Annotated in this window: 51 protein-coding genes, 1 tRNA gene and 2 pseudogenes (1 of these 54 running past the window's edge); 29 read left to right on the forward strand and 25 right to left on the reverse strand. The window is 41.4% G+C overall.

Annotated elements, in window-relative coordinates; translation table 11 throughout:
* Window positions 1–3045 (forward strand): hybrid sensor histidine kinase/response regulator (locus RMY00_RS14690; RefSeq protein ID WP_322648233.1); only part of this gene is annotated, 3045 nt, incomplete at its 5' end.
* A gap of 1082 nt (window positions 3046–4127) precedes the next feature.
* The gene (locus RMY00_RS14695) at window positions 4128–4472 is read left to right on the forward strand and encodes a DUF1815 family protein (protein WP_100898754.1); all 345 of its coding nucleotides are present in this window, start codon (window positions 4128–4130) and stop codon (window positions 4470–4472) included.
* Window positions 4473–5172: 700 nt separating this feature from the next.
* Here RMY00_RS14695 and RMY00_RS14700 read toward each other — a convergent pair.
* Window positions 5173–5529, reverse strand: a pseudogene (locus RMY00_RS14700) (CHAT domain-containing protein); the annotation flags it as partial.
* A gap of 134 nt (window positions 5530–5663) precedes the next feature.
* On the opposite strand from RMY00_RS14700, the gene RMY00_RS14705 reads away from it, so the two are divergent.
* Window positions 5664–6164, forward strand: coding sequence for a thioesterase family protein (locus RMY00_RS14705; protein ID WP_322648234.1), 501 nt, complete (start codon window positions 5664–5666; stop codon window positions 6162–6164).
* A gap of 66 nt (window positions 6165–6230) precedes the next feature.
* On the opposite strand, the gene RMY00_RS14710 is transcribed toward RMY00_RS14705, so the two are convergent.
* Together RMY00_RS14710 and RMY00_RS14715 are read right to left on the reverse strand one after the other, a co-directional pair.
* Entirely contained in the window at window positions 6231–6428 is a 198-nt protein-coding gene (locus RMY00_RS14710) for a hypothetical protein (RefSeq protein WP_322648235.1), read from the reverse strand.
* 420 nt (window positions 6429–6848) lie between these two features.
* Window positions 6849–7100, reverse strand: a complete 252-nt coding sequence (locus RMY00_RS14715; RefSeq protein ID WP_322648236.1) for a hypothetical protein — start codon at window positions 7098–7100, stop codon at window positions 6849–6851.
* Window positions 7101–7225: 125 nt separating this feature from the next.
* Between RMY00_RS14715 and RMY00_RS14720 the strand changes: the two genes are divergently transcribed.
* From RMY00_RS14720 to RMY00_RS14735, 4 genes are all read left to right on the forward strand, one after another.
* A complete protein-coding gene (locus RMY00_RS14720; RefSeq protein WP_322648237.1) occupies window positions 7226–7441 on the forward strand; it encodes a hypothetical protein in 216 nt (71 codons plus the stop codon).
* Window positions 7442–7560: 119 nt separating this feature from the next.
* Entirely contained in the window at window positions 7561–7698 is a 138-nt protein-coding gene (locus RMY00_RS14725; RefSeq protein WP_322648238.1) for a hypothetical protein, read from the forward strand.
* Window positions 7699–7893: 195 nt separating this feature from the next.
* Entirely contained in the window at window positions 7894–8142 is a 249-nt protein-coding gene (locus tag RMY00_RS14730) for a type II toxin-antitoxin system HicA family toxin (protein ID WP_322648239.1), read from the forward strand.
* Window positions 8139–8369 (forward strand): type II toxin-antitoxin system HicB family antitoxin, encoded by a 231-nt coding sequence (locus tag RMY00_RS14735; protein ID WP_096575287.1) that lies wholly within the window; start codon window positions 8139–8141, stop codon window positions 8367–8369. The genes RMY00_RS14730 and RMY00_RS14735 overlap by 4 nt, the downstream gene beginning before the upstream one ends.
* Before the next feature lie 12 nt (window positions 8370–8381).
* Here RMY00_RS14735 and RMY00_RS14740 read toward each other — a convergent pair whose 3' ends face one another.
* On the reverse strand, window positions 8382–8588 hold the full coding sequence (locus RMY00_RS14740; protein WP_322648240.1) for a hypothetical protein: 207 nt from the start codon (window positions 8586–8588) through the stop codon (window positions 8382–8384).
* A 147-nt stretch (window positions 8589–8735) separates the two neighbouring features.
* Window positions 8736–9932 (reverse strand): 1-deoxy-D-xylulose-5-phosphate reductoisomerase, encoded by a 1197-nt coding sequence (dxr, locus tag RMY00_RS14745; protein WP_322648241.1) that lies wholly within the window; start codon window positions 9930–9932, stop codon window positions 8736–8738.
* A 704-nt stretch (window positions 9933–10636) separates the two neighbouring features.
* Here dxr and leuC point away from each other — a divergent pair.
* Together leuC and leuD are read left to right on the forward strand one after the other, a co-directional pair.
* A complete protein-coding gene (leuC, locus tag RMY00_RS14750; RefSeq protein WP_322648242.1) occupies window positions 10637–12040 on the forward strand; it encodes a 3-isopropylmalate dehydratase large subunit in 1404 nt (467 codons plus the stop codon).
* Between the two features lie 116 nt (window positions 12041–12156).
* On the forward strand, window positions 12157–12765 hold the full coding sequence (gene leuD, locus RMY00_RS14755; RefSeq protein WP_322648243.1) for a 3-isopropylmalate dehydratase small subunit: 609 nt from the start codon (window positions 12157–12159) through the stop codon (window positions 12763–12765).
* 330 nt (window positions 12766–13095) lie between these two features.
* On the opposite strand, the gene RMY00_RS14760 is transcribed toward leuD, so the two are convergent.
* The 3 genes from RMY00_RS14760 to RMY00_RS14770 all read right to left on the reverse strand — a co-directional run bounded on the left by RMY00_RS14760 (window position 13096) and on the right by RMY00_RS14770 (window position 18656).
* Window positions 13096–14367, reverse strand: coding sequence for a hypothetical protein (locus tag RMY00_RS14760; RefSeq protein WP_322648244.1), 1272 nt, complete (start codon window positions 14365–14367; stop codon window positions 13096–13098).
* A 783-nt stretch (window positions 14368–15150) separates the two neighbouring features.
* A complete protein-coding gene (locus RMY00_RS14765) occupies window positions 15151–17757 on the reverse strand; it encodes a CHAT domain-containing tetratricopeptide repeat protein (protein WP_322648245.1) in 2607 nt (868 codons plus the stop codon).
* Window positions 17758–18062: 305 nt separating this feature from the next.
* Window positions 18063–18656 carry a hypothetical protein gene (locus RMY00_RS14770; protein WP_322648246.1) on the reverse strand — a complete coding sequence of 198 codons (594 nt, stop codon included), beginning with the start codon at window positions 18654–18656 and terminating at the stop codon, window positions 18063–18065.
* A gap of 141 nt (window positions 18657–18797) precedes the next feature.
* On the opposite strand from RMY00_RS14770, the gene RMY00_RS14775 reads away from it, so the two are divergent.
* Window positions 18798–19673, forward strand: coding sequence for a hypothetical protein (locus RMY00_RS14775; protein WP_322648247.1), 876 nt, complete (start codon window positions 18798–18800; stop codon window positions 19671–19673).
* A gap of 123 nt (window positions 19674–19796) precedes the next feature.
* On the forward strand, window positions 19797–20969 hold the full coding sequence (locus RMY00_RS14780; RefSeq protein ID WP_416212067.1) for a sulfate ABC transporter substrate-binding protein: 1173 nt from the start codon (window positions 19797–19799) through the stop codon (window positions 20967–20969).
* Between the two features lie 180 nt (window positions 20970–21149).
* Here the strand turns inward: RMY00_RS14780 and RMY00_RS14785 are convergent, their stop codons facing one another.
* The 4 genes from RMY00_RS14785 to RMY00_RS14800 form a co-directional block, all read right to left on the reverse strand.
* Window positions 21150–22556, reverse strand: a complete 1407-nt coding sequence (locus RMY00_RS14785) for a 1-acyl-sn-glycerol-3-phosphate acyltransferase (RefSeq protein WP_322648249.1) — start codon at window positions 22554–22556, stop codon at window positions 21150–21152.
* 313 nt (window positions 22557–22869) lie between these two features.
* A complete protein-coding gene (locus RMY00_RS14790; protein WP_322648250.1) occupies window positions 22870–23130 on the reverse strand; it encodes a hypothetical protein in 261 nt (86 codons plus the stop codon).
* A 385-nt stretch (window positions 23131–23515) separates the two neighbouring features.
* A complete protein-coding gene (locus tag RMY00_RS14795; RefSeq protein WP_322648251.1) occupies window positions 23516–23959 on the reverse strand; it encodes a DUF2127 domain-containing protein in 444 nt (147 codons plus the stop codon).
* 216 nt (window positions 23960–24175) lie between these two features.
* Window positions 24176–24248 (reverse strand) — tRNA-Ala (locus RMY00_RS14800).
* Between the two features lie 71 nt (window positions 24249–24319).
* Here RMY00_RS14800 and RMY00_RS14805 point away from each other — a divergent pair.
* Window positions 24320–25237, forward strand: a complete 918-nt coding sequence (locus RMY00_RS14805) for a rhodanese-related sulfurtransferase (RefSeq protein WP_322648252.1) — start codon at window positions 24320–24322, stop codon at window positions 25235–25237.
* A 22-nt stretch (window positions 25238–25259) separates the two neighbouring features.
* Here the strand turns inward: RMY00_RS14805 and RMY00_RS14810 are convergent, their stop codons facing one another.
* From RMY00_RS14810 to RMY00_RS14820, 3 genes are all read right to left on the reverse strand, one after another.
* A complete protein-coding gene (locus RMY00_RS14810) occupies window positions 25260–26783 on the reverse strand; it encodes an ATP-binding protein (RefSeq protein WP_322648253.1) in 1524 nt (507 codons plus the stop codon).
* A gap of 10 nt (window positions 26784–26793) precedes the next feature.
* Window positions 26794–29589, reverse strand: coding sequence for a PAS domain S-box protein (locus tag RMY00_RS14815; protein ID WP_322648254.1), 2796 nt, complete (start codon window positions 29587–29589; stop codon window positions 26794–26796).
* Between the two features lie 372 nt (window positions 29590–29961).
* Window positions 29962–31494, reverse strand: a complete 1533-nt coding sequence (locus tag RMY00_RS14820; RefSeq protein ID WP_322648284.1) for a SagB/ThcOx family dehydrogenase — start codon at window positions 31492–31494, stop codon at window positions 29962–29964.
* 291 nt (window positions 31495–31785) lie between these two features.
* Here RMY00_RS14820 and RMY00_RS14825 point away from each other — a divergent pair, with 291 nt between their 5' ends.
* Window positions 31786–32016, forward strand: a complete 231-nt coding sequence (locus tag RMY00_RS14825; RefSeq protein ID WP_322648255.1) for an addiction module protein — start codon at window positions 31786–31788, stop codon at window positions 32014–32016.
* On the forward strand, window positions 32013–32315 hold the full coding sequence (locus RMY00_RS14830) for a type II toxin-antitoxin system RelE/ParE family toxin (protein WP_322648256.1): 303 nt from the start codon (window positions 32013–32015) through the stop codon (window positions 32313–32315). Before RMY00_RS14825 ends, RMY00_RS14830 begins: the two co-directional genes overlap by 4 nt.
* 45 nt (window positions 32316–32360) lie before the next feature.
* Here the strand turns inward: RMY00_RS14830 and RMY00_RS14835 are convergent, their stop codons facing one another.
* Complete coding sequence (locus RMY00_RS14835; RefSeq protein WP_322648257.1) at window positions 32361–33209, reverse strand: M28 family peptidase; 849 nt, start codon at window positions 33207–33209, stop codon at window positions 32361–32363.
* A 317-nt stretch (window positions 33210–33526) separates the two neighbouring features.
* On the opposite strand from RMY00_RS14835, the gene dnaK reads away from it, so the two are divergent.
* Window positions 33527–35608: a molecular chaperone DnaK gene (dnaK, locus tag RMY00_RS14840; protein ID WP_322648258.1), complete on the forward strand. Its 2082-nt coding sequence runs from the start codon at window positions 33527–33529 to the stop codon at window positions 35606–35608.
* A 142-nt stretch (window positions 35609–35750) separates the two neighbouring features.
* Entirely contained in the window at window positions 35751–36746 is a 996-nt protein-coding gene (locus RMY00_RS14845) for a J domain-containing protein (protein ID WP_322648259.1), read from the forward strand.
* 153 nt (window positions 36747–36899) lie between these two features.
* Here RMY00_RS14845 and RMY00_RS14850 read toward each other — a convergent pair whose 3' ends face one another.
* Together RMY00_RS14850 and RMY00_RS14855 are read right to left on the reverse strand one after the other, a co-directional pair.
* Complete coding sequence (locus tag RMY00_RS14850; protein ID WP_322648285.1) at window positions 36900–37160, reverse strand: type II toxin-antitoxin system RelE/ParE family toxin; 261 nt, start codon at window positions 37158–37160, stop codon at window positions 36900–36902.
* Between the two features lie 35 nt (window positions 37161–37195).
* A complete protein-coding gene (locus tag RMY00_RS14855; RefSeq protein WP_322648260.1) occupies window positions 37196–37555 on the reverse strand; it encodes a type II toxin-antitoxin system Phd/YefM family antitoxin in 360 nt (119 codons plus the stop codon).
* 147 nt (window positions 37556–37702) lie between these two features.
* Here RMY00_RS14855 and RMY00_RS14860 point away from each other — a divergent pair, with 147 nt between their 5' ends.
* The 4 genes from RMY00_RS14860 to RMY00_RS14875 all read left to right on the forward strand — a co-directional run bounded on the left by RMY00_RS14860 (window position 37703) and on the right by RMY00_RS14875 (window position 39224).
* Window positions 37703–38224 carry a J domain-containing protein gene (locus RMY00_RS14860; protein ID WP_322648286.1) on the forward strand — a complete coding sequence of 174 codons (522 nt, stop codon included), beginning with the start codon at window positions 37703–37705 and terminating at the stop codon, window positions 38222–38224.
* A gap of 38 nt (window positions 38225–38262) precedes the next feature.
* Complete coding sequence (locus RMY00_RS14865; RefSeq protein ID WP_322648261.1) at window positions 38263–38535, forward strand: DUF3143 domain-containing protein; 273 nt, start codon at window positions 38263–38265, stop codon at window positions 38533–38535.
* 111 nt (window positions 38536–38646) lie between these two features.
* Window positions 38647–38919, forward strand: a complete 273-nt coding sequence (locus RMY00_RS14870; protein WP_322648262.1) for a ribbon-helix-helix domain-containing protein — start codon at window positions 38647–38649, stop codon at window positions 38917–38919.
* Window positions 38916–39224, forward strand: coding sequence for a type II toxin-antitoxin system RelE/ParE family toxin (locus RMY00_RS14875; RefSeq protein ID WP_322648263.1), 309 nt, complete (start codon window positions 38916–38918; stop codon window positions 39222–39224). Before RMY00_RS14870 ends, RMY00_RS14875 begins: the two co-directional genes overlap by 4 nt.
* Window position 39225: 1 nt before the next feature.
* Here RMY00_RS14875 and RMY00_RS14880 read toward each other — a convergent pair whose 3' ends face one another.
* The 3 genes from RMY00_RS14880 to lysA form a co-directional block, all read right to left on the reverse strand.
* Window positions 39226–39975 carry an isoprenyl transferase gene (locus RMY00_RS14880; RefSeq protein WP_322648264.1) on the reverse strand — a complete coding sequence of 250 codons (750 nt, stop codon included), beginning with the start codon at window positions 39973–39975 and terminating at the stop codon, window positions 39226–39228.
* A complete protein-coding gene (gene cdaA, locus RMY00_RS14885; RefSeq protein WP_322648265.1) occupies window positions 39972–40895 on the reverse strand; it encodes a diadenylate cyclase CdaA in 924 nt (307 codons plus the stop codon). The genes RMY00_RS14880 and cdaA overlap by 4 nt, the downstream gene beginning before the upstream one ends.
* Before the next feature lie 385 nt (window positions 40896–41280).
* Window positions 41281–42684 carry a diaminopimelate decarboxylase gene (gene lysA, locus RMY00_RS14890; RefSeq protein WP_322648266.1) on the reverse strand — a complete coding sequence of 468 codons (1404 nt, stop codon included), beginning with the start codon at window positions 42682–42684 and terminating at the stop codon, window positions 41281–41283.
* A gap of 93 nt (window positions 42685–42777) precedes the next feature.
* On the opposite strand from lysA, the gene rimI reads away from it, so the two are divergent.
* The 3 genes from rimI to RMY00_RS14905 all read left to right on the forward strand — a co-directional run bounded on the left by rimI (window position 42778) and on the right by RMY00_RS14905 (window position 48060).
* The gene (gene rimI, locus RMY00_RS14895; protein ID WP_322648267.1) at window positions 42778–43329 is read left to right on the forward strand and encodes a ribosomal protein S18-alanine N-acetyltransferase; all 552 of its coding nucleotides are present in this window, start codon (window positions 42778–42780) and stop codon (window positions 43327–43329) included.
* 568 nt (window positions 43330–43897) lie between these two features.
* Window positions 43898–46366: an ATP-dependent Clp protease ATP-binding subunit gene (locus RMY00_RS14900; RefSeq protein WP_322648268.1), complete on the forward strand. Its 2469-nt coding sequence runs from the start codon at window positions 43898–43900 to the stop codon at window positions 46364–46366.
* Window positions 46367–46698: 332 nt separating this feature from the next.
* Window positions 46699–48060 (forward strand): GUN4 domain-containing protein, encoded by a 1362-nt coding sequence (locus tag RMY00_RS14905; protein ID WP_322648269.1) that lies wholly within the window; start codon window positions 46699–46701, stop codon window positions 48058–48060.
* Between the two features lie 73 nt (window positions 48061–48133).
* On the opposite strand, the gene RMY00_RS14910 is transcribed toward RMY00_RS14905, so the two are convergent.
* Window positions 48134–48628, reverse strand: coding sequence for a hypothetical protein (locus RMY00_RS14910; RefSeq protein WP_322648270.1), 495 nt, complete (start codon window positions 48626–48628; stop codon window positions 48134–48136).
* A 42-nt stretch (window positions 48629–48670) separates the two neighbouring features.
* Entirely contained in the window at window positions 48671–49207 is a 537-nt protein-coding gene (locus RMY00_RS14915; protein WP_322648271.1) for an NUDIX hydrolase, read from the reverse strand.
* Between RMY00_RS14915 and RMY00_RS36170 the strand changes: the two genes are divergently transcribed.
* From RMY00_RS36170 to RMY00_RS14925, 3 genes are all read left to right on the forward strand, one after another.
* A complete protein-coding gene (locus tag RMY00_RS36170) occupies window positions 49188–49322 on the forward strand; it encodes a DUF6972 family protein (protein ID WP_416212068.1) in 135 nt (44 codons plus the stop codon). The two genes, RMY00_RS14915 and RMY00_RS36170, sit on opposite strands and share 20 nt — an antisense overlap.
* Window positions 49270–49539 (forward strand): hypothetical protein, encoded by a 270-nt coding sequence (locus RMY00_RS14920; RefSeq protein WP_322648272.1) that lies wholly within the window; start codon window positions 49270–49272, stop codon window positions 49537–49539. The genes RMY00_RS36170 and RMY00_RS14920 overlap by 53 nt, the downstream gene beginning before the upstream one ends.
* Window positions 49540–49692: 153 nt before the next feature.
* Window positions 49693–51231 (forward strand): glycosyltransferase family 39 protein, encoded by a 1539-nt coding sequence (locus RMY00_RS14925; RefSeq protein WP_322648287.1) that lies wholly within the window; start codon window positions 49693–49695, stop codon window positions 51229–51231.
* Between the two features lie 165 nt (window positions 51232–51396).
* Here the strand turns inward: RMY00_RS14925 and RMY00_RS14930 are convergent, their stop codons facing one another.
* Window positions 51397–53328, reverse strand: coding sequence for a DMT family transporter (locus RMY00_RS14930; RefSeq protein ID WP_322648273.1), 1932 nt, complete (start codon window positions 53326–53328; stop codon window positions 51397–51399).
* A gap of 30 nt (window positions 53329–53358) precedes the next feature.
* Entirely contained in the window at window positions 53359–54666 is a 1308-nt protein-coding gene (locus tag RMY00_RS14935) for a mannosyltransferase family protein (protein WP_322648274.1), read from the reverse strand.
* A gap of 291 nt (window positions 54667–54957) precedes the next feature.
* On the opposite strand from RMY00_RS14935, the gene RMY00_RS14940 reads away from it, so the two are divergent.
* From RMY00_RS14940 to RMY00_RS14950, 3 genes and pseudogenes are all read left to right on the forward strand, one after another.
* Window positions 54958–56307, forward strand: a complete 1350-nt coding sequence (locus tag RMY00_RS14940; RefSeq protein WP_322648275.1) for a P-loop NTPase fold protein — start codon at window positions 54958–54960, stop codon at window positions 56305–56307.
* A 150-nt stretch (window positions 56308–56457) separates the two neighbouring features.
* Window positions 56458–56646, forward strand: a complete 189-nt coding sequence (locus tag RMY00_RS14945) for a hypothetical protein (protein WP_322648276.1) — start codon at window positions 56458–56460, stop codon at window positions 56644–56646.
* 61 nt (window positions 56647–56707) lie between these two features.
* A pseudogene (locus RMY00_RS14950) lies at window positions 56708–57671 on the forward strand (ribosome assembly protein 4); its annotated part runs 2556 nt beyond the window's last position; the annotation flags it as partial.

Consider the following 57671-nt stretch of genomic DNA (forward strand, 5'->3'; position numbering starts at 1 on the left):
GGTTTCGATGAAAATCCGCAACCGCTGTTTGAGGATGTCGCTACATCCACCTATAAGATGGAAACCACAGATGATCTGGATATATCGACTATAGAAAATTCTCTAGATAACAGTTTTGGAGAAAGTTCAGATTTAGCATCACTTCCATCACAGCCAGATGATTTGTTCGGTTTCGATGAAAATCCGCAACCGCTGTTTGAGGATGTCGCTACATCCACCTATATTCAGATGGAAACCACAGATAATCTGGATATATCGACTATAGAAAATTCTCTAGATAACAGTTTTGGGGAAACTTCAGATTTAGCATCACTTCAAACACAGCCAGATGATTTGCTCGACTCTTTCGATGAAGATCCGCAACTGCTGTTTGAGGATGTCGCTACATCTACTTATATTCAGATGGAAACCACAGATAATCTGGATATATCGACTATAGAAAATTCTCTAGATAACAGTTTTGGGGAAACTTCAGATTCTGAGCCGAACAATAACTTAGAAACTGCTTTTGAGTTCCCAGAAAACACAGATGAAGATACAAATCTGAGTTTGGCAAATGATCTATTGTTTACAGAAACTGCTCTATTCGAGGCAGAAAACCAGGAAGAATTAGGAGAAAGTGCAACAACAATTGATACGCAAACGGTTATTCAGAAAGGTGTAGAAACCGATTTGTGGAATCTAGCAGAGACATCTGAACCTGTACTACTGTCAGAGGGCGAAAACGCTCTTGTTACCTCAATTGAAGAATTGGTAACGACAGAAAACGTTGAAGCAGTTACTCCAGAAGATGATTTTGCTGACTTGGAAGCATTACTAGAAGAGGAAGTACAACTTAACCCCAAAGCTAGGGAGATACCAGAAGTAGATTTTGCAGCCCTAGAAGAATTGCTAGGTACAGATAACGCCAGCGATGCCAACGACGAGCTACGCCAACGCCAGCCCTTCAACACTCAACCAGTTGCGAAAAATGTCATTCCATTACCATCTATAGATGAATTTGGTGACTTGGAGAAGTTGCTGGCAGAAGCGGATCAAACAATATCTCATTCACCATCAGTAAAATCTAACACTAACAAAACTACCCGTCCCTCTACTCGTCGAGCTGCAAGATTTGAAGAAACTATGAAGGTTCCAGTTAAGCAACTGGACGATATGAGTAATTTAGTTGGGGAGTTGGTGGTAAATCGCAATACCTTAGAGCAGGATCATGAACGGCTGCGACAGTCATTAGATAACTTGCTGATTCAGGTACAACAACTCTCGGATGTCGGCGCGAGAATGCAGGAGTTGTACGAGCGATCGCTACTAGAAGCTTCTCTATTAGCTGGACGCAAAAACAACGACTCCGGTTTACAAGCGGCTGATTCCAATGCCGATAGGGGTTTTAGCGAGTTGGAAATGGATCGTTTTACTCCCTTCCATACCCTGTCCCAGCAGATGATTGAACGCATTGTGCGAGTGCGTGAGTCGGCAAGTGACATTGATTTCGTTACCGAAGAAACCGAGCGCGTAGCAAGGCAGTTCCGCCAAGTAACCACCCAGCTACAAGAGGGATTAACAAGAGCGCGAATGGTGCCTTTTGCTCAAACTATTGATCGCTGGCGGCGAGGAGTGCGCGACAATGCCATCAAGTGTGGCAAACAAGTGGAATTGGTAATTGAAGGTGGCGATACTTTAATTGACAAGATGATTTTGGATCATCTCACCGATCCGTTAACTCACATGCTGAATAATGCGATCGCTCACGGTATTGAAACGCCAGATCAAAGGCAAGCTGTTGGAAAACCACCTGTAGGAATCATTACTATCCGCGCCTTCCATCAAGGCAACCAAACGATCATTTCTGTAGGCGATGATGGCGCAGGCATCGATTCCGCAAAAGTTAAAGCTAAGGCGGTGAAGATTGGCATGATTACAGAAGCGCAGGCAAAAGCCATGTCTCGCCTGGAAGTCTACGATCTGCTGTTCCAGTCTGGTTTTACAATCAAAGACCAAGCAGATGAAATTTCTGGTCGTGGTGTGGGTATGGACGTAGTACGCTCCGAAATTAGCGAAATTCGGGGGACAGTGAACACCGATTCTACGATCGGTAAGGGAACCACCTTCACCATTCGTTTGCCACTGACTCTGAGTATTTGTAAAGCTCTCTGCTGCGTCTCTGATCGAGCCAGAATCGCTTTCCCGATGGACGGTGTAGAAGATACGCTAGATATACCAGTCAAGAATATCCAGCATGATGCCAATGGGGAATCATTTATTTCGTGGCGTGATACGGTGCTACCATTCCGACCTCTGAAAGAACTTTTAACCTTCAATCGCCAAATCAGTCGCGGCAACGTCTATGGCGGCACTAGAGATGATGATATGGTTTCTGTGGTCGTGGTGCGATCGGCAAATACCCTAATTGCTCTACAGATTGACCTAGTGTTGAGCGAACAAGAAATTGTAATTAAGCAGTTTGAAGGGCCAGCGCCTAAACCCATTGGTGTCGCTGGTGCTACAGTCCTGGGTGATGGTCGGATTATGCCTATTGCTGACGTACTAGAAATAATTGACATCTTCCAAGGACGGATTTCTACACAAATTGGTGGCAATTCTTGGCAACAGAAAGGAATTCCTGTAGACACCTCTCCTGCGAAGATTGACCCGACAGTGCTAATCGTCGATGACTCGATTACAGTCCGAGAGTTACTCTCCTTAACCTTTAATAAGGCAGGTTATCGTGTAGAACAGGCGCGTGATGGACAGGAGGCTTGGGATAAACTCCGTTCTGGTCTGCCTTGCGATATCGTATTTTGCGACATCGAAATGCCCCGTTGCGACGGTCTGGAGTTACTCTCTCGCATTCAGAAAGACTCTAACCTCAACCACTTACCGATCGCCATGCTCACCTCAAGAGGTGCAGACAAGCACAGACAAATTGCAGCTCAACTCGGTGCTAGTGGCTACTTTACCAAGCCTTATCTCGAAGAAGCTCTACTTGAAGCTGCGACGCGGATGTTGAAAGGGGAGAAACTTGTTAGCACTACAGGTAATGTTTAGTAAGTAACCTGAGTTCGGGTTAAGCCAGAAGCTGAAAAGCTTATTCTGTCAGGATTGAATAAAGCTGGAAGTGATGAAAGCAAGGATAAAAGTGGAATCATTTTGTCAATAAGGTTCATAAATGAAACTAATCTCAACAATATGTATTATTGACAATAGATAAAAACAGAGCTTTAAACCGAACAACGATAAGTCAAGGCTTTTGAGGATTTCTTATCCCGAACTCAGGTTAAGTAATAAAAGACCTTGACAGGTTTACTGCAAGGTCTTTTACTTAAACGAGATAAAATTAAAATATAGCAACCGCCACAGCACTTAGGACAATAGTACACTGTGGCGAAAGTTTGCCTTTTCCAAATTGCTGTGCTTTGGTTCGTAGAACTTTTTGAAGATAATCCGAAAATATCTGAAAATATTGCCTAAATGGCAACATTGCTCTGCTGAGTTTAGGTATTGTCAGTGTTAAGTTTATCCATTGTGGATTCTCTACTCAGACTTATTTATTAATTACGTAAATCTTGTATAAAAAACTATAACTAACCTAGTTTTAGTACTGAATAACAAATTTGCACTTTTATCTACTCAACTTTATATATACAGGAGGAGCGAATTTGGTATACTAAATTCCTTGTATATACCAAAATCTACGTTAGAAGGAGAACAGAGTAAACATCTAAGCAAAAGAGAGTATAACGATGTAAAACTACATTATAACCTCTAATAACACTCATTTAGGCTGCAACTCGCCTTTGAAAGCGAAATATGTAGCTTTTCTGTAGTTGACTAGTGCTAGATTTAAGTTACTCTTAAAGCTGATCGTTTCTTGTAAGAATCTACCCTGACAGAAGTGTATAAAGATATAGTTAAATTTAGAAATTCTGTCCGAGATTTTTAATTTACAAACTGAATAGTTTGATACGGCACTCAAAAACCTGATCCACTACCCTAAACAAGGTAGTCAATTAACGACTCAATATCATCTGTCTGGTAATTGTATTGAATAGTTTACAATACCAATGGATGAGAAAATCTAAAGAAAATATAAAAGAAACTCAAATTACTGTGGTGTCTGGAGGACAAAAGTGTTTCTGAGACTAGCACATCAACATCGACAATTCGTCCAAGACTTGGTAATGAACCTGCAAGCCTTGGCCGTTGTATTAGAGCGGCGCGGGTATCCTGCATCCTGCTACACCTGTGGCGATCAAATGAATAGTGCATCGTTTATGGTTAGCCTGGGTGATAACCACCTGATTCGGTTTTTAGTGTCCGATTACGGCATTACTTGGACAGAAATGCGGGATGACCGCGAATTAATGAAGCTAGAAGGTGCAGAGGCGATTAGCCAATTAGACGACCTGGCTGATCTTGTAAAGCAATCCATGCAAACCGATACAGGCTCTAAAACTCTTGCCAAGAAGTATTAAGGTTCCAAAGGTCGATGGCAAATTAGAAATTGATCATCGTAATTGGTAATGGTGGCTTAGTTAGCGATCGCTCTTAACCTGTTCTCCATTACCATTAAGTGATTGGCCCGTGGCTAGCCATCGCATGTTTTTTTGTATCTGCCAAAACCTCACAAGCCGGATTCTAAGCCTTTAAATAGAAAATTGGTAAAACGCACAAGATAATTAGTAATTACTAATTCATAATTCATAATTAAAAGCCAGGTTCAAAAAACCTGCAACTATCAAGCAAGCAACTCCGTTTTCCTTGAATCTAAATTTATTTATATAAGGCATTTATGAATTATCAATTATGGATTATGAATTTTTAATGAATTTTCTCGCTGACACATCAACCAAACAGTTAAAGTCCATTGCCAATCAAAATAAAGGCTGCTCAGTAGTACGGGTGACTAAAATCACTAACTGAGGTAAAGTGGACATCGTAGCTTCTTACCCTCAAGTCCCCAATAATTAATGAGACTTGAGCTTGGCGTAAACGACATTTCTAAAGTTAACGCGATCGCCATTCCTGAATAAAACAAATGAATCTTCTGGTTTAAGCTTTTGTGCTTACAAGTTGCACAACTAAAAATTTAGGTAAAAACTTCAAGTCCTCTCCCTTGCTCCTCTGCACCCCTGCCCCCTTGCGGTCTCAACATGCAGATTAAATGATTATTAGCTTACCTACCACAAAGGCTGCATGAGTCGCTAAATGGACAATTGTATAATCACCCATTTGGGGTACAGTAACTTTGGGGCTAAAGGCATCGTCTAAAAGCTTCGTAGTTTCAGGAACCGCAGCTGCTAGACTTTCTACTTCTCGCATGCAAAAGGCAATCCAGCGAAAGCAACCTGTAGATTCCCAACTTTGATTTGATAATTACCTTTAGTAAAAGCATCGGCTAAAACCTGCAAAGCAGATTGTTTTGGGGTATTTTAAGTTAGTCAGGTTGGCAGATGTAATGTGATTGACAGCCAAGTGCTGCACTAGCCATTGTTTGCCATTATATAAAGCAGTTAAAGGAATATAGCGTAATATCAATTCTCCAAAAGGAGGCAACAGATATAAATCACGAAAGTCTTATGCGTAAATCAGAGTTTGTGTGCAATTAATTTTTATGCTATTCAATAATTTGGAAAATTTATTTATAGGTGCTGAGGAATTTGAAGATGTCAGAAGAAAAACCTAGCCAACCAAAACTACCACCAACCAGCGCCCTTGATAATCCATCAAGTCCTGAATTTGAGAATTGGTTTGAATATCCTGTCAGAGTGCAACCTCACCAAACTGATTATGCCGGTCTTGTCTGGCACGGTTCCTATATAGCTTGGATGGAAGAAGCACGGATTGAATGCTTGCGATCTATAGGGATTGAATTTGCTGATTTAGTCGCTATAGGTTGTGATTTACCAGTAGTAGAACTGTCGGTGCGCTATCACCGTTCAATAAAATTGGGTATGGCAGTGTTAGTAAAAACGCGCATGGCTGAAGTGACTGGTGTGCGAATCAATTGGGATTATGCCATTGTCTCGACTGATGGGCAACAATTGTACGTTACTGCTAAGGTGACTTTAGTAGCTTTAGATAGCGAAAGAGGTAAAATTATGCGTCAGTTACCGGCGAGTGTTAAGGATGCACTGGCTAAAATTTCAGCATTAAATAAAAATTGACCAATAAAAGTTGTAATTTCATATTTTATACTTCACCTTTCATTAGCAAAAGTAAAGTATATATTTTTACTTTCCAATTTGGATCTGCGACAGTTTTTGAGCAAACTGCGTTACATAATGCCAAATATCTTGTGGAGTAATGCCAAAACTAATATTTAATAAAACAAGGATTGCCGCAATAGTTAATGCAGTACTCACGGTTGCTTTCAGCAATTTCCATAATATTATGAAGATTATCCAAGCTATAATCAACGTAATAATCATATATATTAATTCCTTAATAATTGTCCTTGTCTAAGAAGGTCTTTATTTAGAAAGGGTAAATTTTTATCTGAAATAAAAATTACTAGTGCTAAAGCTATTAGACCTAATTTGGAATAGATACTAAAGCTAAGATTTTTGTCTAACTGTGCCAATGCCATATTAGCTGAAAATGATCCAATTATTCGGGTAAAAGGCAACTTATTTGGCAATTTGGCAGAATTACTGGAAAGATTTTTTTGAAATTTATTGTATCAATAATCACAAGATACAAGAGTTAGATTAGGACTCCGATTTGATTTTTGAAAACATACTGAGACTGAAAAGGCTTTTGTCTCAGGGTTGCATTTGAAATTTTGTTCAAAAATAAGACAGGAGTCCTAATAGTTGCTAAAAAAATCTATTCGGCAACTAGTAAGATAATTACTGTATCAACTCGAAGGAGTCAAAAAACTTTCTGACATCACTGACTTGAGGATTTTTATCGCTTCCAACAAAGAGTATATACAACCGTTGATTAACAATAAAAACTCTACCCGTCATAAAAATTCCTTCTTTTTCATCCCACAGCTTCATTTCTATGCCAGGATATACACCTATAGTAATATTTTCCTGACTTAGTAATTTTTTCCCATCTTCTAATATTACCTTGTACAGCGAAATCCAATAATTCACTTGAAGGAATCTGAGTCACATCATTGTTAAAGTCAGCATAGCTAACCATAAACACATTTGTTTCATTAGTACTCAGATACATTTTTGTAGACTCAACAACGTCAGGCTTTTTATTTTGCTCTGGTGTGATATCTGAAATTTCCTCACCCGGCATGAGAATAGAGAATTGGCCGTCATCTGGAGAAAATTTTTTCCATTCTGATGCTGGTGCGATCGCACTTGATGTCGTGTTTGTAGTTGATAACCTAGAAGAAATGTTAGAGCGAGGTTGTAATTGGTTGGATGATTACTTTGTTACCCGTCCTGATATGCGAAAAGAAATTTGCCCTGAGAATAAATAGCCACGCTACACTTTATTAGGGTTGAAGAGAAAGTGCGATCGGTTTATTGTTGATGGGATAGAGTGTGATCGCATTTATTAGGTTTTGGGAATTGTGCGATCTCATTTATTGTTGAGAGGATGAAGTGCGATCGCATTTGGGTTGATGGGATAGAGTGCGATCGCATTTGTGATGTTAGGAAAGTGCGATCACATTTGTTGGGTTTGTGGATGGCGATCGCCTTTTGGTTTTTTGGAAAGTGCGTTAGCGCAGCTTAACGAAGTTATCGCTTTTGTTGGGTTTACGGGAGAGAGTGCGTTAGCGCAGCTTAATGAAGTTATCGCCTAAAACAGAGTTTTGCTTACCGCCACAACCACTCATGCAAGGATATAACATTTAGAATACTAACAATTAATCTGGGACTTTTGGCTTTTAAGCAGAGAAAATAAATGAGAAGTTGGCGGTGAGGAGTAATGCCGAAAAAAGTAAGAGAGTTGAAAGCAATGGTGTCAAAAGTTGGCTATATTCTTCAACCAGGAAGAGGTAAAGGAAGTCATACATATTGGAAGCATCCGTTATTACCCGAAGAACCCTTGACCATACCAGGTAAAGACGGCGATGATGCTCCGTTATATTTAGAAAAAAACATCCTACGGGTGCTGAAAAAACTGCAAGAAATGGAAAACACGGAAAACGAAGCAAAACAGGAGCCAGAAGAATGAACTATCACTACAGCATGGTAATTCAATGGTCGGAGGAAGATAGACTTTTTTTAGTACACTTACCTGAGTTCCCCTGGCAACAATTTCATACGCATGGTAGGACTTATGAAGAAGCAGCAAAAAATGGTCAGGAAGTAATTGAGACTTTTGTGGAAATGTTGAAAGAAGAAAACAAACCACTACCAGAACCGAGAATGCTTCCTAAAAAACCGTTGCAAGTTGCGTAAGTTAAGTGGGGGCTACGCATTTATTGTAGTTACGGAAGTGCGATCGCATTTGGGTTGATGGGAAAGAGTGCGATCGTATTTGTTAGGTTTGTGAGAAAGTGCGATCGCATTTATTAGGTTAATCCCAAACTGATGTGCGATCGCATCTCTGAATTTTTGGTTTTCTTCTGGTGTAACTCGTCTTGCCCTTTCAAAAGGAAACTCAGATTCCTGACTCATATTGTTGACACTCCCTTTTTGTCGCTTTTCTTGCACTAATTATCACAACTGGATTTAACCTTTAGCCTTCAGCCTAATGCTGAAGGCTAAACAGGAATTGGACAAGAAGCAGAAAATCTGCCTTTTGGGTATCTGAACTAAAGGTTTTTATCGCAGAGAAATTATCCGCGAGTGAGTTTCTAACTTTTCAGTCGCTGCTAAAACTTCTTGTCTTGCCCATTTATCTGCTGTCAAAATGTCATCTAAAGAGGGATTAGAACGGTTATCATTTTGATGGCGATCGCATACCCATTCGATACACCGGGGAATATCTAAAAACCGAATTTTTTCTGATAAAAATAAAGCTACAGCTTGCTCATTTGCGGCATTTAACACAGCTGGCATCGAACCACCAGCCTTACCCACAGCATAAGCTAACTGCATACAGGGATACTTTTGGTGATCTGGTTCACGGAAGGTTAAGTTTCCAGCTTTGACTAAATCTAGTCGTTCCCAGTTGGTGTAAATGCGATCGGGCCAAGATAGTGCATACAGCAAAGGTAAGCGCATATCCGGCCAACCGAGTTGGGCTAAAACTGAAGTATCTTGCAGTTCAATCAGCGAGTGAATAATGCTCTGGGGATGAATGACAATTTCGATATTGTCATAATCCAACCCAAACAGGAAGTGAGCCTCAATTACCTCCAGTCCTTTATTCATCAAAGTAGCAGAGTCTACAGTGATTTTACGCCCCATCGACCAATTAGGATGCTTGAGAGCATCAGCAACGGTTACATCTGCTAACTTTTCTACATCCCAGTCTCGGAAAGCCCCACCAGATGCAGTCAGCAAAATTTTCCGCAAGCCTCCCTTTGGCACACCTTGGAGGCATTGAAAGATTGCGGAATGTTCGGAATCGGCAGGGAGTAATTTTACACCATGTTTTTCGACTAGGGGTAGAACCACAGGGGCCCCAGCAATCAGAGTTTCTTTGTTTGCTAAGGCAATATCTTTACCAGCTTCAATAGCTGCGATCGTGGGTAGCAAACCAGCACAACCAACGATCCCAGTGACAACGGTTTGAGCATCGCCGTAGCGAGCTACTTCTATCACTCCCACCTCACCAGCCAATAAAATCGGTTGGGGATCGAGGTCAATGATAGCTTCTTTGAGCGCTGGTAATTTATCTTCTGAGCAAATGGCTGCTATTTCCGGTCGAAACTGTCGAATTTGAGCAGCCAACATCTCTACATTGTTCCCAGCTGCCAATCCCACAATCCGAAACTGATCTGGGTACTGAGTGACAATATCTAAAGTCTGAGTACCAATAGAACCAGTGGAACCAACAAGAGTAATCGCTTTCACAATTGCTTAAGGATTTACAGACAACTCCCACTATAAATTGCCGGGGACTCTTTAATAACAGGAATCACTACAATCGATACACTGATGACGACGAGGAGAGACGCAGGGAGGGGAAGAAGGAAAATTTCTCTCTGTCTCCTTGTCTTTGTGCTTGCGCCAGCCCTAATCACTTAGTTTCAAGGTTTTATAACAGATAAATCTAAAAAAATGGATGAATATTTGCGATAATAAATAAAATTGTTCTAAGCTCAAATACTGTATAAAAATAAACTTGCACATTTGGGATGCTCCCAAAAATATGACCTTGCAGAAATATTAGCTTACCAAGCTAAATTTCCTTCTCAAAAAGATGTCAAATGGGTTCTATAGGAAAATTAATTTCGCTCTCTGTAATCTATGCGTCTCTGCAATTGGTTAAGAAAGAATAAAACCACAGAGGCGTAAAGAAGCCAATGCGTTGCGGAGCAAGTGTGGTCTTCTCCCAAGGGGAGACGCCAAGGGCGATAGCGCAGCGTTAGCGAGTTATCGAGCGTCTGGGAGTTTCCCCCATGAACAACTTGCGTCGGGGTTCCCCCCGTTGTAGCAACTGGCGCAGTACAGAAAAATAAGAGTGCAAAGGTGTAAGTAATATTTAAGTGATCTGCAAAAACCTAGACTTTTTTTGATACTATTTAAGACCAGACTCTTGAAATATTGATTGACGTATGAGCAAAGGTACCCTGTTTGATAAAGTTTGGGACTTACACACCGTTGGTACACTTCCCTCAGGACTGACGCAACTATTTATCGGGCTTCACCTAATTCATGAAGTCACCAGTCCCCAAGCCTTTGCTATGTTACGCGAGAGGGGTCTAAAAGTGCTGTTTCCAGAGCGGACTGTGGCCACAGTCGATCATATTGTGCCTACAGAAAACCAGGCGCGTCCCTTTGCCGATAACTTGGCAGAGGAAATGATCGAGGCGCTAGAAAATAACTGTCAAGAAAATAACATAACTTTTTACAATATCGGTTCTGGTAGCCAGGGTATAGTTCACGTAATTGCTCCAGAACTTGGGCTGACTCAGCCAGGAATGACGATCGCTTGTGGAGATAGTCACACTTCCAGTCATGGAGCATTTGGTGCGATCGCATTTGGTATTGGTACTAGCCAAGTCCGAGATGTTCTCGCTTCCCAAACCCTTGCTCTTTCCAAACTGAAAGTCCGCAAAATCGCAGTTAACGGCACTCTCAACCCTGGAGTTTACGCCAAAGATGTAATTTTACATATCATCCGCTCACTTGGTGTTAAAGGTGGCGTAGGCTATGCTTACGAATTTGCCGGTACGACATTTGAGCAAATGAATATGGAAGAGAGGATGACTGTCTGCAATATGGCGATCGAAGGTGGTGCTAGATGCGGTTACGTTAATCCCGATCAAGTCACCTACGATTACCTCAAAGGCAGGGATTTTGCACCCATTGATGCAGATTGGGACAAAGCAGTAGCTTGGTGGGAATCCATCAAAAGTGATGCTGATGCTGAGTACGATGATATAGTGCTATTCAACGCTGCCGAAATTTCTCCTACCGTCACCTGGGGGATTACTCCCGGTCAAGGTATCGGTGTCAACCAGTCAGTGCCTCAACCGGAAGAACTGCTAGAAGAAGACCGATTTATTGCCGAAGAAGCTTACCGCTACATGGATTTATATCCTGGTCAGCCGATCAAAGGCACTAAAATAGATGTCTGCTTTATTGGTAGTTGCACCAACGGCAGAATTACTGATTTGCGAGAAGCGGCAAAAATCGCCAAAGGTCGCCACGTTGCAGAAGGAATCAAAGCTTTTGTTGTCCCAGGTTCTGAAAGGGTAAAGGAAGAAGCGGAAGCTGAAGGACTAGATAAAATCTTTCAGGAAGCCGGATTTGAATGGCGGGAACCGGGATGTTCCATGTGCCTAGCGATGAACCCCGATAAACTGCAAGGAAGACAAATCAGTGCCTCCTCCTCCAACCGCAACTTTAAAGGAAGACAGGGTTCCTCTTCCGGTCGTACATTATTAATGAGTCCGGCGATGGTCGCCACAGCTGCCATTAAAGGCGAAGTCTCTGATGTGCGCGAGTTACTGTAACCCATCTTGTAACAAAGAAAACTCTTTTAAACTTTCTTTTCTTTCCTTTGCGTCCTACCCTTCGGGAAGCCACTTCGTGTCTATGCGTTCTTTGCGGTTCGTTTCTTATAAAAATTATGGTGAGTGAAGTTAAAACAGTTTCAGGGCGCGGTATCCCCTTAGTGGGTAATGATATAGATACCGATCGCATCATTCCCGCGCGATATTTGAAAGCCGTTACCTTTGATGGGTTAGGTGAAGGCGCGTTTATTGATGACCGGACAGCACTTAAAGGTGAACATCCCTTTGACCAACCCCAGTACCAAGGGGCGAATATTTTAATAGTCAACCGTAACTTTGGCTGTGGTTCATCACGGGAACATGCACCTCAAGCGATCGCAAAATGGGGAATCCAAGCTTTAATCGGTGAAAGTTTTGCCGAAATCTTTTTCGGTAACTGTGTGGCAATGGGTATACCTTGTGTAACAGCCGATGCTGTTACTGTCAAACAATTACAAGATTTAGTGGCTGCTAATCCCCAAGCTGACGTAACAGTGAATCTGGAAACTTTGCAAGTACAAATTAGTGATTACACTGCCCCAGTTGCGATCGGTGAAGGGACAAGAAGCACATTTCTTTCTGGAACTTGGGACGCTTGCGGTCAGTTGGTAGCCAATGCTGACCAAGTTCGGGTAACGGCAGCAAAATTACCTTACGTAGGTTGGGGCAATTTTGCTGCAAGTTAGGATTTCCTTATTCTCTGGTTATCAGCCAGGGAATAAGGCACTTCTAAATAAAAAATATACTATCACTGTAGAGGCAGAGGGGCAGGGAGCAGGGAGCAGGGGGAGCAGAAATCGTGGTGAAGTCGAGAAATTGGATGATTTATTTTTTGGAGTTCCCTAAGAAAATGCCAAAAATTTTATAACCTCCATAAAAACATCAAAAATTGAAGCTTTTCGTGCTTGCAAAGAGCAATTCACCGCAAGCACAATGGAATATTCGGCAAGATGCCCACTCTACAAAATTGGATAATTTATTTTGTTGGAAATCCCTAATTCACAATCCCAAGCACACTAGCTCTGTTGAGCAACGCCAAGAAAAGCAATTTCCTCAACATTCAATACATTCAACGTGAACTGATCCCGCGTAATGGTGTAATTGTTGGAGCTGCCTAGAATGGTATAATCACTTTTGAAATCAGGCAAAATTAGCTTATCTGATCCCGATTCACCATTGATGGTGGCATTACCGTAACCAACATCAAACGTGTCGGAGCCACCTCCACCCTTAATCAAGACATCGGCAATAACACCTCCTTGGCCTAAAACGGGATTACCATTAGCATCAATTCGACGAGCTTTGAAGTAATCGTTACCGTTTCCACCATCAATGGTGCCACCTTGGATACCAATGCTGGTGCCATATCCAGTAAGGGTATCTAAGCCATCGCCTAATTTGATGATGCCACCGTTAACAATGCCTATACCTTCACCGGGCCCAAGCTCCCCAAAAGGGGTATCGTAGCTCCCTTTACCGCCCTTGCCGATACCAGTAATAGAATCGTTTCCTTGCCCTGCATCGATCACGCTACCCTTGTTGTTGGAGATGCCTACACCCCTACCTGCATTGAATGATCTAAAAGGTTCTAAACTTGCATTACTGCCGTTGCCGATACCAGTAATAGAATCGTTTCCTTTCCCTCCACTAATCACGCTAGCACCACTGTTGAAGATGCCTGTACCATCTTCTCCAGTTCCACCATTTCCAGTTCCCTTGATAGAATCGTTCCCTTCTCCTCCATTAATATTGCTGCTGTCAGTGTTAGAGATTCCTACAGCAGGCCCCTCAAATACTGCAATTCCAGTTCCCTCGATAGAGTCGTCCCCTAATCCTCCATCAATGCGGCTATTCTGAGTATTATTGATGCCTGTAGCAGGTTTAAGGTCATCATTGGATACCTCGGCTCCCTTTCCGGTTCCGAAGATTAAATCTTTTCCATCTCCTCCATTAATGTAGCCGCCCTGAGTGTTAGAGATACCTATACCGCGTGCAGTCTCACCTCGATAGCCCTCACCGGCAGTGCCAGTGCCCTTGATACTATCGTCTCCTATCCCTGCATTGATAGTGCCAGTGTTAGCAATGCCTGTGCCTGCGCTAAAATTGAAAGTCTCGTTACTGCCGGTGCTAGTACCCTGGATAGTGTCATTACCTGCTTGAGTATCAATGATTCCCTTTTTTTGAACCTCAATTCCAATTGCTGGGAATGCATTATCCTCTTGTCCTATTACAAGATCGGAACCAGAAGTCCCTATGAATGGGGGTAAAGAAACGATTAGTCTGGGCATAATATAATTTTCCGCAATTGTGTGTGATGAAGTTTTAACCCCTGAAAGTCTTGCTCTTTGAAGAATAATTCTCTAAGTCAAAATTTCAGTAGATCGAAAAGTTTTGATATCCCCTTAAAGATGCGGGGTAAGCAACTATTCTGCTAACCATGACCTGACCATTGGGATTAAGAGAAGATTTGTGGCAAATAATACTTTATAAGCAGTAGTTTATAAACAACGGTTAGGCAATACCAGATCAAGTAAACGATATGTTAATGTTCCTCAACCTAGTTAGTAACTGTTTAGTTTACGTTGGGCGCACAAACTTTATGCAGAACCTAGCAATTTTTTATAAAAGTTCATAAAAACGCTGCATAAGTCTTTTTTATATTTCTGACAATAAATATACCTTTTTTACCGATGTGCAGAGATTATAGGCTTATTCGTCAATATCCTTTCTTCAATTCAACCTTGTATCTTAGAAATAGTAGTAGACCGTCCCAACCCCCTTAAGAGGATGTTTGAAAAGTGGTATCTTGTGCTTTTAATCACATTTTTACCCCCCTTAATCCCCCCGATATATTGGGGGGAAACAAGAAAAATCTGGTTCCCTCACGCCACATGCTTCAAGTCGGGCATTGCCCGCCCAACGCAGTGGCTCCCCTTTATAAGGGGAGGGTTAGGGTGGGGTAAAAAATATGTGATACATGAATCATGACTTTTCAAATATCCTCTAAGGATAAAATCCCCGTTACAAAACGAAATTGCGTTAGCAAGGTACGAGCATCATTGCCAATTACTTTAACGTGCATCGCCAATCAAGACAAACGGCGACCAATAAAAAGGATGACGATGGTCTGCAATTAGCTTTAACTTAGCTTTTTGCAAAGCTTCACCTTTGGTCATACCCTGCTTGAGATTTTGATAAAAATCAACCATTAATTCCTGAGTTGCTTCATCATCAACCGCCCACAAACTCGCCATCACAGCTTTCGCACCAGCCCGCTCAAATATATAAGCAACTCCTGCAATTCCTACATCATTAAAATTAGTATCTACAGCAGTTTGACAGGCACTAAGAGTAATTAATTGTGTGCCTTGTAATCCTAAAAGAGCAGCATTAGCAATATCTAAGGGTTTGTCAGCAAATAATAATGTATTATTTTTTAAATCTACTTTTTTACAATTTTCAGTTTGAAAGCAGCCGTGAGTTGCTAAATGTAAAAACGAAAAGCGCAATGCTTGGGAGCTAAAGTTTTCCAAGGTAGCTTTTTTATGGATATAAACTTCACTGTCTGGCAGTATTTCTTTAATCTTTGTGACTTCTGCTTCAGCACCTGGGAGATTTTGCGGCTCACTGGTTACTGGATTACCAAATGCTAAAACAGCTTGTATGCGAGGTATAGCATTTTGCATACCTAGAGATTGCAAGGAATTATTGGAAATGCGAGTGAGATAGTTTACAGGATATTTTTGGATCAGAAATTGTTTAGTTTTATTGTCGTAAAGAGTCTCAAAAGGTAAATGGCGCAGTTGACCAGTAGCAATAATACTCAGTTGTTTAGGTGATAAAGTCTTAATTTCGCCTTCTATAGGACGAATGAGAATATCATAAAGTTCGCCGCCGGTTTCAAAGTAATCAGAATCACTATCGTCTTGTACCTGTTTTAAGTAATCGGCAATAAGTTTATTAAGCTTATTGGGTTCAAGAGATTTTTTAGTAACACTAAAATGACCTTTGGTGAAGATAAAAAAGGCTACATTATTAGGCATATCTCTCACATTAGTCAACAAGATAGGTTGAACTACAACTGTTCCTGCGGGGATGGAGGATGTAAGGTTTTTAATATCTGCGGGTGTAGTTTCAAATAGTTCTGCTACTTCAGGAAAACGGCGAGAGATACTTTCGGCTTCTGAGTAAACTTGTGTTTCTACTTGCCGAATTTTTTGGGTTAGGCTTTCGGATTGATCGCTTTGTAGTTGTTGTCGCAGTGCTTCTAATTGCTGATTTTTTTTACTCCAGTAGTCAAGAGCTTTCTGTGCTTCTGGGTTGGCAACTTTGGCATTAATGAGGCGAGTATAATCAGCAAGATCGGCTGTGGTGAATAGGTTAACCCATTCAAAAGCTTGATCGTATTTTTTTTGATTAATCAGGACATCGACTAAAGCAGTAGCACTCCAACCGTTTTGCTGTAAAAACTTTTGGCGATTTTCTCGTTGCAAACCCCGACGCATTTGTAAGCTGATTTTGAGAGATTGCTCTAAATTAGTAATGGCTTGGGTTGGTCGATTTGTACTCTGGAAGAGTACACCAATATTACCCAAGGTGACAGCTTCACCAGAGCGATCGCCCACAGCCCGAATAAGGGGCAAAGCTTGGTTGTAAAATGAGAGTGCTTTTTGCTTTTCTCCTAAAGCGTCGTAGACTCCACCGATATTATTGAGTGTAGTGGCAACACCTGTGCGATCGCCCACAGCCCGCCAAAGGGGCAGAGCTTGGTTGTAAAATGAGAGGGCTTTTTGCTTTTCTCCTAAATCGTAGTAGACTCCACCAATGTTATTAAGTGTACGAGCCTCACCAGTGCGATCGCCCACAGCCCGAATAAGTGGCAGAGCTTGGTTGTAAAATGAGAGTGCTTTTTGCTTTTCTCCTAAAGCGTTGTAGACTGCACCGATGTTATTGAGTGTAGTTGCAACACCTGTGCGATTGCCCACAGCCCGCCAAAGGGGCAGAGCTTGGTTGAAGTAATCGAGTGCTTTTTGCTTTTCTCCTAAATCGGAGTAGACTTGACCGATGTTATTGAGTGTAGTGGCAACACCTGTGCGATCGCCCACAGCCCGCCAAAGGGGCAGAGCTTGGTTGAAGTAATCGAGTGCTTTTTGCTTTTCTCCTAAAGCGTCATAGACTTTACCGATGTTATTGAGTGTACGAGCAACACCTGTGCGATCGCCCACAGCCCGATATAGAGGCAGAGCTTGGTTGTAAAATGAGAGTGCTTTTTGCTTTTCTCCTAAATCGTCGTAGACTTTACCGATGTTATTGAGTGTAGTGGCAACACCTGTGCGATCGCCCACAGCCCGATATAGGGGTAGAGCTTGGTTGAAAAAATCGAGTGCTTTTTGCTTTTCTCCTAAAGCGGAGTAGTTAAACCCAAGTCCAAGCAGTACAGTTGCTTCAATTTTTTGGTCTTTGAGTTGTCGTGCAATGGTTAAAGCTTGCTGAAATATTTGTATTGCCTTTTGATGTTCCTGTTGCTGTGACAGCTTTATCCCTTGCTCTAGCAATCTTTCTGCTTCTTGCGATCGCGAGTTTTGAGTTTGTCCCCAAGTGGGTTGAGGCATCAGTATCAGTGTTAAAGGTGTTAGATAAAAACCCACAGCTAAAAGACTGGTAAGAAGTTTTTTCATAGAGTAGCGCAGAGGTAGCTGTTTTCAATTGGGTGTTAGCAGAAGCTCTTGTTACAAACTCACGATTTTTTGCTATAAACTCACGATTTTTCGTTACAAACTCACGATTTTCTGTTACAAACTCATGATTTTCGTTACAAACTCACGATTTTCTGTCACAAACTCACGATTTTCTGTTACAAACTCATGATTTTCGTTACAAACTCACGATTTTTTGTTACAAACTCATGATTTTTGTTAGTAATGTCGAAATAAGTAAGTGCATACAGCTAGTTGTGCGTTCCTACATCTGAAATAATTCATGATTAATAAGGTTTTGCCAGAATAGTGATCGTTCTTTGTTGCGAATTGAACTGGATTTCATCTACCACATATTGCCGATTTCTCGCCACTGACTGAATACCCCGCAACTGTGCTGTAGAAACTACAGGTGGTTTGAGCTTTACGACCGCTTGACCCTGAGTAGAATTTTTGAGGGTAAATGTATTTAGGGGTATACCACTCCAAGTTACTAGTTTACCTGTGGGGCGATCGCGCTCACCCCGAATAATTTGCCGTCCATTGCTTCTGTAAACCAATGCCCCATTTTTGAAGACTACTTTTTGAATTTGGCTTAGGGGAATTGTGGCAGTTTTGCCACTACGCTGAATTGATAGTGCTTCTTGCTGTGCATCAATTCCTGTTATCTGGCCACTACTTGACTCGCCACCCTTAAAAATGACCTCTGCTAACTCTGGTAACGCTACTGGAAGTTCTAATTCATCTGCGTTGACTGGTGTCTGTGCCAACAATAAATTTCCCGTTTTGATATTTTGGCTAATTACAGCTTGAATGTTTCCGGCGATCGCTGCTGCCATTACTAAGATTGCCACAACCCATCCCTGGAAAAAAGCTTTCATGGCTTTAACAGTATATTTGACTATGTTTAAGTTTCTCATTAAACTTCAGAGGCAGATACTAAATTTCCGTAAAATTACAACTAGACAAGATCCCCGACTTCGTAAAAGTTGTCGGGGATCTGAACTTGAATTATCTCTTTTATGACTCAAGCTCCCAACCAAGAAACTAATATTTTAGGTAAATTCACAAGTGTACTGGGCTTGCTGGGTGCGGCGCTTTTCTTTGCAGGTTGGATTTACCGTTGGTCATATTTCTACTTTTTCCAACTAGAACTTAATACCCTCGATTTACCTGCACAGTCTTTTTTGATAGTTCCTCTGCAAATATTTCTTGGAGATAGTTGGGCAATATGCAAAACTGCGATCGCTTTTTTTATAGCTGCGATCGCAATTCAAGCAACGTTATGGTTAATTAAGATCATCAGCGATACGGTAGTCTCTACAAACCAATTGTTACTAAATCGCATCATCTCTGCAACTCAACACAAACGCTCATGGACAGCTAAACAGCTTAAATCTCTGGCTGAATTTAGTTCTGGGCAACTGCGCTCAGTGGAATTTCTGCGATCGCTAGTCAATGAAATAGTAATAGTATCTTGGGTATTAATAGTGATATTTTGGTTAGCTCGTTGGCAAGGCATTGCAGATGCCAGGCGGGATGCTGGTCAAAACTCTAGTTTACCTGTTGTAGCCTTAATTACACCGGAAGAAAAGTTTGCTGTGGGACGCAAACTTGATGATATATTTGCCGATCCGTCATTGAAAGGTTATCGCATTATTGGCGATCGCGGTTTATTTGATGACTTGCGAGGCAGGGAAGATAATGATATCAGCAATCCAAAAGAGCCGAGAGTCTGGCGCTTACTCTTAGAACGTGGCGGCTGGATTTATTTGTTTCGAGCATTGCCCCCAAATGCAAAATCTGATGAGCTACCCTCAGTGTTGGCAATTCAAGAAAGTGATAAGGGACATATCATCATTCGCAGTCCAGAAGTTTCTAAAACTACTTCTCCTTAAATATCTTGAATAAGTTGTTTAAATTTAGGTTAATAAAAAGTTATTTATCCTTAACCACTGTTTTATAATGCCCCTTAACTACAGCATCTTGCTCAAGTTATCGCAGATTCAGGGGAAAATTTGATGAACCAGGGGCAACGTACTCCTAAAACAAGGAGATATTTGACTGAATTAGTTCAGACTTATATTGTTAAAGCTTTACACACTGCCAGACAGTGGCGCGTGCAACTAATCCGATGGTTGTACAAATATTCTTCGTGGGGTGTTGCGTCTCTATTTTTGGTCGGACTTAGCTTGAGTATCGTGATGGCTGCTTGCTCTCCACGTAATATCGATAATACTGGTAGTGCTGGCGCTGCTTCCCAGAGTGATGTAAACCTAACATTTGTTTCCTACTCGGTTACTAGTGCAGCATACCAGCAGATCATTCCTAAATTTATCGAACAGTGGAAGAAAGAACATAACCAAAATCTCACTTTCAAACAAAGCTATGATGGGTCAGGTTCCCAGACTCTTGCCGTGATTGACGGTAAAGAAGCTGATGTGGTACACCTGTCACTTGCCCTTGATATTAACAAACTTGTTGAGGCAGGTTTTATTCAACCGGGATGGGAAAAAGAAGCGCCTAATGATGCAATTGTTACCAAATCTCTAAACGCGATCGCCATTCGTGAAGGTAATCCCAAAAATATCAAAACTTGGGCAGATTTGGCACGAAATGGCGTAAATGTGATGACACCTGACCCTAGAACCTCTGGCGGCGCTCGCTGGAATTTCCTTAGTCTGTGGGGTTCTGTGACAAAAACCGGCGGAAGTGAAAATCAAGCGATAGACTTTATCTCCAAAGTTTATAATAATGCACCTTTGTTGCCCAAAACTGCTCGCAATGCCAGCGAACTGTTCTTCAAAGATGGTGAAGGTGATGTTCTGCTCAACTATGAAAATGAGATGATTTTATCGGCACAAAATGGTGAAAAAGTCCCATTTGTTGTGCCTGATGTAAATATCTCTATCGATAATCCTGTTGCTGTTGTAGATAAAAATGTCGATAAACACCGAACTCGCCCGATTGCCGAAGCGTTTATCAAATTTCTTTACACCCCAGACTCGCAACGAGAGTTTGCCAAATTGGGATTTCGTCCCGTTGACTTAACCATCGCCAAAGAAACGGCAGCCAATTTTCCCAAAATTAAAACTATATTCAAAGCTCAAGATTTAGGAGGCTGGGACGAGATTCAGAAGAAATTCTTTGATGAAGGTGCAATTTTTGACAAAATTCGAGCTAAAAAATCTTAAAATTTTCGTTATCGAAACAGAATTCAGGAGTCAGCAGTCAGAATTCAGTTGGGTATTCTGACAGAAATTGCAGATATCGCAGCGTCTCGTAGAGAGCGTCTTGATTCTGACCGGAGCTTTCGCAGCCTCCGGCTTTGCTCCTAAATTCTGACTTCTGAATTCTGACTTCTGAATTCTTCTTCAACCAATCATCTTCTCTAAAGCGATTTGCAAATCTTTTGTCAAATCGCTCACACCTTGTCTAGCCGCCAAGCGATCGCCCTGACAATTTTTCCAGCGTTCGGTTACTGAAATTGGCTCCCCTACAGTTATTTGTGTCTCTCGCAAACCTAACCGAGGTCGCCCCGGAAGTGTTGTATCCTGAATTCTAGAAAGCATATCGTATACAAGCAAAGCTGTTTCTGCAAACCGTTCTGCCGTCGGTTGTTCCTGAATATAAGTAGCTGTGACTGCAACAAAACTCTCCACTATCCGCATGTGGCGCATTCGCAAGTCTGCTTCTTGAGCAATCCAGTCTGCCAAGCCGCGTTTAAAGGGTGGTAAAGCATTGATATCTGGCAAATCTTCCCGATAAATGTAATTCCAGCCAGCCTCTTCTAAGCGGCGACAGCGATCAATGGGATTTCCCTGTGCTTGAACTCCAAAATATTGTTCGGCAACTTGTAAAGCCTTATCTAGCAAGCGATGAAGCCGAGCAATTAATACTTGATTCGGACTAGCAGATTCATCAGTTGAGATGGTTTTTGGGATATCTTGATGATAGAAGCGACGATAAAATTCTTCCATCTCGGTAATCAGATATTCTGCCAATCTACAGAGGCGTTGATAGTAAATTTCTTTGCCATCGCCTTGCTCAATTTCCATTGGCGGCAAACCACTATCAGCTTCTAACTTACTTAAGAGCCAATCCAGTTTAGACCAAGGTGGTTCAACGTAGCGATATTGGATAGCGATCGGCACAATAATTACAGTCTCAGTCCGATTAGCTTTTTGCAAGTCTTCTACACACCAGAACCCCATTTGAGCAACACCAGGTTCTAAGGGGCTAACAATACCACTATGACCATTTGTACCGCCTTCTGGGGCCACTGCGATCGGTAATTCACCATTAGTAAACAACTCCCGTGCAGTTTGAATAGCTTGGCGATCTAGTCGTCTACCGCGATGAACCGGCACACCTCCTAACCGAGAAAACAACCAACCCAGCCACTTCCCAGCCCAAACCGTCATACCGCGATCGTAGAGAAAATAGCTGTGAACAAGCGATCGCAGTGTAATACCTTTCTGACGAGCAACCTGTGGCACAATGCGCGAAAGCAAATACAGCATACACAGGGGATCTTCCACCTCTGGATGGCGAAATGCCAGCAAAAAGCGAATTTTTCCAGCCTGGAATTGTTGATAAAGTTCAGCTAACACCTCAACATTCTTGGCTTCAACACGCACAATACCAGCCGTTAGCCAAGGGCGAGTGCGGAACCGTAGTGCGATCGGCAGTAACCACCGAACAATTTGGAGTACCAGCGAGTTCAACCGTTGGGGAATGAATTTTAATGGTGGTTGAGTAGACTGAATCGATCTAGGCAAGTCGCTCTCCAGATTGTATTTCTAGCGATTGTACAACGTGGGATATTGGTTTTGCGTCAACCCGTAGCCATTTGTTGTTAAACATCCCTCAGATTTACCTTTCCAACCATAGAACTACGTGCGATCATTAGTAGAGAGTATCTCTCCCAATCATTATTAAGTTAGGGTCTTTATTTGCTTGTTTGACGATATTTTATACTGAAAATAGTAAAACCCTTATAGAATAAATATTCTTAAAAGTTTCATAATAAAACCCCTCCCAGAACTTTTTGGGAGGGGCTTTACAAACATTTAATAGTGAAATTTTAAAATACTATTGACCATTTGTACCTAGTTGTTCTGTAGAATATCGCACTATATTGGATTGAGTAGCCAGTGTTCCGTTTGTTAGAGCAGTAGCACCCTGTTCTGTGCCTATTATAAATGCCTGACTACCAACACCATCATTGAGTGTTCCGTTTGCTAGAGCAGTAGCACCCTGTTCTGCACTTCCTATAAATGCTCCTCCAACTACTGCCATTGAATCAGAATCACTTAGTTCTTCAAACAGGTTTGTTTCGATTTGGTTAGCCATGATGCCTCTAAGTACTTATGAATAATGATTGCGTACTAAAAAATAGTTTATGTTAGCCTGCTTGTTATCAAACTCACATTATTGCCATAAACAGGCTAATTATAGCCATAAACACCCTAATTATTAAGTACGACTTTAGATATATTATTTTACTTTTTTGATAAATAAATTTTTAGGTACTTGTCCAATATCACCAATACCGCTCTGTTTACTCCAATACTACTATTACTTAAAAGCAAAGCTACCAATAGAACGTTTGATACAGAGGGGATAAGGGGGAACAAAAAAATTCCCCAATATTTTCGCCTCCACTGAACGAACCACCTCACGCTTTGCTGGCATTGCCTAAGATTCATATTTGATGTTTTTTGTCAATTCGTAAGTCCTATGGATGTTTAGGAAAATTTCGGAATAAATAGACCAATACTGCTAAGTTCAATACAAGAATCAATATTTTTATAGGAGAAATACCCCGAATTAATTCATAAATCTCTGGTGGAATACTGATACCCACAAGTCCCAACACCAAGACATGTGCCCAACGCTTTTCGTACCATAAACCAACGGCTTCAATACTAGTAACAATAGCATAGACTCCTGTTCCAATACCGCTAAATGCCAAGGTTCGGGGATTTAAATTGATAACTTTCTTTAAAAGCCAATCAATAATTATCGATTTACCTTCTAAAACATAGTTTTCTGAAAACACCTCTAGAGCTTGGTAATTTTTTAATGTCAATAATAAAGCGATCGAAGTAACCATAAGCAACAATGCGGCAAATGATTTGTAAAGAACAATTGCCACTAAACCCAATGGACGCTTTTTCAAACAACCTCCTATATAGATATAGCAATCTTATTTGATTTTTGAACTTATTTGCGTGGTGCGCGATAGGCAGGGAGTAGGGAATCAGCCTTTTCCAGTTGAGGGCGAGTTCTTTCACCCAATCAATCGGAGTTCTATAGAACCCAAACTTTGATTGACTTGTATGTGCGTAGGCCAGCAAAACCGCAGCGATCGCAAATTAAGATAAATTATATCCAATGGAGATTAGCGGACTCGAACCGCTGACATCCTGCTTGCAAAGCAGGCGCTCTACCAACTGAGCTAAACCCCCATAAAATTGAAGTAGTAGGTAACTTTGGTTGCCGTTGTTATTGTAACTTATATTGTTCCATTACCAAAGGGATGAAGCCAGAAAATATCCAAGTTGTTGCAGCACTGTATAAATTCGTCAAGCTCCCAGATTTTGCCGAGAAGCGAGAGCCTCTGCTGTCTTACTGCCAAACGCAAGGTGTGAAGGGGACAATTTTGCTGGCGCAAGAAGGCATTAACGGTACAATTGCCGGTTCGCGTCAGGCGATTGATTCTGTTCTCTGCTTTTTGCGTACTGACCCTCGTTTAGCAGACCTAGAATACAAAGAGTCTTATACCGAAACTCCCCCTTTTGAGCGAATGAAGGTGCGGTTGAAGCAAGAAATTGTTACTTTGGGATTGCCTGAAATTGACCCAAATGAACAAGTTGGCACTTATGTCAATCCTCAAGAATGGAATGATTTGATTTGCGATCCAGAAGTAACCGTGATTGACACCCGCAATGATTATGAGGTGAATATCGGTACTTTCCAAAGAGCAGAAAATCCCCAAACTGGCTCATTCCGGGAATTCCCCGATTATGTGCTACGCCATCTCGATCCAACTAAACACAAAAAAGTTGCTTTATTTTGTACAGGCGGCATTCGCTGTGAAAAAGCCTCATCCTTCATGCTTGCCCAAGGCTTTGCAGAAGTTTATCATCTCAAGGGCGGTATTCTCAAGTATTTAGAGGAAGTTCCAGCACAGGAAAGTTTATGGGAAGGGGAATGTTTTGTCTTTGACGATCGCATAGCTGTCAGTCATGGGTTGGAGGAAGGAAGTCATGAGCGATGCTTCTGTTGTGGATATCCAATTTCTGAGTCAGATCAGGTATCTCCAAAGTATGAACAAGGTATCTCCTGTCCCTATTGTTTTGATAGCCTCACCGATGAAAAAAGAGCGCGTCAGCAAGAAAAATGGCGGCACTACCAAACCCAAGTTCTTAATTCCAAAAATCGGGATGGAAGTTAAAGAAGAATTCAGAATCCAGAATTCAGAATCCAGAAGCTTCAGTTAAGGATAATTCAGGATTTAAGGGCAATATTACTGTAAATGTAGTACCGATTTCAATTTGACTTGTGACGCTAATTTGACCTCTGTGAGCATCAACGCACCTTTTAACGATTACTAACCCTAATCCTGTACCCTGAATTGATTGAACATTTGAAGCTCGGTAAAATGACTCAAAAAGTCGCGCTTGGTCTGGTGCAGGAATTCCTATACCTTGATCTTGAATATGAAAAATTGCTACTTGAGCAATCGGGTCGCAGATTAAATCAAACTGAATCTTCCCACCTTCTGGAGAATATTTAACTGCGTTTGAGAGGAGATTTTCAAACAGGTAATGCAAGAGTCCTTCATCCATTACGGCATCGGTGCGATCGCTATGACAAGTAAAAACAATTTCATACAGCCTATGTTCAACAATAGAAAAATCTTCGATTAACTCTCGACAAAATTGTTCTAAGTTAATTGGTGCAGGGTTGTATACGAGTTTTTCTGCTTCCGCTCGACCCATAAACAAGACTTCTTCCATGAGTTTTTCTAGAGATTGCACAGCACCTTGAATTCGCTTTAAATAAATGGCTCTTTTCGCATCTGTCAAATTTGCTCCTTGCATTTCTATGAGTTCCACTGCTGTTTGAATAACAGTTAAAGGATTACGGAACTCATGAGATACGGTAGAGATAAATAAGGACTTGAGACGATTAAGTTCTTGCTCTTTCTCCAAGGCTTGCTCTAGAAATTTTGTTTGGCGTCGTTCGCTAAGATCCCAGAAAACAATTACTACACCATCTATCTGGTCAAGTCGTCGCTTTAGTGGTGAAGCACTATCACCAATTGGAACTCTTTTCCCTTCTCTTGTAATTAGAGATGTGAATTCCCCTAAATAAACAACCTCTTGATCCCGCAGTACTTTTGTTACTGGGTTTTCTAATGTAGTTCCTGTAAGTTCATCGACAATATGAAAAATTTTCGCAGCCTCATTTCCTAAAGCATCTTTTTGCTGCCAGCCAGTCAACGCTTCAGCTGCGGGATTCATAAATGTTATTATTCCCTGCTCATCTGTAGCGATTACAGCATCACTCATTGAGTTTAAAAGGGTTGCTAACTGATCTCGATTCTCTCGCAGTTCACGCTCTAATTGATGTTTTAGAAGACCGATTTCGATCGCTATTCTTAAATCTTTTATAGTAAAGGGTTTAACGATATATCCAAAAGGTTGGGTAATTTTAGCTCTTTCTAAAGTATGATCGTCACCATAAGCGGTTAAAAAAATTACAGGAACGTCTAACTGTTCACGAATAAGACCGGCAGTAGTAATACCGTCTATCTCACCTTTAAGAATAATATCCATTAATACAAGTTCTGGTTGAGTTTCCGATGCCTTAGCAATGGCAACTTTTCCCGATGAAGCTGTACCCGTAACAATGTATCCTAGTTGTCTGAGTTGGCTGGCAATAGTTCTAGCCACAATCACTTCATCTTCAACGACTAAAATCCTAGCTTGGCCCATTTGGTATTTACTAATGCAAAGTTAACTGCGTGAATTTAATTTTGAATACTGTTCCGTGATTGCGTTCTAGAGTAATGTCGCCTTCAAGCTGTTCTGTAACCAAGTCATACACTAACGACAGTCCCAAAGAATCAGTAGTTGTCCAATCTAAATTATCTGGTAAACCGATCCCATTATCTCGGATAGTCATCTCGATACTATTATCAACATTACGTAAAGCAATGCTAATTATGCCTGCTTGTTGGTTAGGAAAAGCGTGTTTGAGGGCATTGGAGATTAATTCGTTAATAACTAGTCCACAAGCAATAGCTTGGTCAGCATTCAAGCTAACTGAATCTATATCGGTTTCTAGAGCGATTTTTCCAGGGTATATTTGATAGGAAAATAGTAAACTTGCTGCCAAATTCTCGATATAGTCAGCAACATCAATTTGTCCAATGTTAGCGGAAGTATATAAATTTTTATGGATTAGAGATATTGACTCAATCCGGTTCTGACTTTCTCGAAGAGCTTTGATGGCTTCTGGATCTTTGAGTGTTTGAGACTGGAGTTGTAATAAACTGGAGACAATTTGCAGATTATTTTTGACTCGATGATGAACTTCTTTTAATAAAACTTCTTTTTCAGCCAAGGCATTTTTTAACTTTACTTGAGCTTTTTGTCTTTGAACAAGTTCAGTTTGAGCTTGCTCAAGGATGCTGGATTGTTGAATTGCGATCGCTAATTGGACTGTTAATTGATCGAGCAAATCTAATTGATTTTCTTCCCAGTGGCGGAAACCAGAGCATTGGTGAGCAATCAGTAAACCCCAAAGGTGAGAGCCTAGATTTTGAGAGCTTACTTCTAGTAAGATGGGCACGACTAAATTTGCTTTGACTTCAAACTGTTCTAACAAGCGAATATGGCAATCACTTAATCCTGCTTCATAAATATTAGCGATCGCTCTTTTACGTCTTTGATAATACTCCACTCCTGCGCCTGTTTGAAAACATGTATCATGAATCTGGACACCTAAAGAAGCAGTCCATCCAGGTTCCACCGATTCCGCCACAATTGTGCCGATCATCTCTGGGTCAAACTGATAAACTACCACTCGATCAACCCCAAGTAAATCTCGCACTTCTTCAACTGTTGCATTCAGGATATCTTGGAGATTCAATGATTGACGAATCCGTTGAGCAACAGTTCGCATCAATTGCTCTCGCTCGGCTTGAGCTTTGAGAGCCTGTTCAGTTCGCTTACGTTCTATGATGTCTTGCCCAATACCGATAATTTGACCGTTGGAAAGTTTAACATTAGTCCAAGATGTATCCAATAAACGACCATCTCGTACCTGAGTTCTAAAGTCACCCCAGTTGCGTTGTGCAGACTGAATAAAATTAATTACATATTGTCGATATTCAGGATTTGGATATAGCGCTTCTAGGACATCGCCACCTTGGAAGTCTTGAAATTTCCAGCCTAAAGCATTTTCCCATTCTTGGTTCACCCATTGAAGTTGACCATTGGTATCAAAAAGTGCAATCATCAACGGTATACTTTCAAAAACTATCTGCAAAAAGTTATTTTGCTCTTGAAGTTTTGTTTCTAAATTTTTGCGTTTTGTAATATCATAAAAGACCGTTAAAATCGCTGTTTCATTATTAAAATTTAAATATTGCAGTGAAGCGATCGCCCAAAAACAAGTTCCATCTGCTCTTTTTAATTGAAGTTCATAGTTATGAACAAAGTCATGTTGATTCAAGGCTTCTAATAGGAACTTGAAATCGGCTGATTTATAGTATAAATCTAAAACTTCTCGATTAATGAAATCTTTTCTTGAAAATCTAAAATTTTTAATGAATTCTGGATTAGCATATAATATCAAATTGTTAGATACACTCGAAATAATTAATGGAATTGGAATGGCTTCAAAAATGACTCTAAATCTCGCTTCACTTTCTTGAAGTTTTCTTTTGATTCGTTTATTTTCTGTTATATCTTGTATATTAACCAACCGAGCGTTATAACTGGCATAGTCTATTTTATGTGTGATAATTTCAACATCAATAATCTCTCCAGATTTTCGCCGATGTTGCCATTGTCCAGAAAAATGTAAGTTAGACTGCCTTTCTCTTAAATATTCTATAAATATAGGCACATCTTCTAAAGGGCGAATATCAGTTATTCGCATTTGCAAAAACTCTTCTCGTGAGTAGCCATAGTGGACAACAGCAGCTTCATTTACATCTAAAAATCGCAGATTATTTTGGTTATATACCCACATTGGGTTAGGATTTTTAGAGAAAAGAAGATTAAAACTCCTTTGGCTATCATCAATAACTTTTTGCCGATGTAACTCTAAATATCTGATTATTTGTCTAGCTAACTGTTGTAAGGCAACTTGCTCTTTAACAGTCAAATTTCGCGGTGCAAAATCAATTACACAAAGACTACCTAATGCAAAGCCGTTGGAGGTAATTAGAGGAACACCTGCATAAAACCGGAAATAATGATTTGATGTTACAAAGGGATTTGTCGCAAACCGTTCATCTAACAAAGCGTCCGGGATGATTAATATTTTGTTTTGTAAAATAGTATAATGACCAAAAGAAATGCTTCGAGGAACTTCCGCTATAGTTACCCCAATTTTTGACTTGAACCATTCCCGTTCTGCATCAACTAGGCTAATAAGAGCGATTGGTGTTTCACAAAGATTAGCAGCTAGTTGAGCTAATTCATCAAAAATTTCTTCTGGTGGTGTATCTAAAATTTGATACTGATTAAGCACTTCTAAACGCTGGCTTTCATTCTCTGGAGATAGCATTAGGGGTTGTGTAAAAAAACTAATTTTTAGTACTAGATTTCATTTGCTGTAATCTAAAAATATAATTAATTTTCTGTAAAGTATGCAAATATTATGATGTATTAAATTTGCCTGCAATTTCAATGTGGAATAGCTGATAATTTCTCGATAAAAAACCTTAAGAGCAGCATCTACGCTCTTTGATACTTAGAAGTAAAAAATAAGTATTTGTATTTAAAGAGACTTACCAAAAAAGTATATGTTGCTTGAATCTTCATAGGAATCTGGCACTGTAAAGTATGTTTGATAGTTTACACTAAGCAAGGATAACTTGTATATATACGCAAAGAACACAGAAAAACTCTCTGCATTCTTTGCGCCTCCAGATTATTTTTATCTTGGGCGTCCCAATGTAGTGATATAGAGAACAGCTTCATCAGTAGGGATACCCAAAACTTCATTTACTTGGTCATCAAAGAAACCACCAATACCACTAACGCCTACATTTAGGTGTATAGCTGCTAAATTTAAGCGTTGTCCTAAATGGCCTGCATCCAGATGTAAGTAACGGTAAACGCGATCGCCATATTGTGCGATCGCAGCTTTTAAATCGGCTGTATGGAAAAGCACTGCTGCTGCATCCCGCCCCAATTCTTGCCCCAAACAGAGAAAATGTAACTCTCGCCGAAAGTTTTTAAAACGAATTTGGCGTAATTCTTGGGCTTTGGGTGCGTAATAATAACAACCTGCATCCAATCCTTTAACTCCGGAAACAGCAATAAATGTTTCTATTAAATTCAAATCAAAGTAATCTGGAGAAATATCTAAACTTTGGTCAATGTAATTTTGCGGTTGGTAAGTGAAATCGAGTAAACCCTTTAATTCATCGAAAGTTAAATCATCACCATTATAAGCGCGGGTAGAGCGTCGCTTATACATAGTGGTTTCCAATTCTGATAGCTTTTGTCCCCAATCTATAGGCGCAGTGGTGGTAGGAATTTTCAAACAGAAAGGAAAGTTATATTTATCCTCTAAAGATTTTTCTTGTTTAATAGCTGGTAGATTAAGATTGCCAGTTACACCTGATTGGATCTGGGTGTGTCGATGGAAATATGTCAGCAATTCACCATCGGGAATTTCGGGATAACTGGTTTCGGTGGTAGAAGGTAAAGCAGTACATCCTAATGGTAAATTTTGATTGACATCTAACAAATCTGCCAGAGGTAAAACAGCGATCGCACCTTCTTGTTGTGGATCAATATAAAGCAGATCGTTTACCGATTCATCCACAAAACCGCCGATTAAATGGGGGCGATAGTCAGTAATCGCACCAGCTAACTCGATATTGCCCAACAGGTGTCCCGTATCTAGAAAAATCCGCCGATAAGCCCGATCTTCATAGCGCCACGCAGAACGATAGAAAACCGCAGTCACAATAATTGCTAGTTGAGTATTTTCTAGGGAAGGATGCCAGAAACAAGCTGATTGGAGATTTTGCCAAACATCACTTTCCCAATAATGCATGAGAGAATGAGTCCGACACTGGTAGTTATATAGACCAGGTGGCAATAACGCCGTACCACGAGAAACCACATACACCTCAGCCGGGTATAATCCGCCTGCACTGGGAGCAGCACGTAAATACACCGCGCTACCCATAGAAGGCATTTTCGCCGTCAATCCATAGCTGCGAAACAGCAGGCGTGAAAGTCTTTGCCACCATTGAGCGTCTGGGTTATTAGCAAATCCCTCTGTTTTTTCTTGGATATAGGGTTTGAGATCAAAAGTATAGCCAATTTTGTACTCTTTGAAAGGCACTGGTTGTTTAGCCCAGTCTAACTGCTGACTTTTGGAGGCGAGAGTCTCAGGGTTGTATTTAGTCCGTTCGTGGTAATGCTGGGCAATTGATTGGTGTAATTCTGGCATAGTACTTTTAATATCCTTGGGGCATCCTTTTTTTGATCTTGGCATTCTTCAGCCTCATTGTTTCGTGTCAATTCGTACAATCCTCATAGTCATAAAGTGGTAATTGGTAACAACTGGATTGGGCGATGGGGCATTGGGCATTGAGGAGGCAGGCGTTAACTTAACCGTATTGAACTATAAACCTTTATATTGAAGATTATGTGGCGCTTCGATTCATGGCAAATCGCTGACCTTAATCTGCCACATTCAACACTAACTCTATGCTGATTAATCGCAAGAGGATCGTAGACTATGACCGAGACAGTACAGAAACTTAGGCTTGAACTATCTCAGCTATCTATGCAAGAACGTGCAGAGCTTGCTTACTTTTTGATCCACTCTTTAGATCAAGATTTTGACGATAACGCGCAATTTGCTTGGGATGTTGAGTTAACGAGAAGAATGGAAGAGATTAGTAGTGGAACAGTTTATGGTGAACTATCAGACAAGGTATTCACTGAACTGCGAGAAAAGTACTCGTGAAGCAGATCATTATTCACAGTGAAGCTAGAGCAGAGCTAGATAATTCAGTCGCCTACTACGAGGGGCAAAAGGCTGGCTTAGGGCTAGATTTATTATCTGAAGTGGAGCAGGCTATTGGCAAAATTCAGCAAAACCCAAGCATAGGAACGCCGTACAAAATTGCCGAGTTGCGTCGCCACGTTCTTCAGTGTTTTCCCTATCTCATCTTCTACGCAGAGTTCGAGGAGTTTATTTGGGTCGTTGCAATAGCTCATGGAAAGCGTAGACCAGATTATTGGAGGAAACGACAGGTTGAATGATACTTTAGAGGGCAAAAAATAAACTTATTAATTTATCTTAACTTTTCACAACCGCCGAATTGCAATTTCCAACCCTTCACATACACCGCTAAGAAAATCTAAATTTAAAGTAGCGATCGCATCACTAGCTTTGTGATAATGAGGATTTCGCAAGAATGCCGTATCTGTCACCATCATTGCTGGATAGCCCAAATCCCAAAAAGGGGCATGATCGCTAAGTCTGGTTTGGGGAACTATTAAACCCCGATTCGGCACAGGTAGCCATTGACTAGGTACACCAGATTTGTGAATATTACGGCTCATGCCAATTAAGTCAGGCAATGTTCGCAAATTACCAATTAAAGCAATAAAATCGCCTCTGTCTGGGTAGAAGCGTTCCAGAGGAGGGGGGTAACTTTGAGAACCAGGCACAGAATCGGTATAGCCCAACATTTCTAGGGAAATCATTAAGCGTAGCTGTTGCTTTTGTTCGTGCAACAGGGCTGCATAATCAGCACTACCTAGTAAGCCGTATTCTTCCATGTCGAAAGCAACTAGCCTTAAGGGATATTTTGCAGCTTGGGCAGCAAACTTTCTGGCTAATTCCAGCAACACCGCCACCCCAGTGGCATTATCATCAGCCGCTACTGTTCCCGGAACGCCATCATAATGAGCGCCAATTAAAATCGGTGGCAAATCCTTTTTTTGTCGTCTCTCTTGGGAAGGTAAATTTAGTATCAAGTTATTACAAGCTTTACCCCTGACTTCAAAGGTGTGGATTTCCACACTCCCCCATTGGGAAAATTGCTGGCGAATGTATTCTTGGACAAAAAAATGTCCAGCCGTTGCCATGTAAGGATCGCGTTCTCGCGCGATCGCAGCCAGGGAAGTTTGTAATCGCTCTGTTAAATTCAAATGTTTAAAATAGTGGCAATATTAAGGTTTTCAGGCACTCAAACAAGTAAAGCAAGTATTATTAAGAGTGCATTTACAAACTTGCAGATACAGTACATAGAAAGGATAACAAGAATTTAGGCTGCTTGGACATACCAATCATCGTCAATGCTATCCTAGTCTTGCAACTATCTGCTCTAGCTGAACTTCTTAGCTTATTGCCTTAATGATGACTATTATACCATTGAGGTGTTTTCATCCAATAGCACAAAGCTAGAGGTAGTTCTGCCCAATCATAATAAATATATAAGTAAGACACTTTAGGAGAAGAGTAACGCATGGGCAAGGTAGTCGGCATCGACTTGGGTACAACCAACTCAGTAGTCGCCGTTATGGAGGGTGGCAAGCCGGTGGTGATTGCCAATGCAGAAGGAATGCGAACAACCCCCTCCGTAGTTGGCTTCAGCAAAGAAGGCGAAAGGGTAGTTGGGCAAATGGCACGGCGACAAACCGTCCTCAATCCACAAAATACTTTTTTCGCAGTTAAACGCTTCATTGGGCGCAAGTATGGCGAACTTAGTCCAGATTCTAAGCGTGTACCCTACACCATCCGCAAAGACGAAGTAGGCAATATTAAAATTGCCTGTCCCCGGCTCAATAAGGATTTCGCCCCAGAAGAAATTTCGGCAATGGTGCTGAAGAAATTGGCCGACGATGCTAGTCGCTATTTGGGTGAACCAGTAACAGGGGCAGTAATTACAGTACCCGCTTATTTTAACGATTCTCAACGGCAGGCAACCCGCGATGCTGGCAGAATTGCCGGTTTAGAGGTGCTGCGGATTCTCAATGAACCGACTGCTGCATCTTTGGCTTATGGATTAGATCGGGGTGACACGGAAACTATTTTAGTATTTGACTTAGGTGGCGGCACTTTTGACGTATCGATTTTAGAAGTAGGCGATGGCATATTTGAAGTTAAAGCTACCAGTGGAGACACGCAACTTGGTGGTAACGACTTTGACAAAGTAATAGTAGATTGGTTAGCAGAACAGTTTCTGGAAGCCGAAGGGGTAGATTTAAGACGCGAGAGACAATCTTTACAACGTCTGATGGAAGCGGCGGAAAAAGCCAAAATTGAGCTTTCTGCTGTCAGCGTCACCGAAATTAACTTACCTTTTATTGCTGCCGATCAGGAAGGCCCTAAACATCTCGAAACTCGTCTAACGCGTTCTCAATTTGAAGGCTTGTGTGGTGATTTGGTGGGGCGATTGCGGACACCAGTGAAACGCGCCCTCAAGGATGCCGGACTCTCATCCAGAGACATTGAAGAAGTGGTGCTAGTTGGGGGTTCTACACGGATGCCAATGGTGAAGCAGCTAGTACGGGACTTAATTGGCATAGAACCTAACGAAAACGTTAACCCTGATGAAGTAGTGGGAGTGGGTGCAGCAATTCAAGCAGGCATTCTTGCAGGCGAACTTAAAGATGTGCTGCTTTTGGATGTTACACCCCTTTCTATGGGATTGGAAACCATCGGCGGCGTGATGAAAAAACTCATTCCCCGCAACACCACCATCCCAGTTCGTCGCTCTGACATTTTTTCTACGTCCGAAAATAACCAGAATACTGTGGAAATCCACGTAGTCCAGGGCGAACGGGAAATGGCAGCAAACAATAAATCTTTAGGACGTTTCAAGCTGTACGGGATTCCACCAGCGCCACGAGGAATTCCCCAGATTCAGGTGTCATTTGATATTGATGCTAACGGGATTTTACAGGTAACAGCCTTAGATAGAACCACTGGGCGAGAACAGAGTATCACTATTCAAGGCGCTTCCACCTTGAACGAGTCAGAAGTGAATCGGATGATCCAGGATGCTCAGAAATACGCCGATGTCGATCGCGAACGTAAAGAACGGGTAGAAAAGCGGACTCGTTCAGAGGCGTTGATTTTCCAAGCAGAACGACAGCTTAGAGAAGTAGCACTGGAATTTGGTATGCAGTTTGCCCGAAACCGCCGCCAAAGAATTGATAATATTTGCCGAGACTTAAAAGAGAGTCTTAAGGAAAATAGCGATCGCGGTATTGACCAAGCCTACGCCGATTTGCAAGATGCTCTCTATGAGCTAAATCGGGAAGTCAGGGAAACTTATGCTGAAGATGAAGATGACGACTTGTTTGGTACAATCCGTGACATCTTTACTGGTGATAAAGATAAAGAACGCGACTTTCCCAGAGATACATATCGGGAACGCGACTCATATAGTAGGGACTATGGCAGAGATTACGGTAAAGACTATGGCAGAGACTATAGTCGAGATCGTTCTTCCTCTTATGAAAGCCAAAGCCGTCCGCCACGCAAATCCCGCCCCAGCTACCAAGATAACTGGGATGACGAAGAAGACAATGATTGGTTGTAATACTTTTAATAAAAGCGAAAAGTGAGGAGTGAGGAGTTAAAAATTAAATCTTTCAACTCCTAACTTCTGTACAGACGCGATCAATAGCGTCTCTACTCCTAATTAATCCAAAATTCAAAATCTAAAATTTAAACAACTGACTATGCAAAATTTGTCTAATTTCCGCGATTACTACGAGATTTTAGGAGTATCTAAAGACGCCTCTGGTGAGGAAATTAAAAAGGTTTATCGGCGTTTAGCAAGACAATATCACCCCGATCTCAATCCGGGTAACAAAGAATCTGAGGAAAAATTTAAGGATATTGGCGAGGCTTATGAAGTTCTTTCGGACTCAGCCAAGCGATCGCAGTACGACCAGTTTAGCCGCTACTGGAAACAAAAAGGATTTGCAGGGAACAAACAGACACCAAAGGCTAAAACCTGGCAGAGTGGCGCTAGCGATCGCAACGGCAATCAAGACGTAGATCCAAGCCAATTCTCTGATTTTGAAAGCTTTATTAATCAAGTTATCGGCGTCAAAAATAAAAATACGGCAAGTAAGTCTAATAATGGCAATAATACTGATCCGTTTCGTTCCCCCAGAACAAAAGTCGCCTACACAGTTAGCACCCCACCTCGCACTACCCGTCGAGACATAGAAGCTAGATTAACGCTCCCACTAGAAAAAGCTTATCAAGGCGGTAATGAACGCATTCGTTTGGAAGATGGGCGATCGCTAGAAGTTACTATGCCTCCAGGTATGGTAACAGGTCAAACTATCCGTTTGCGAAACCAAGGGGTTGGTGGTGGCGATTTATACTTGAAAATTACCGTCACTCCTCATCCATTATTTAAGCTAGATGGTTTAAATATCCTCTGCCAAGTACCAGTTACTCCCACAGAGGCAGTTTTAGGAGGACAGGTAGAAGCACCAACTCTCGATGGCCCTGTAAAAATGACCATCCCTCAAGGAGTTAGGTCTGGTCAAAAATTCCGGCTAGGGAATAAAGGCTACCCCAGCGATGACGGTAAACGTGGCGATCAATTAGTAGAAATTCAAATAGTTACCCCGAAAAATATTAGTCAAGAAGAACGAGAACTGTACGAAAAGTTACGGCAAATTGAAACCTTTAAACCCCGTGCTGATTTACTGAGTTAGAGATGAAATAGCATATCCAGCTATTGACCAAAATAATTTGTAAATAATGATATAAGTTCCTTAATTTATCAATGGAGAAAAAATGTAATCAATATTTTAAGCCCTCTGATTTATTTGTAGGGAGTTAAATATGAATTACGAATTATTTTGACCTCAACCTTCATCTTGAAAAATAGTTTCTATATCTTGTGAGCCGTGCAATATACGTACAATTTCTATACCTTCGTCTATTGGTCGATAAAAAATTAAATAATTTTTTACCGGAAAACTTCGCAAAAAAGGTACTAATTCAGATCGTTCTCTGCCCATTTGGGGAAATTTAGCCAGTTTTGGAAAGCTTTCTCGCAGAGTATCAAAAAGTCTATTAGGAACTTTTAAATTATTTGGCGCTACATATTTCCAGATATTTTCAATATCTTACGCTGCTTGAGTAGAAATCCGAAATCGACTCATAGAGAATCGCTGTCAGCCAATTTTTCCTGCCCTCGTGCTTTAATATTTGCAAAAAAAGCCGAAAGTGACTCGTCATTATATTCAGTATACTGACCGCTCTCAAGTTGCTTAATCCCAATGCCAATCTGAGTGCGTAACGCTTCTAGCTTAAATTTTTCGAGTTCTTCCTCAAGATGAGCGAGTTTATCTATCATCTGCTGAAACGCTTGCGCTTCATGTACCACAACCTCCGCTTTTCCATTTACAGTTAGTACAAGTGGCGACTTTGTGGACTTGATCCGCTCTAGGTAATCCTTGGCATTGCGTTTGAAATCGGTGAGAGTTTGAATATTTTCGAGATTAATTTTGATATCCATCGCATCTAATTCAATGCTTTATAAAATATTTTATCAAATACTTTACCTGCTCTGTCTTCTTCCGGCTTCGCCAATCACAAAGGATTTAGAATATAAAAAATATCTTTGAGCAAGGTGACTCAAACAGCCGTGAATCAAAACGGGGCAATGCCACAAAGCAGTAAACCAACTTATTACTCCCTGCTAGGACTGCATCCCTCGGCATCGGTAATCGACATTCGTCGCGCTTATCGGCAACTGAGCAAACGCTATCATCCTGATACTACAGACTTGCCTACTGCGATCGCCACTCTCAAATTTCAGCAAATCAACGAAGCCTACGCGACCCTTAGCCATCCAGAACGGCGGTTGAGCTACGATTTCAAAATTGGCTATTCTCGCTTTGCGGTGATTCAACCACCTCCTGACTTGAACCATCCCGTCTCGCGTCATGACTGGTCAAAATCAGCTTACCTCGATCCTAGCGATCGCCCCCTCTCATCGGGCGAAATTTTTGCTTTATTTATGCTGGTGTTGACATTTGTAGGTTGTCTGATACTAGCAATTGCCATTGGCTTAACTCGTGGTGAGACTGCGATCCATTCGCCTTTGCTACAGCCAACTCCATCTGTACAACAGCAAATTAACCATGTATTGCAACTAATTACCCCTATAGTAATTAAAAACTAAAAAATTTCCTAATCCAAAATCTCAAATCCAAAATTCCTATGCCTCTTCTTCCCTCTGATACCCCTTTATATAATCATCCCCTGCCACAAATTGAACAGTGGCTAAAAGACCAAGGCTGTCAACAAGACGACACACAGAGGCATTGTTGGCATATACAGCGCCCTAATTGGAAAGCTGAACTATGGCTCGATGTTGAGCAAATCGTAGTGCGATATGTCCAATCTGGCGAAAATGGGCAAGATATCCAACGTTCATTTAAGTATTCTCTCAGTCGGGATGATGTAGAACAAGCGGTGTTTTCTGGGCCATAGATGAAGTGCTAAGTCCAATTCATCGTAAAAATGTGATTGCCAATTTTGTAAGGTATAGCTGACAAAAGCGATCGCTTACAATTAAAGTTACTCCTACTCCGACAAAAATCCATGCAAATCGTTCTGCCACCTGAAGTAGAAGCGCTAGTTCAACGTCAACTCACTAGCGGTAAATATCAGAACGCGATCGCAGTTATTCTTGCGGGCGTAAAACTTCTGGAACAGCAAGAAGACATCTATCAAGGACGGCTGCAAGACTTGCAACAAGAAGCGCGTATTGGGTGGGAAGCATCCGGGCGGGGCGAAGTTGTTGATGGCTCGGTTGCAATGGCTCAAATTCGCGCCAATGTGCAATCGCGCTATGGTGTTTCAGACGAAGCATGACACCACAATTTCGCCTTACCAAACCCGCAATTCAAGATATTGAGCAAATAGCAGATTATATTGCGAGACAATCTGGTTTGGCTCAGGCTGAAGGTTTTTTAAGTAAGCTGGACGCGAAATTTACCCAAATTGCTCAGTTCCCTCGTCTTGGACGATTACGTAATGAAATTTTACCTGGTATCCGTAGCCTCTCAATAGATAATTACCTCATCCTCTACATGCCCATAGAGAAAGATGTGGAGATTTTTCGTGTCGTCAGTGGCTATCGAGATATCAAAGCCCTATTTCACGGCTCTGATTCTTGATTTATACTTTGCCAAATCGCCGTTCGCGTTGTTGGTAGGCACATAAGGCGCGGTGAAACTCAGCTCGGTCAAAATCGGGCCAGAGAGCATCGGTAATGTAAATTTCTCCATAAGCCATTTGCCAGAGAAGGAAATTTGAGAGGCGCATTTCTCCACTGGTGCGAATTAACAAATCTGGATCAGTAATTCCGGCTGTGTACAAGTGGCTCTCAAAGACCTGTTCATTAATTTCATCGGGTTGTAGCAGACCTTGCTGGACTTGTTTGGCGATCGCCTGACAAGCTTGTAATATCTCCTGTCGTCCGCCATAATTAGTTGCTACTGAAAACCGGATACCACCATTATCTTTGGTTGCTTCCATTGAACGGGATATTTCTTGTTGAAGCGATCGGGGCAGAGCCTGCAAATTTCCTACAAACTTAATTTGCACATTCTCTTCGACCATTTCTCGCAGTTCTTGGCGTAAAACTCTTTGAAACAGAGTCATTAAAAAATCCACCTCTTCCTGGGGCCTTTTCCAGTTTTCTGTTGAAAAAGCATAAGCCGTCAGCGCCTGAATTCCCCAATCCTGACAACAGCGAAGTAAATCCTTAAGAGCATCTACTCCGCGCTTATGGCCCATAATCCGAGGTAAACCTTGACGTTTAGCCCATCGACCATTGCCATCCATAATCACCGCAACGTGCTGCGGCAATAGTTCTCGTTTTAAGTCAGTAGGCAAATCTTGCAGTTTAGTTTGTTGTGCTGTCATTTTTTATCTCGAGAAGCGGTCGATGGTAATCTGAGTAAACGTGAAACCAGTGCTAGTGTCTTACTACCTATCTGACGAACAAAACTTAACAGACCAGGAGCTACAGCTTCCCTATCCACGATTGGGGACAAAAGAGCTTCTAATGACTCTTTCAGTTTTCTAATCGTTAGGGGTCTATTTAGGGTTCCCCGTTCCGCTAAGGAAATGGAACCCGTTTCTTCAGACACAACGACACAAATGCAATTTTCGACCCGCTCAGTAATTCCCATTGCCGCCCGGTGGCGTGTTCCCAACTGGCGCGAGGCTGTGCGTCCCGAAAGTGGTAAAATTATACCCGACGAGATGATCCGTGAGCCACGAATCAATGTTGCCCCATCGTGTAACAAAGTCTTCGGCTGAAAAATTGTCTGGATTAGTTCTTTAGAAACCTCCGCATTTAGCTTTACTCCTGGCACAGAAAAATCTCGCTCATCAATTGGCCCTGTGGTTTCCACAATTAGTAAAGCTCCAATACGGTTTTTTGACAATTCTTTAACAGCCTCAACAATTTCATCAATTACACTATCAGATTTGGGGATTGCCAGCCGATCGGGTTGAAACAGCTGGCGGAATTCGCCACGCCCTAATTGCTCTAAAAAACGCCGAAACTCTGACTGTAAAGCAACTGCCATCGCTACAGCACAACCAATTACCAACTTTTCCAATACAAAACTTAGCAGAGGTAGTCCTAGTCGGCCACTTAGTGCGGAGGCTAGCATTAAGATAATGAATCCCCTCACCATCCACAGTGTTCGGCGCTCACTAATAATAACTAGTATCATGTACGTCAGCGCCAGCACTAACACAATATCCAGAGTCCCAAGTAGCAAGGACTGTGACCATCCTAGGTTTATCAGCCATTGCTTCCACCAATCTCTCATGACATCTGGATTACACTTTTGCCTCTAATTACATTTAGTCATTTGTCATTTGTCATTTGTCATTTGTTATTAAACCGCGTCTACTGTGAAAACCGTAGTTTTTTATAATGAGGCTAAAGCTCAAAACTCAAGCCACGACGGAATAATATACTCTCTTTAAAAACCCTAAGTTTCAAAATAGACGGGGTTTAGCTCCTAGCTAATGACCCTTACGGGTGACGCTCCTGCGGACGCTCGATGACTCGCTACCGCTTCGCTAACGCTACCGCTTCGCTAACGCTACCGCTTTGCTAACGCCAGTCACTCATGGGGGAAACCCCCTTGGCGCTAGCCTCTCCCTTTGGGAGAAGACCGTGCTGGCTCACCAATGACCAAGGACTAATGACTAATGACTATTTTTCAGCCTTTCTGGTAGGCGATCTTGTCGAATTAAGTCTTGATAAGTTTCACGTTGCAAAATTAAATTTGCTTCGCCATTCGCCACGACAACTGCTGCCGGTCGGGGCAAGCGGTTGTAGTTAGATGCCATACTGTAATTGTACGCACCAGTTCCCATAACTACGAGAATATCTCCTGGTTCAGTCTTTGGAAGTAGTGCATTCTTAATCAGAATATCTCCTGATTCACAATGTTTACCAGCAATTGTGACTGTTTGGGTTAAAGGTGAAGACATTTTATTGGCAACTACTGCTCGATAAACTGATTGGTATGTAATCGGGCGGGGATTATCAGACATTCCCCCATCGATCGCTACATAGGTACGAATTTCTGGGATAACTTTGGATGAACCAATAGTATAAGCAGTGACGCAAGCTGTGGCAATTAGCGATCGCCCTGGTTCACTCAATAATTTCGGCAAAGGCAGATTTTCGGCTGCACATGCTTCTTGGATTACTTCACAAATCGCCTTCACCCACTCTTCAATACTAGGGGGATCGTCTGATTCTGTATACTTAATCCCTAAGCCGCCACCAACATTTAACTCTGTGATATTTAAACCATACTTCCCGGCATCCCGTAGCCACTGCACCATAACAGCCGCCAAATCTTGATGCGGTTGGCGCTCAAAAATTTGGGAACCAATATGAGCGTGTACTCCTACACAATTAAGGGCAGGTTGTTGACTGACAAAGGTAAAAACTTCATCTAAATCATTGGGATCAAAGCCGAATTTGCTATCTAAGTGTCCCGTGCGAATATATTCGTGCGTGTGACACTCGATACCGGGAGTAAGCCGTAGCATGATGCGGATTGATTGACCAGGTTGGGCAATTTCCACAAGGGTATGCAACTCATACCAGTTATCCGCCACAACGGTAACACCAGACTCGATCGCTAAAATTAATTCTTCACGAGATTTATTATTTCCGTGAAGATAAATTTTACCGGGACTAACACCCGCTTGCAAGGCGGTGTAAAGTTCGCCTCCAGAAACTACATCGATACCCAGTCCAACAGATGCTGCGATCGCACAAACTGCTAAACAATTCCAAGCTTTTGAGGCGTACAATACTTGAGATTCGCCCTTGTAGTATTGCTTGAAAGTATCTCGGTATTGCTGACAAGCCGAGCGCAGGGTTTCTTCATCTAAAATATATAAAGGTGAACCAAACTGCTCAACTAGGGTTGTGATATCACACCCACCAATTTCCAGGGAGTCATGATTATGGACTCTGGCAGTTAAGGGTAAAAGTTCTTGATTAGGCGATGGATTTGCCTTGGTGTCGTGCCTTTGAGGTAAATATTGACTTCCAGAATGTTGAACCCCAGTGGGGTGAGTCGATACCATAACTATAAAAGTTTTCCTTGTTCAAATTACGGGCTTTGAGTTCGTCTCCCGATTCCCAGTGTACAAAGGGTTTGTAACGTTATTCAATAAAATGTGATTTCATTAGACTTAGAAATTAAATTACTGACATTAGAAAATCTCAGTGCCATTCTGGAACTTGATCAAGCTTGTTTTGGCGGACTTTGGACAATGGATGGCTACAAACGAGAATTGGATAGCCCCAACAGCGATATACTCGGTTTATTTTCTACCTCCTCCAGCACAAGTTTGCTAGGAATGGGTTGCTTTTGGTCAATTTTAGATGAAGCTCACATTACAATTTTGGCGGTTCATCCTCAATATCACCGTCAAGGTTTGGGTGCGGCTTTATTATATTCACTCATTAAGACAGCTTGCGATCGCAAAATGGAGCGAGCTACCCTCGAAGTCCGAGCTTCCAACTTGGCGGCAATATCTTTATATCAAAAATTTGGCTTCAAAACAGCTGGACGACGGCGGCGTTACTACCAAGATAACGATGAGGATGCTTTAATCCTTTGGCTCCCAGATTTACAACACCGCAAATTTAAAGCAACTTTAGACCAATGGTATTCCATTGTCAGCGATCGCCTTGAAAAATCTTCTTGGCACTTGCTTTTTAAGTAGGTAGGCGAGAAAATTTATAACTATGTCATTGCAAACGGAGCGTTCGTGCAGCGTCTCGTAGAGAAGCAAACTAAAGTAATCGCAATAATTTTGAATTTTTTACATTTTGTTATATAGTTAAGTTTATTTGTGCCTACCTACTTAGTTGGGCATTATTATATTAATTTTGAATTATTGGGGCTTGCGATCGGCTTCAGCAAAAAAATGTAACTTTGCAGCGCCTATTTTGATTTAAATATTTTATTCAAAAAGCAGGTTATATAAGAGAATAATATATTAATATTTTTTACTTGATCTTAAAAAATATATATGTTAAATATAAATGTTTGGGATTAAGTCAAGAAACCCTTAATGTAAGCAGTGAACTGTCTGTAATAAATCCCAAAAAGGCTGGTGAACTATAGCTCCTCAGTACACTAGCCAGATAAGAGTAGTCAATAGTTAACAATTAGCCCATCAACTAAAGTCATAGCTTCAAGATGTCTATAATCTGTTATACAGGCATCCAAAAGCTTTGCCTGTGCTAAAATCAGCATACCGGCACGACCGCAGATGATGGGATAAAGCCATGTTTGAGCGCTTCACAGAAAAAGCCATTAAGGTAATCATGCTGGCCCAAGAAGAGGCCCGCCGTTTAGGTCACAACTTTGTCGGAACCGAGCAGATCCTCCTGGGTCTGATTGGCGAAGGCACTGGAGTGGCTGCCAAGGTGCTGAAATCAATGGGCGTCAATCTCAAAGATGCCCGAATTGAAGTTGAAAAAATTATAGGACGGGGATCAGGCTTTGTTGCCGTGGAAATTCCGTTTACGCCACGGGCAAAGCGAGTTTTAGAACTCTCCCTAGAAGAAGCACGCCAACTGGGGCACAACTACATTGGCACCGAGCATCTGCTGTTGGGCCTAATCCGCGAAGGGGAAGGCGTCGCAGCCAGAGTGCTAGAAAACCTCGGTGTGGATCTATCTAAGGTAAGAACCCAAGTCATCCGCATGTTGGGAGAAACTGCCGAAGTTTCACCAGGCGGTTCATCCGGGCGCACAAAAACCCCGACTCTGGATGAATTTGGCTCAAACCTGACTCAGATGGCAATAGATAATAAGCTCGATCCAGTGGTGGGACGCGCTAAAGAAATTGAGCGGGTGATTCAGATATTGGGTCGCCGAACTAAAAATAACCCAGTACTGATTGGGGAACCAGGGGTTGGTAAAACTGCGATCGCTGAAGGTTTAGCTTCACGCATTGCCACCAAAGATGTCCCCGACATCCTCGAAGATAAACGCGTCGTCACCTTGGATATTGGTTTGCTCGTAGCAGGAACCAAGTACCGGGGTGAATTTGAAGAACGCTTGAAAAAAATCATGGATGAAATCCGCTCGGCGGGTAATGTCATTCTCGTGATTGATGAGGTACACACCTTAATTGGTGCAGGTGCAGCAGAAGGTGCTATAGACGCAGCAAATATCCTCAAGCCAGCTTTGGCCAGAGGTGAGTTGCAGTGCATCGGCGCTACAACCCTAGATGAATACCGGAAGCACATCGAGCGAGATGCAGCGCTAGAGCGACGTTTCCAGCCAGTAATGGTTGGCGAACCTACAGTAGATGAAACAATCGAAATTTTATATGGTTTGCGCGAACGCTACGAGCAACACCATAAACTGAAAATTTCCGACGAAGCATTGGTAGCGGCGGCGAAATTGTCAGATCGTTACATTAGCGATCGCTACCTCCCAGATAAAGCCATCGACTTAGTTGATGAAGCTGGTTCTAGAGTGCGCTTGATTAACTCCCAACTGCCACCCGCAGCCAAAGAGTTAGACAAAGAACTGCGTCAGATATTAAAAGAAAAAGATGACGCGGTGCGCTCTCAAGACTTCGATAAAGCTGGGGAATTGCGCGATCGCGAAATGGAAATCAAAGCCGAAATCCGGGCGATCGCTCAAAGCAAGACCAATGCAACTGGCACAGAACATGAAGAACCTGTAGTTACAGAAGAAGACATTGCTCACATTGTCGCTTCTTGGACTGGAGTACCGGTGAACAAACTCACCGAATCTGAATCTGAAAAGCTGTTGCACATGGAAGATACCTTGCATCAGCGTTTAATCGGTCAAGACGAAGCTGTGAAAGCAGTTTCACGAGCAATCCGTCGCGCTCGTGTCGGCTTGAAGAATCCCAATCGACCCATAGCTAGCTTTGTCTTCTCTGGGCCTACTGGTGTAGGTAAAACCGAGTTAGCGAAGTCCTTAGCTGCTTACTTCTTCGGTTCTGAAGAAGCGATGATCCGCTTAGATATGTCCGAATACATGGAGCGTCACACCGTCAGCAAGCTGATTGGTTCCCCTCCAGGTTATGTTGGCTATAACGAAGGTGGTCAGCTAACTGAAGCCGTGCGGCGGCGTCCTTACACCGTGGTGTTGTTCGACGAAATCGAAAAAGCCCACCCCGATGTCTTCAACATGCTGCTGCAAATTTTGGAAGACGGTCGGTTAACTGATGCCAAAGGTCGCACGGTGGACTTCAAGAATACCTTGCTGATTTTAACTTCCAATATTGGTTCTAAGGTAATTGAAAAAGGCGGTAGCGGTATCGGCTTTGAATTCTCCGAAGATGCCAGCGAGTCAACTTACAACCGGATTCGCTCTTTGGTTAACGAAGAACTCAAACAGTACTTCCGTCCAGAGTTCCTCAACCGACTCGATGAAATTATCGTCTTCCGTCAGTTGAGCAAGCCTGAAGTGACCCAAATCGCCGAAATTATGCTCAAGGAAGTATTTGGTCGTCTAACTGAAAAGGGTATCACCTTAGAAGTCAGCGATCGCTTCAAGGATCGGTTGATTCAAGAAGGTTACAGTCCCAGCTACGGCGCAAGGCCATTACGTCGGGCAATTATGCGCCTGTTAGAAGATAGCCTAGCAGAAGAAATTCTGTCTGGTCGTATCAAAGATGGCGATACAGCCCTTGTTGATGTAGATGAAAATGGCGTTGTCCAAGTTAGTTCTCAACAGCGTCGGGAATTGTTACCCCAAGGTGTTGAGTAAGATTTAGGGTTTGGGATTTAAATCTCAAATAAAAAATTAGAAAACGGTAGAGCAATAAATACTCTACCGTTTTTTGTGTGAAAATATCTGGAGTTAATGTTGTAAAGTGTAGGACAGGCGATACCTTCTCTGCAAGACGCTGCGCGAACGGTGAGCTTCGCTAACGCCAAAGTTTTCGGTCGCTCTACTAAAGTTAGTTAATGGTTAGAGCATCAAGTTATCCTCGTAAATGTATAACACGAAAACGCAAAATTATTGTAGTGCGGGCATCTTGCCCGCTTTCAATGTACAAATTAAATACGCAACAGCTTATCTATGCTTGAGAGACAAACATGACAGAACAAATACAAACAGAAACAAAAGTTTTCATTAGCTATAGCTGGGACTCAGAAGACCACAAAAACAATGTGTTAGGACTAGCAAATACGTTACGCTCAGAATGGGGGATTAACGCAGAAATAGATAGTTATGTTCGAGCAAAGCCTCCTTATACTCCTGTTCAAGGATGGGATGTTTGGATGTCAGAGCGAATTAAGTGGGCTGAGTTTGTGCTTATGATCTTTACTGAGACATATCAGCGACGATTTGAGGGTAACGAGGAAACTGGAATAGGTTTAGGGGTTTCGTGGGAAGGAACAATTATCAGAAACGACATTTACAAAGCTCAGTTAAGAGACACTAAATTTATCCCAGTTGTATTTTCTCGATCTGACTTGGGTTATGTTTCTTCGGAACTAAATTCCAGAGATACATATATCCTTACTGACGAGAAAAGCTTTAGAGAACTTTGGTATCGTCTTAAAAAACAAAACAGCCTTATACAACCAGAAATTAAAAAAGATGTGTCTCCACCACTCCCTTCTGAACCAGTGTTATTTTCTCCTCATAAACCGCCAGTAAAATCTTTAGAGCAACCGACTCCTGAGATTGAATACCGTGAAAAGGTTGAAGGCTATGTTAACAAGGTTCCACTCTCTGAACCCTATAATGAGATTTCTAATATTAATAAGATTAACTTAGCAAAAATAAGGCAGAGAATAGGGCTAGATACCGAGAAGGCTAAAGCGATTGAAAATGCTGTTCTTCAATTACGTAGCCAACGGCACGAAGAATACAAACAAAACCTACAAGAATATGAGAATCTTCTGAAGGACAATTTAGAAACAGAAGGCTTTTTGAGCGATGACATTCTTTCTGAGTTGAAAGAACTTCAGAATAATTTGGGACTCAGTGATAAGGACGCTGAAGAACTATTACTCTATGCTCAATTAGAGTATTTGCTTAAAAAAGGAGAGTGGATAGAAGCAGATGAAACTACTAAAAATCTATTGTTGAAAGTAGCAAATGTTCAACAAAATTATTTTAATTTAACTGATTTTCAGAGAATTCCATGTAAAGATATACGTAAAATTGATAAACTTTGGACAGATTACAGTAAAGGTCACTTTGGTTACAGCGCACAAATAGATATCTGGCAACAAGTTAATAGGGAACTTCTTGATTTCTTTGTTGCATTGGATTGGGGATATAAAGAAGATCGTCTATTCGTGTATACAGATAATTTTAAATATAATCAACCCCATCGCCCAAAAGGACACCTTCCAGCATTAGTCCTATGGGACGGAGGAAATCACGAAACCCGACAAGCATACATAAACAGAATTCAGCAGTGCTGCAAAGATGTTGTTCTTTAATTGGAGATAATTTCTATAATTGTTTCTCAAAGATAAAAACAATACATCTAATAGAATGCTACCTTTTGCATTCCTATTTCGATGGCAAAGGTACATACATAAGCACCATCGTAATCAGAAAAGTAATCAAATAAGGAAGGTTTGCCCAGGATTTTAGGACACTATCCTTGCTGAAAATTTGCCTGAAAAAATCAGGTGAAGAATCAGGTATAAAAAAGTTTCTTTGTTTAATCTTCATTTGCTCTACCCATTGATAATCTTCGTTAGATGCATAACCTCCAATGATCCGAACTAAGCGATTGAAGTTCTTCCGAAATTCTCTCTCCATGTACAAATAATAGATATCCAGTAAACCGAATAAAGTAAAAGAGATGAATGCCAGGATAAATAAAATAGGGTTTCTATTTTGAAAACCAAATCCAACGATCGCAGCCCAAACCGTTAATCCAAACTTTTTAGCTTCAAGCGAATTGTCTGCCATGCGTTTAATTACAGATTGCAGCATTTCACTTTGTTTAATCAAAAAGTCTCGATCTTCTTTAACCCTTTCCAGATCGTTGCTTGGCATAGTACTGCACTATAACGAGAGCCACTCGATTGTAGAATAAAACTAACTCTCTTGAAAAAGTATCTTTCGCAGCTTAAAGAATCCAATCTGACAAGCCGAGTACTCACACATTTCTAGATAATTAAAGGGATGCCATTCGTTTCTACCAATGGACTCCAAATAAGTTCCATCCTCTTGAGCCTTATCCGGCACTATACCTGTAACATCTATATAATACAAATAACAGACTTCATTCACCTGAGTACCAACGATATACTTCCCTAAAGGTAAAACCTGAACCCTATATCCTGTCTCTTCATAGACCTCTCGAATGGCAGCGGCTTCTGGTGATTCCCCTTCATCCAATGCACCTGTAATCGGGCAGGGAAAAAGCTTTAGTCTTCCATTTACCTCTTGATTATCAATACAGAGATGCTGGTGTCGAATTAGAACATCATACTGTCCCGGATTTTCGCCGCTCTTTCTCAAAAGAAATACCGCAACTGAATCCTTACCATTTCGTTCCAAATATTGAAATCCTTTAGAAGATTCCCTAACAGCAATCCACTGGGTGCTAAAGATGACTCTATCAGTATTCATTGGCTATATTCCGGTACTTCATTTATTCAAATGTCTACTTTACTATGGGGAGATAAAAATCAATGCAGACGACCAATACCACGTCATCCCCCGCACAAGACCGAGTGAAGAATAACTGGGAATTTACAGAAGTATGGATAGATCCAATGTTATCTCCTCCATATATTCTTTTATTGCTTTGCAACAGTGAAGATAACTGTCAAGTTTATGATCCGGCGCAGGGTTATAAAATTGTATTTTCTAGTAATGACTATAATGCAGCCAAGTTATGGTTACTAGAAGATGAGTATGAACCAATTGAAGGAAGGCTTTTCGCTACGGAATTAGTCTAAGTTACTAGAAAGAATATCACCGCATGATTGACGCTGGCATTTTGAGCGATCGCAAGGTTGAACTACTCAAATCAAAGTAACCAAACTTCCATTGCAGAATCTGGGGTAAAATATCGCCTTACAGTCTTTGAGATGATTATCCCGATTTTAGATATGCGTCTATTCCGAGAAAAAGAATGGTTATTTAGCCTACTGATAATATCTCTAGTTCTATGGCTGATATGTTTGGGAAACTCCCCTTTACGAGATTGGGATGAAGGCACTGTAGCACAGGTAGCCCGTGAAATTTGGCGTGCCCCATTTGGTTCAATGCGTTGGCTTTACCCCACCTTGGGAGGTGAACCTTATCATAATAAGCCACCACTGATGCACTTACTAATTGCTTGGACTTACTCTATCGGAGGCGTGAATGAGTGGACAACACGTCTACCGGGTGCAGTGTTAACTGCTTTGGGTGTACCTTTGCTTTACTCGGTGGGATGTTTGCTTTTTAACGAAAGTTTACCAGCTTTGTTTGCCGCTTTAGTTTACTTGACAATGTTGCCTGTGGTGCGTCACGGAAGGCTAGCAATGCTAGATGGTGCAACTATTACCTTTTTTTTGCTGTTGTTGTTTTGTTTGCTAAAAGCACGTCAGAATCGTTGGTATGCTCTCGGTGTGGGATTTTGTCTAGGGTTAATAACTCTAACTAAAGGGATGATGGTTTTGCCGCTAGGAGCGATCGCTTGTTTATTTCTCATTGCAGATCGGCAATTTGCTTTGTTAAAAAGCCCCTATTTATTAGTGGGAATGTTTTTAGGAAATGCGCCTGTGATCGCTTGGTTTGTTGCTCAATGGCAACATTATGGCGAAAACTTCTTCCAAGTGAATTTTCAAGCACAAACCTTTAATCGCCTTACACAATCTGTTGAAGGTCATAGTGGGCCTATCTGGTACTATTTAATTGAGATAATTAAGTATAGTTTTCCTTGGCTATTATTTTTGCCGGGAGGTTTTTATCTAGCTTGCAAAAAACGTCATACTACCTGGAGTCGCCTAATTATTATTGGTACAATCGTTTACTTAGGAACTATCTCTTTAATGAGAACTAAGCTCCCTTGGTATGTTATGCCTATATATCCATTTTTAGCTTTGGCAATTGGTGCTAAACTTAGCGATATTTGGCAGGATGGTCATTTTAAGGGACGAATGACAATATTTCTAGCTATTATTTCTATTGCTGGTTTAGGAGGTTGTGTTTACTTTTTTATTGAAAAAGAACCTATTTTAATAGTCATGAGTATTGTTTTAGCAATAAGTATGGGCATCGCAGCATGGCTAGTTAAACAGCGCGATCGCAACTTTATTCCAGTATTATTTTCTGGGATGTACTTAGTTTTAGCACTGTTGATGAGTTCGCAATCATGGATTTGGGAATTGAATGAAGCTTTTCCTGTTAAACCAGTAGCGGAATTAATTCGGGCAAATGTTTCACCCGGAACACAAATTTATACTTCTTTTGCTTATGATCGTCCTAGTTTAGACTTTTACAGCGATTGCAAGGTAACTGCTGCAACTGTGCCAGTTTTACAAAAAATGTTATCTAATAAATCTTATTTGCTATTAGACAATGATGCTTTACAGCAAATAAATTTAACAGGTAGTAAAATTATAGGAGCAGCTAATGGATTTACACTGCTTATCAAAAATTAATTATCCCAAAAGCCATAGATACCCAACTTATTAAATAAGTTAGGGATCTTATTATTGCTAAACCACCAATGAATGGAATGATATTAATCAATCTAAGCTATCCAAATATCGCGGGCAAATCGAATTTGCAAATAGATAAATGAACTTGTATTAGCTGTTATAAAGCTATGAGCCTTCGTTTGTTATTTGAACTGTGGATTGACTAGATTGGGCTAGATAAATACCCAATAAAACTACAGCGAAAGTTGCCCAATCAAACAAACCTACCTGTTCTGAAAAAATAAACCAAGCAAAAATGGAAGACAGGACTGGATTGAGGAGAAGGGTAACTGCGACAATGCCTGATGAGAGTCTGCTGAGGCTATAAGTTATAAGCCCCTGACCCAACACTTGGCAAAAGAGAGCTTGAAAAATGATGAAAAACCAACCCATCCAAGAATAGGGAAACAATCTCTCCTCGATAAATGGGAGGATAGGTAACATAAACATTGTAGTCACACCGCAGCGCCAGAGCATTATGGTTGCGGTAGTAAATCGGGTTTGCAGTTGTTCTATTAGCAGCAAATAGGTGGCAATAAAAACGGCGGTTAAAAATGCTAGCGCATCACCAAGTATTTGGTCAGTTGCAAATTGCATCTTATGAAGTTCAAAGGCGATCGCTCCCCCCAACGCTATCACCAAACCAATAACAAATCTGTTATCGAAGCGCCGACCTAATAACAGATACCCAGCCGCAGCAACAAATAAAGGGTTCAAATTAGAAAGTAAAGCCACGTTAGCAACACTAGTTTGACTCAGCGACCAAGCCCACAACAATAGGGAGGTAGTTGCAGCAGTTCCCATTGCTAATAACAGCCACACGTCCTGTTTTGTAAAAGGCTTCTGTTCTATAGGTTGACAATCAGATTGTTTGCGACGCAAAACCTCAAGCCCATTCCACAGACCAAAGACGACTGCGGCCATCCAACTGCGATGAAATCCTACAGCATTTGCACCAATTTCTTGTTGGCACAATTTTGCTAGAGATGGTGCCAAAGATATGGGAATTAGGGCAACAAATAATGAGATAGCTCCTAATAAAGCTGGTGTTTCAGAGAATTGTTGCTTTAGTAATGACAGTTTGAGCGTCATACTTTTAACGAAAGTGTTAACTATAGTTTTGACTGATTCCTGAAACGACAAATTAAGAGTAGCTTGGCTAGATATGGCTAAGTATAAACCTATTAAAACTACAGCAAAACCTACCCAATTTGAGAAAGTTAATTTTTCCGAAAATATTACCAGAGCGAAAATGCCACTAAATACTGGCTCTAACAGATGCACCAAGGAGACAACCACAGAAGAAAACTTGGCAAGGCTATAGGTCAAAAGCCCATGACCTAAAACTTGGCAGACTACGGCTAGAGAAATCACCCAAAGCCACCCATTGACTGTAGAGGGGAAAACCTGATCTTGAGTGAACAAAAGTATAGGTAAAATGACTAAAGCCGCGATCGCACTGATCCACAACTGGATTATCGCGGGAGAAAATTTAGTTCGTAATTTTTCTACAATTAGCAGGTATCCACTTAAGAAAACCGCAGAAACGATCGCAGCAAAACCCCCGTGAACTTCATTTATGGCGATTTGCAGTTCCTCAAATTCAATAGCGATCGCTCCCCCAAGCGCAATAACCATTCCAATTAGGAATCGCCTCTCAAAACCCTGACGAAATAACAGCCACACTCCTAAGCTAGTAAATATAGGAGCGAGGTTATGCAACACACTAGAAATCGCAACGCTAGTTTGAGTCAGCGACCAAGCCAAAAAGACTAAAGTGGCAGCCCAAAAAATACCAGCGCCTAGCAATAGGCAAAGATCCTGACTGGTGTAGGTTTGCTGTTCTCCAGGTTTTTCTAAAGAAAATCGCTGCCGTATTGCCTTGTATCCCTGCCAAAGCAAAAAGACCACACTAGCAAGCCAAAAGCGATTAAATACAGTGGCACTGGGGCTGAGTTCAATTTCGCTCAATTTCATAAAAATAGAGCCAAAAGAAATAGCACCTACACCTACAAATAATGAAGCGATCGCTATCTTCGTTTGATTGGATACATTCATTAGGAAATTTAAATATATGGATCAAACCCTCTAACCAACCCAGCGCTCTTGGGCAAATCCTACAGCTATTTTGGCTAGTAGCGTCACAAAAGCGCCCAATATTAAATATCCCTGACGAGGATGGCGAGATAGCAGCACACCAATGGCTATATTCAAAGGTACAATACCATAAGCAAGACGGCTCAAGGAGATAGTACCTCCAGAAGCTAACAGCAAACCAATACCACAAAAACCATAAATAACTGTAACTGCGGTAAGTTGCTTGTGTAAGCGCCACAACACATACCCACCACCCAAGACCATGAACAAGTTGAGCAAGTTATTAATCCACTCATCACTTGCCATAATCAACAAAAATAAGAGTAAAGCATAAAAGCCATAAAATAATTTTACAGAACTAAAACGTTGACGGAAACGCCATAAAAGATAGCCACTGCCAACGATCGCACCAAACAACAACAGATACCAGGGGTCTTCAATTCCGCCAGAGGGGTTTTGAACCCAACCAAATTGCCAATTATTTGTGCCGACTACAATTTGCATGAGCATATTTAACCAACCCTGCCAATCAAACCCCAGAGTTGGCCGCCATCCCCGTTGTGCTTCGATAAAAGCTAAAGGATTGCCAAAATAAATCGCACAATACAAACTGAATAGAAGTATGCCAATAGCGGTACTAAAACCAGCTATATAGGCAATGGGTGGTCGGCGTTCTTTCCACGCTGCGATCGCAAATGCTGGAATTAGTGCCATACCTGTAGGACGTGTTGCTGTCGCCATCGCGCCCCAAAGGGCAGTCCAGCCATACTGCTTTTGATCAAACGACCGCAAAGCCGCCGTACTCAAAAACAAATACAGCCCCTCTGTGTAAATTACCCCCGTAAACATGGAAGATGGATACAAAGAAACTACAGCAGTCGTCCATTGCGCTGCATTGATGCCATGATTCTCTTTAATCCAAAAGTACAAACAGTAAAGGGCTGCGAAAAATGCCAAGTTGTTGACTAACGTACCTGCTAATTCAAACGGCAAGCCCAGTTTCATCAAAACCCAAATGCTTAAGGGAAATAGGGGAAAAAAGGCCAGATTGTGTTGCTTGCCATCATTGACAAATTCATATCCAGAAGTAGCGATCGCTCGGTAATGCATACTATCCCATGCATCAACAACCCCCCAGCCAAAATGGGGCAAAAATTCTTCTGTTGGTAACGGTAGTTTTGGCGCAATCAGCAACATAGCAGTCCAAATGAAGATTCGGCTGGCAAGCCATATTGCTGCTGGAAATAGGAAATCATTTTTCCATAAAACTTTTTTTCTAATTATCTGAACTTTAACCATAATCCTGAATACTTCAACAAACTCCTTTACGCATCCTTTTACATATACCTGCAAAATAGCAATTTATGAATAACATTTTGCATATTACATCTTCTAGCAACATCATTCACTAATTGGACAGATTACTAATTAATTGAAATCTTTGTTTTATTCGGTTGATGCTTAAGAGGCTTGCTGCAACTTTTGAGATGTCAAATCGGTTCTTTAATCTAGATGCAAAAATGTAAATAATTTTATCCTTTTCAACAAGGATATGTTAAGACAATACCAGATAATTGCACTACCAGCATTATGCCCATAGATTTACGAGAATTTTATCAGGCTAGCGATCCCAGCAGAACTCTGTTTGTCAACCATAGCTCTGATAGCAAATATTACATAGATTTTTCCTCAGTACGAGGTGGTGATATTCTTGGCAAGCTGAAACAGAAAATTACTTTTTTTAAGCCCAATGAACCCACTTGCACGTTATTTACTGGGCATATTGGTTGTGGGAAATCGACAGAACTATTACGGTTACAAGCAGAACTGGAAAAATTAGGCTTCCATGTGGTCTATTTTGAGTCCAGTGACGATTTGGAAATGACCGATGTCGATATTGCTGATGTGCTGCTAGCGATCGCTCGGCGGGTGAGTCAAAGTCTGGATAAAATTACACTGGAGTCACCTAACAAGTTTAATGAGTTGCTGCAAGGTGCTTGGAAGGTCTTAAACTCCGAGGTGACGGCGGCAAAAGTAAAGGTTCCGGTGCTTGGTGATGTTGGTTTATCCGCAGATAAAGAAAAACTTTCTCTATCTGTGGGGATTGGTGAAATCACTAGCAAGATGAAAAATGACCCAACCCTGCGAGAAAAACTCAATCAGTATTTAGCACCGCAAAAAACTAAACTGTTAGAAGCGATTAATCAAGAATTATTAGAACCTGCGATCGCTAAACTCAAACAGCAGGGTAAAAATGGTCTGGTGGTAATTGTCGATAATCTTGACCGCATAGATAATCGTGTCAAACCTTGGGGTCGTCCACAACAGGAATATTTATTTGTCGATCAAGGTGAGTTTTTGACCAAGCTGAATTGTCATCTCATCTACACCATGCCCTTGTCTTTGAAGTTTTCCAATGATTACGGAATGCTAACTCAGCGTTTCCCAGAAGACCCCAAAGTGTTGCCAATGGTACCTGTACAAAAGACTGATGGCAGTGTTCATACACAGGGAATGGCACTCATGCAGCAGATGGTATTAGCTAGAGCTTTTCCTGATATAACACCAGAGGAGCGTTTAAATAAAGTTACCGAAATTTTTGATAATGCTGCTAGCCTAGAACGCTTGTGTAAAATGAGCGGTGGTCATGTGCGGGATGTGCTGAGGCTGCTAAACACCTGGATTATGGAAGAGATGAGTCTTCCCTTAACCCGTGAAACCTTAGAGCAAGTTATTCGTTCTCGGCGGAATGAAATCATGTTGCCAATTTCTGAAGATGAGTGGCAATTGTTACGTCATGTCAAGGAAAGGAAAAAGGTGAGTGATGACCACGGATATCAAAAACTGATTCGTAGTCGGTTTGTGTTTGAATATCGGGATAGTGGCGAGACTTGGTTTGATGTGAATCCGATTTTGGCTGAGGCCAGAGAGTTGCAGTGAGGAATCAGGTAGTGTATAGACAAGTTGAATTACCCCCCTTAATCCCCCCTTATAAAGGGGGGAAACAGGAAATCTCTTTCCCTCCCCTTTATAAGGGGAGGGTTAGGGTGGGGTAAAACCCAGATTCGTAATTTCAGAACAGGAGGAAATATGAAAACAATCCCAGAGTTAAAGACTCGTATTCAAGAACTCAGTAAACAAGCTGTTCAATTTAGTAGAAAAGCATCTGAAGTGTGTTTAAGTGACCGTCAGCAAGCCAAGTATTTTAGACAGCAAGCAAGAGAAGCTAGCAAACGTACTCAAGTATTGATACAGGAGTTAAAACGCCAGGAAGTTTAACTTGTAATCTTTAATTCTTCCTTTGCCTCCTACACTTTAGATTTACGTCAGCTTATGACTTATGACAGACTTGCAACCATCACAAGATGACCATGTAAACAGCAATCGCTCTCTGAAACAATTAGCTTGGGCGATCGAATCCTCCGTGGGACAGTTTAAGCTGATATTGGCACGGTGTAATTATGCTAGCTTGCGCGATCGCTTAATCTCCAGATTGCAAGAAATTTGTCAAGTTGAAATTCGTGTCTTGGCAGTGCAGCAATCTAACAAAACTCTTTATACTGCGGTTCAGGAAGAATTTGGCGCAGAAATACCAGCCTGTGTGATGGTTGTGGGTTTAGAATCAGTGCAGAATTTGTCTGTGATGTTAACTTCTGCCAATCAGGTGCGGGAAGAGTTTCGCAAGAATTTTGCTTTTCCTTTAGTGTTGTGGATTGACGATGAAATCTACAAGCAACTAATACAGCTTGCGCCAGATTTAGAAAGTTGGGCAACTACGAGAGATTTTGCCATATCAACGCAAGAATTAGTAGATTTTATTATCGAAACGGCTAATAAATGGTTTAGTAATAACTTAAACTTTAGCGCCGATGTATATATTAAATTGGAGAATGAGTTAGAATCGGCGCAAAGATATTTACTTAAAAAGCCCGATGTTTATAATTTAGAAATTCAAGCTGATTTAGAATCTTTGTTAGGTTTTATCAAACAGATAAATAATCAAAAAGATTCAGCGTTAGAGTATTATCACAAAGCTTTAAAGCTTTGGCAGGAAAATAAAAATTTAGAACGACAGGCAAAAATCCTCGGTGACATTGGCTTTTGCTATTATTTAAAAGCTTTTAAACATCAAGATATCAATCATCCAGATTGGCAAGCTACTTGGCATTATATTCAAGAGTATATAAATTTTATTAACCAGTTCAAAAGTCCAGATTTAATTGCTAATGCAGTAGTTAAGTTCGGTGATATCTTGCGAGACTTGCAAAAGTGGGAAACCTTGCAAAGCCTTACAGAAAATGCTC

The sequence above is a fragment of the Nostoc sp. ChiVER01 genome (assembly GCF_034531155.1).
Lineage (GTDB): Bacteria > Cyanobacteriota > Cyanobacteriia > Cyanobacteriales > Nostocaceae > Nostoc.

Coding starts and splice junctions, on each gene's coding strand:
- RMY00_RS14705 (WP_322648234.1), top strand. CDS start 5,664: ATGTCAGAAGAAAAACCTAGCCAACCAAAACTACCACCAACCAGCGCC.
- RMY00_RS14710 (WP_322648235.1), bottom strand. CDS start 6,428: ATGATTATTACGTTGATTATAGCTTGGATAATCTTCATAATATTATGG.
- RMY00_RS14725 (WP_322648238.1), top strand. CDS start 7,561: ATGAAGTGCGATCGCATTTGGGTTGATGGGATAGAGTGCGATCGCATT.
- RMY00_RS14730 (WP_322648239.1), top strand. CDS start 7,894: ATGCCGAAAAAAGTAAGAGAGTTGAAAGCAATGGTGTCAAAAGTTGGC.
- RMY00_RS14735 (WP_096575287.1), top strand. CDS start 8,139: ATGAACTATCACTACAGCATGGTAATTCAATGGTCGGAGGAAGATAGA.
- RMY00_RS14740 (WP_322648240.1), bottom strand. CDS start 8,588: ATGAGTCAGGAATCTGAGTTTCCTTTTGAAAGGGCAAGACGAGTTACA.
- leuC (WP_322648242.1), top strand. CDS start 10,637: ATGAGCAAAGGTACCCTGTTTGATAAAGTTTGGGACTTACACACCGTT.
- leuD (WP_322648243.1), top strand. CDS start 12,157: ATGGTGAGTGAAGTTAAAACAGTTTCAGGGCGCGGTATCCCCTTAGTG.
- RMY00_RS14760 (WP_322648244.1), bottom strand. CDS start 14,367: ATGCCCAGACTAATCGTTTCTTTACCCCCATTCATAGGGACTTCTGGT.
- RMY00_RS14765 (WP_322648245.1), bottom strand. CDS start 17,757: ATGAAAAAACTTCTTACCAGTCTTTTAGCTGTGGGTTTTTATCTAACA.
- RMY00_RS14770 (WP_322648246.1), bottom strand. CDS start 18,656: ATGAAAGCTTTTTTCCAGGGATGGGTTGTGGCAATCTTAGTAATGGCA.
- RMY00_RS14775 (WP_322648247.1), top strand. CDS start 18,798: ATGACTCAAGCTCCCAACCAAGAAACTAATATTTTAGGTAAATTCACA.
- RMY00_RS14780 (WP_416212067.1), top strand. CDS start 19,797: ATGAACCAGGGGCAACGTACTCCTAAAACAAGGAGATATTTGACTGAA.
- RMY00_RS14790 (WP_322648250.1), bottom strand. CDS start 23,130: ATGGCTAACCAAATCGAAACAAACCTGTTTGAAGAACTAAGTGATTCT.
- RMY00_RS14805 (WP_322648252.1), top strand. CDS start 24,320: ATGAAGCCAGAAAATATCCAAGTTGTTGCAGCACTGTATAAATTCGTC.
- RMY00_RS14810 (WP_322648253.1), bottom strand. CDS start 26,783: ATGGGCCAAGCTAGGATTTTAGTCGTTGAAGATGAAGTGATTGTGGCT.
- RMY00_RS14815 (WP_322648254.1), bottom strand. CDS start 29,589: ATGCTATCTCCAGAGAATGAAAGCCAGCGTTTAGAAGTGCTTAATCAG.
- RMY00_RS14820 (WP_322648284.1), bottom strand. CDS start 31,494: ATGCCAGAATTACACCAATCAATTGCCCAGCATTACCACGAACGGACT.
- RMY00_RS14825 (WP_322648255.1), top strand. CDS start 31,786: ATGACCGAGACAGTACAGAAACTTAGGCTTGAACTATCTCAGCTATCT.
- dnaK (WP_322648258.1), top strand. CDS start 33,527: ATGGGCAAGGTAGTCGGCATCGACTTGGGTACAACCAACTCAGTAGTC.
- RMY00_RS14845 (WP_322648259.1), top strand. CDS start 35,751: ATGCAAAATTTGTCTAATTTCCGCGATTACTACGAGATTTTAGGAGTA.
- RMY00_RS14855 (WP_322648260.1), bottom strand. CDS start 37,555: ATGGATATCAAAATTAATCTCGAAAATATTCAAACTCTCACCGATTTC.
- RMY00_RS14860 (WP_322648286.1), top strand. CDS start 37,703: ATGCCACAAAGCAGTAAACCAACTTATTACTCCCTGCTAGGACTGCAT.
- RMY00_RS14865 (WP_322648261.1), top strand. CDS start 38,263: ATGCCTCTTCTTCCCTCTGATACCCCTTTATATAATCATCCCCTGCCA.
- RMY00_RS14870 (WP_322648262.1), top strand. CDS start 38,647: ATGCAAATCGTTCTGCCACCTGAAGTAGAAGCGCTAGTTCAACGTCAA.
- RMY00_RS14875 (WP_322648263.1), top strand. CDS start 38,916: ATGACACCACAATTTCGCCTTACCAAACCCGCAATTCAAGATATTGAG.
- RMY00_RS14880 (WP_322648264.1), bottom strand. CDS start 39,975: ATGACAGCACAACAAACTAAACTGCAAGATTTGCCTACTGACTTAAAA.
- cdaA (WP_322648265.1), bottom strand. CDS start 40,895: ATGAGAGATTGGTGGAAGCAATGGCTGATAAACCTAGGATGGTCACAG.
- lysA (WP_322648266.1), bottom strand. CDS start 42,684: ATGGTATCGACTCACCCCACTGGGGTTCAACATTCTGGAAGTCAATAT.
- RMY00_RS14900 (WP_322648268.1), top strand. CDS start 43,898: ATGTTTGAGCGCTTCACAGAAAAAGCCATTAAGGTAATCATGCTGGCC.
- RMY00_RS14905 (WP_322648269.1), top strand. CDS start 46,699: ATGACAGAACAAATACAAACAGAAACAAAAGTTTTCATTAGCTATAGC.
- RMY00_RS14910 (WP_322648270.1), bottom strand. CDS start 48,628: ATGCCAAGCAACGATCTGGAAAGGGTTAAAGAAGATCGAGACTTTTTG.
- RMY00_RS36170 (WP_416212068.1), top strand. CDS start 49,188: ATGACTCTATCAGTATTCATTGGCTATATTCCGGTACTTCATTTATTC.
- RMY00_RS14915 (WP_322648271.1), bottom strand. CDS start 49,207: ATGAATACTGATAGAGTCATCTTTAGCACCCAGTGGATTGCTGTTAGG.
- RMY00_RS14920 (WP_322648272.1), top strand. CDS start 49,270: ATGCAGACGACCAATACCACGTCATCCCCCGCACAAGACCGAGTGAAG.
- RMY00_RS14925 (WP_322648287.1), top strand. CDS start 49,693: ATGCGTCTATTCCGAGAAAAAGAATGGTTATTTAGCCTACTGATAATA.
- RMY00_RS14930 (WP_322648273.1), bottom strand. CDS start 53,328: ATGAATGTATCCAATCAAACGAAGATAGCGATCGCTTCATTATTTGTA.
- RMY00_RS14935 (WP_322648274.1), bottom strand. CDS start 54,666: ATGGTTAAAGTTCAGATAATTAGAAAAAAAGTTTTATGGAAAAATGAT.
- RMY00_RS14940 (WP_322648275.1), top strand. CDS start 54,958: ATGCCCATAGATTTACGAGAATTTTATCAGGCTAGCGATCCCAGCAGA.
- RMY00_RS14945 (WP_322648276.1), top strand. CDS start 56,458: ATGAAAACAATCCCAGAGTTAAAGACTCGTATTCAAGAACTCAGTAAA.